The sequence below is a fragment of the Nocardioides sp. NPDC057767 genome (assembly GCF_042798275.1).
In the GTDB taxonomy this organism is placed as follows: Bacteria; Actinomycetota; Actinomycetes; order Propionibacteriales; family Nocardioidaceae; genus Nocardioides.
This window is the reverse complement of the sequence record NZ_JBHVKJ010000005.1, coordinates 1-56530: the sequence shown is the minus strand read 5'-3', so window position 1 is coordinate 56530 and position 56530 is coordinate 1. Positions and strand designations below refer to the sequence as shown.

The 56530-nt window shown below is 69.4% G+C and carries 52 protein-coding genes, 1 tRNA gene and 1 riboswitch (1 of these 54 cut by a window edge); of the genes, 25 read left to right on the top strand and 28 right to left on the bottom strand.

The features are described from left to right. The 12 genes from ACFVDI_RS04425 to ACFVDI_RS04370 form a co-directional block, all read right to left on the bottom strand. A protein-coding gene (locus ACFVDI_RS04425; protein ID WP_350719534.1) for a LysM peptidoglycan-binding domain-containing protein crosses the window boundary here: on the bottom strand, positions 1–3077 show its 5' portion. It extends 106 nt beyond the left edge of the window; only the first 3077 of its 3183 coding nucleotides appear in the window; it begins with the start codon at positions 3075–3077; its stop codon lies off the left edge, out of view. After that, complete coding sequence (locus ACFVDI_RS04420) at positions 3074–3496, bottom strand: pilus assembly protein TadG-related protein (RefSeq protein ID WP_350719532.1); 423 nt, start codon at positions 3494–3496, stop codon at positions 3074–3076. Before ACFVDI_RS04420 ends, ACFVDI_RS04425 begins: the two co-directional genes overlap by 4 nt. After that, positions 3493–3930, bottom strand: coding sequence for a TadE/TadG family type IV pilus assembly protein (locus ACFVDI_RS04415; RefSeq protein ID WP_350719531.1), 438 nt, complete (start codon positions 3928–3930; stop codon positions 3493–3495). Before ACFVDI_RS04415 ends, ACFVDI_RS04420 begins: the two co-directional genes overlap by 4 nt. Further along, on the bottom strand, positions 3927–4331 hold the full coding sequence (locus ACFVDI_RS04410) for a TadE family protein (protein ID WP_350719529.1): 405 nt from the start codon (positions 4329–4331) through the stop codon (positions 3927–3929). The genes ACFVDI_RS04415 and ACFVDI_RS04410 overlap by 4 nt, the downstream gene beginning before the upstream one ends. Then, entirely contained in the window at positions 4309–4518 is a 210-nt protein-coding gene (locus tag ACFVDI_RS04405; protein ID WP_218861830.1) for a hypothetical protein, read from the bottom strand. The genes ACFVDI_RS04410 and ACFVDI_RS04405 overlap by 23 nt, the downstream gene beginning before the upstream one ends. Before the next feature lie 45 nt (positions 4519–4563). After that, complete coding sequence (locus tag ACFVDI_RS04400) at positions 4564–5460, bottom strand: type II secretion system F family protein (RefSeq protein WP_350719526.1); 897 nt, start codon at positions 5458–5460, stop codon at positions 4564–4566. Then, positions 5457–6329 carry a type II secretion system F family protein gene (locus ACFVDI_RS04395; protein WP_350719525.1) on the bottom strand — a complete coding sequence of 291 codons (873 nt, stop codon included), beginning with the start codon at positions 6327–6329 and terminating at the stop codon, positions 5457–5459. Before ACFVDI_RS04395 ends, ACFVDI_RS04400 begins: the two co-directional genes overlap by 4 nt. Then, entirely contained in the window at positions 6326–7762 is a 1437-nt protein-coding gene (locus ACFVDI_RS04390) for a CpaF/VirB11 family protein (protein ID WP_350719523.1), read from the bottom strand. The genes ACFVDI_RS04395 and ACFVDI_RS04390 overlap by 4 nt, the downstream gene beginning before the upstream one ends. Before the next feature lie 77 nt (positions 7763–7839). Then, positions 7840–8385 carry a hypothetical protein gene (locus ACFVDI_RS04385; RefSeq protein WP_350719521.1) on the bottom strand — a complete coding sequence of 182 codons (546 nt, stop codon included), beginning with the start codon at positions 8383–8385 and terminating at the stop codon, positions 7840–7842. A 221-nt stretch (positions 8386–8606) separates the two neighbouring features. After that, complete coding sequence (locus ACFVDI_RS04380) at positions 8607–9266, bottom strand: SAF domain-containing protein (protein WP_141780769.1); 660 nt, start codon at positions 9264–9266, stop codon at positions 8607–8609. 27 nt (positions 9267–9293) lie between these two features. Next, the gene (locus tag ACFVDI_RS04375; protein WP_350719519.1) at positions 9294–9761 is read right to left on the bottom strand and encodes a hypothetical protein; all 468 of its coding nucleotides are present in this window, start codon (positions 9759–9761) and stop codon (positions 9294–9296) included. Between the two features lie 500 nt (positions 9762–10261). Continuing rightward, the gene (locus ACFVDI_RS04370; protein WP_350719517.1) at positions 10262–10876 is read right to left on the bottom strand and encodes a hypothetical protein; all 615 of its coding nucleotides are present in this window, start codon (positions 10874–10876) and stop codon (positions 10262–10264) included. 329 nt (positions 10877–11205) lie between these two features. On the opposite strand from ACFVDI_RS04370, the gene mobF reads away from it, so the two are divergent. Further along, on the top strand, positions 11206–14736 hold the full coding sequence (gene mobF / locus ACFVDI_RS04365; protein ID WP_378901077.1) for a MobF family relaxase: 3531 nt from the start codon (positions 11206–11208) through the stop codon (positions 14734–14736). A gap of 95 nt (positions 14737–14831) precedes the next feature. Beyond that, complete coding sequence (locus ACFVDI_RS04360) at positions 14832–15149, top strand: hypothetical protein (protein WP_350719514.1); 318 nt, start codon at positions 14832–14834, stop codon at positions 15147–15149. A gap of 213 nt (positions 15150–15362) precedes the next feature. Here ACFVDI_RS04360 and ACFVDI_RS04355 read toward each other — a convergent pair whose 3' ends face one another. From ACFVDI_RS04355 to ACFVDI_RS04345, 3 genes are all read right to left on the bottom strand, one after another. Next, positions 15363–16307 carry a hypothetical protein gene (locus tag ACFVDI_RS04355; RefSeq protein ID WP_350719512.1) on the bottom strand — a complete coding sequence of 315 codons (945 nt, stop codon included), beginning with the start codon at positions 16305–16307 and terminating at the stop codon, positions 15363–15365. A 2-nt stretch (positions 16308–16309) separates the two neighbouring features. Continuing rightward, complete coding sequence (locus ACFVDI_RS04350; RefSeq protein WP_350719510.1) at positions 16310–17254, bottom strand: DUF4326 domain-containing protein; 945 nt, start codon at positions 17252–17254, stop codon at positions 16310–16312. Positions 17255–17679: 425 nt separating this feature from the next. After that, positions 17680–17765: transfer RNA gene (locus tag ACFVDI_RS04345), tRNA-Leu, on the bottom strand. A 117-nt stretch (positions 17766–17882) separates the two neighbouring features. On the opposite strand from ACFVDI_RS04345, the gene ACFVDI_RS04340 reads away from it, so the two are divergent. Then, entirely contained in the window at positions 17883–18239 is a 357-nt protein-coding gene (locus tag ACFVDI_RS04340; protein ID WP_378901072.1) for a hypothetical protein, read from the top strand. 32 nt (positions 18240–18271) lie between these two features. Here ACFVDI_RS04340 and ACFVDI_RS04335 read toward each other — a convergent pair whose 3' ends face one another. Then, positions 18272–19039 (bottom strand): glycerophosphodiester phosphodiesterase, encoded by a 768-nt coding sequence (locus ACFVDI_RS04335; protein ID WP_378901069.1) that lies wholly within the window; start codon positions 19037–19039, stop codon positions 18272–18274. A 103-nt stretch (positions 19040–19142) separates the two neighbouring features. Between ACFVDI_RS04335 and ACFVDI_RS04330 the strand changes: the two genes are divergently transcribed. Together ACFVDI_RS04330 and ACFVDI_RS04325 are read left to right on the top strand one after the other, a co-directional pair. Further along, positions 19143–20435: a M20/M25/M40 family metallo-hydrolase gene (locus tag ACFVDI_RS04330; RefSeq protein ID WP_378901066.1), complete on the top strand. Its 1293-nt coding sequence runs from the start codon at positions 19143–19145 to the stop codon at positions 20433–20435. Positions 20436–20538: 103 nt separating this feature from the next. Further along, positions 20539–23478 (top strand): M36 family metallopeptidase, encoded by a 2940-nt coding sequence (locus ACFVDI_RS04325; RefSeq protein WP_378901063.1) that lies wholly within the window; start codon positions 20539–20541, stop codon positions 23476–23478. Positions 23479–23539: 61 nt separating this feature from the next. Here the strand turns inward: ACFVDI_RS04325 and ACFVDI_RS04320 are convergent, their stop codons facing one another. The 6 genes from ACFVDI_RS04320 to ACFVDI_RS04295 form a co-directional block, all read right to left on the bottom strand. Beyond that, positions 23540–24385 carry a phosphotransferase family protein gene (locus ACFVDI_RS04320; RefSeq protein WP_378901060.1) on the bottom strand — a complete coding sequence of 282 codons (846 nt, stop codon included), beginning with the start codon at positions 24383–24385 and terminating at the stop codon, positions 23540–23542. 108 nt (positions 24386–24493) lie between these two features. Beyond that, on the bottom strand, positions 24494–25051 hold the full coding sequence (locus ACFVDI_RS04315) for a histidine phosphatase family protein (protein WP_378901057.1): 558 nt from the start codon (positions 25049–25051) through the stop codon (positions 24494–24496). 46 nt (positions 25052–25097) lie between these two features. Next, positions 25098–25316, bottom strand: coding sequence for a DUF5703 family protein (locus ACFVDI_RS04310; protein WP_307785624.1), 219 nt, complete (start codon positions 25314–25316; stop codon positions 25098–25100). Positions 25317–25382: 66 nt separating this feature from the next. After that, on the bottom strand, positions 25383–26714 hold the full coding sequence (locus ACFVDI_RS04305; RefSeq protein ID WP_378901054.1) for an MFS transporter: 1332 nt from the start codon (positions 26712–26714) through the stop codon (positions 25383–25385). Beyond that, entirely contained in the window at positions 26711–27544 is an 834-nt protein-coding gene (locus tag ACFVDI_RS04300; protein WP_378901051.1) for an SDR family NAD(P)-dependent oxidoreductase, read from the bottom strand. The genes ACFVDI_RS04305 and ACFVDI_RS04300 overlap by 4 nt, the downstream gene beginning before the upstream one ends. After that, positions 27541–28947, bottom strand: coding sequence for a flavin-containing monooxygenase (locus ACFVDI_RS04295; RefSeq protein WP_378901048.1), 1407 nt, complete (start codon positions 28945–28947; stop codon positions 27541–27543). Before ACFVDI_RS04295 ends, ACFVDI_RS04300 begins: the two co-directional genes overlap by 4 nt. Before the next feature lie 147 nt (positions 28948–29094). Between ACFVDI_RS04295 and ACFVDI_RS04290 the strand changes: the two genes are divergently transcribed. Further along, positions 29095–30225 (top strand): helix-turn-helix domain-containing protein, encoded by a 1131-nt coding sequence (locus ACFVDI_RS04290; protein WP_378901045.1) that lies wholly within the window; start codon positions 29095–29097, stop codon positions 30223–30225. A gap of 21 nt (positions 30226–30246) precedes the next feature. On the opposite strand, the gene ACFVDI_RS04285 is transcribed toward ACFVDI_RS04290, so the two are convergent. Further along, positions 30247–31197 carry an aldo/keto reductase gene (locus ACFVDI_RS04285; protein ID WP_378901042.1) on the bottom strand — a complete coding sequence of 317 codons (951 nt, stop codon included), beginning with the start codon at positions 31195–31197 and terminating at the stop codon, positions 30247–30249. A 120-nt stretch (positions 31198–31317) separates the two neighbouring features. On the opposite strand from ACFVDI_RS04285, the gene ACFVDI_RS04280 reads away from it, so the two are divergent. From ACFVDI_RS04280 to ACFVDI_RS04265, 4 genes are all read left to right on the top strand, one after another. After that, positions 31318–32142, top strand: a complete 825-nt coding sequence (locus tag ACFVDI_RS04280) for an undecaprenyl-diphosphate phosphatase (protein WP_378901039.1) — start codon at positions 31318–31320, stop codon at positions 32140–32142. A gap of 19 nt (positions 32143–32161) precedes the next feature. Further along, on the top strand, positions 32162–33418 hold the full coding sequence (ilvA, locus tag ACFVDI_RS04275; protein WP_378901036.1) for a threonine ammonia-lyase IlvA: 1257 nt from the start codon (positions 32162–32164) through the stop codon (positions 33416–33418). Between the two features lie 5 nt (positions 33419–33423). Further along, on the top strand, positions 33424–34629 hold the full coding sequence (locus ACFVDI_RS04270) for a hypothetical protein (RefSeq protein WP_378901033.1): 1206 nt from the start codon (positions 33424–33426) through the stop codon (positions 34627–34629). Between the two features lie 83 nt (positions 34630–34712). Continuing rightward, positions 34713–34934 carry a hypothetical protein gene (locus tag ACFVDI_RS04265; RefSeq protein WP_378901030.1) on the top strand — a complete coding sequence of 74 codons (222 nt, stop codon included), beginning with the start codon at positions 34713–34715 and terminating at the stop codon, positions 34932–34934. Positions 34935–34942: 8 nt separating this feature from the next. On the opposite strand, the gene corA is transcribed toward ACFVDI_RS04265, so the two are convergent. Further along, positions 34943–35923, bottom strand: coding sequence for a magnesium/cobalt transporter CorA (corA, locus tag ACFVDI_RS04260; protein WP_378901027.1), 981 nt, complete (start codon positions 35921–35923; stop codon positions 34943–34945). 69 nt (positions 35924–35992) lie between these two features. On the opposite strand from corA, the gene ACFVDI_RS04255 reads away from it, so the two are divergent. From ACFVDI_RS04255 to mshC, 4 genes are read left to right on the top strand one after another with little or no spacing between them, the layout of a single operon-like run. Next, positions 35993–36733: a histidine phosphatase family protein gene (locus ACFVDI_RS04255; RefSeq protein WP_378901024.1), complete on the top strand. Its 741-nt coding sequence runs from the start codon at positions 35993–35995 to the stop codon at positions 36731–36733. A gap of 9 nt (positions 36734–36742) precedes the next feature. Further along, positions 36743–37348 carry a DUF3090 domain-containing protein gene (locus ACFVDI_RS04250; RefSeq protein ID WP_378901021.1) on the top strand — a complete coding sequence of 202 codons (606 nt, stop codon included), beginning with the start codon at positions 36743–36745 and terminating at the stop codon, positions 37346–37348. 55 nt (positions 37349–37403) lie between these two features. Then, on the top strand, positions 37404–38138 hold the full coding sequence (locus ACFVDI_RS04245; RefSeq protein ID WP_378901018.1) for an SCO1664 family protein: 735 nt from the start codon (positions 37404–37406) through the stop codon (positions 38136–38138). A gap of 32 nt (positions 38139–38170) precedes the next feature. Continuing rightward, the gene (gene mshC, locus ACFVDI_RS04240; protein ID WP_378901015.1) at positions 38171–39403 is read left to right on the top strand and encodes a cysteine--1-D-myo-inosityl 2-amino-2-deoxy-alpha-D-glucopyranoside ligase; all 1233 of its coding nucleotides are present in this window, start codon (positions 38171–38173) and stop codon (positions 39401–39403) included. Positions 39404–39534: 131 nt separating this feature from the next. On the opposite strand, the gene ACFVDI_RS04235 is transcribed toward mshC, so the two are convergent. After that, complete coding sequence (locus ACFVDI_RS04235) at positions 39535–40383, bottom strand: PAC2 family protein (protein WP_378901012.1); 849 nt, start codon at positions 40381–40383, stop codon at positions 39535–39537. Between the two features lie 246 nt (positions 40384–40629). On the opposite strand from ACFVDI_RS04235, the gene metH reads away from it, so the two are divergent. Continuing rightward, complete coding sequence (gene metH / locus ACFVDI_RS04230) at positions 40630–44286, top strand: methionine synthase (RefSeq protein WP_378901204.1); 3657 nt, start codon at positions 40630–40632, stop codon at positions 44284–44286. Here the strand turns inward: metH and ACFVDI_RS04225 are convergent. Continuing rightward, positions 44268–44999 (bottom strand): hypothetical protein, encoded by a 732-nt coding sequence (locus tag ACFVDI_RS04225; RefSeq protein ID WP_378901009.1) that lies wholly within the window; start codon positions 44997–44999, stop codon positions 44268–44270. The two genes, metH and ACFVDI_RS04225, sit on opposite strands and share 19 nt — an antisense overlap. A gap of 82 nt (positions 45000–45081) precedes the next feature. Between ACFVDI_RS04225 and ACFVDI_RS04220 the strand changes: the two genes are divergently transcribed. Then, positions 45082–45483 carry a TIGR03668 family PPOX class F420-dependent oxidoreductase gene (locus ACFVDI_RS04220; protein WP_378901006.1) on the top strand — a complete coding sequence of 134 codons (402 nt, stop codon included), beginning with the start codon at positions 45082–45084 and terminating at the stop codon, positions 45481–45483. Between the two features lie 10 nt (positions 45484–45493). On the opposite strand, the gene ACFVDI_RS04215 is transcribed toward ACFVDI_RS04220, so the two are convergent. Next, positions 45494–46468: a hypothetical protein gene (locus ACFVDI_RS04215; RefSeq protein WP_378901003.1), complete on the bottom strand. Its 975-nt coding sequence runs from the start codon at positions 46466–46468 to the stop codon at positions 45494–45496. A gap of 219 nt (positions 46469–46687) precedes the next feature. Here ACFVDI_RS04215 and ACFVDI_RS04210 point away from each other — a divergent pair, with 219 nt between their 5' ends. Then, entirely contained in the window at positions 46688–47203 is a 516-nt protein-coding gene (locus ACFVDI_RS04210; RefSeq protein WP_378901001.1) for a CBS domain-containing protein, read from the top strand. Then, positions 47191–48027, top strand: a complete 837-nt coding sequence (gene fdhD / locus ACFVDI_RS04205; protein ID WP_378900998.1) for a formate dehydrogenase accessory sulfurtransferase FdhD — start codon at positions 47191–47193, stop codon at positions 48025–48027. The genes ACFVDI_RS04210 and fdhD overlap by 13 nt, the downstream gene beginning before the upstream one ends. 66 nt (positions 48028–48093) lie before the next feature. On the opposite strand, the gene ACFVDI_RS04200 is transcribed toward fdhD, so the two are convergent. After that, positions 48094–49974 (bottom strand): hypothetical protein, encoded by a 1881-nt coding sequence (locus ACFVDI_RS04200; RefSeq protein ID WP_378900995.1) that lies wholly within the window; start codon positions 49972–49974, stop codon positions 48094–48096. A gap of 169 nt (positions 49975–50143) precedes the next feature. On the opposite strand from ACFVDI_RS04200, the gene ACFVDI_RS04195 reads away from it, so the two are divergent. The 7 genes from ACFVDI_RS04195 to ribH all read left to right on the top strand — a co-directional run bounded on the left by ACFVDI_RS04195 (position 50144) and on the right by ribH (position 56429). Then, on the top strand, positions 50144–51286 hold the full coding sequence (locus ACFVDI_RS04195) for a sterol desaturase family protein (protein ID WP_378900992.1): 1143 nt from the start codon (positions 50144–50146) through the stop codon (positions 51284–51286). 61 nt (positions 51287–51347) lie between these two features. Then, a complete protein-coding gene (locus ACFVDI_RS04190; RefSeq protein ID WP_378900989.1) occupies positions 51348–51989 on the top strand; it encodes an HAD family hydrolase in 642 nt (213 codons plus the stop codon). 28 nt (positions 51990–52017) lie between these two features. Continuing rightward, complete coding sequence (rpe, locus tag ACFVDI_RS04185) at positions 52018–52686, top strand: ribulose-phosphate 3-epimerase (protein WP_378900986.1); 669 nt, start codon at positions 52018–52020, stop codon at positions 52684–52686. Positions 52687–52736: 50 nt separating this feature from the next. Continuing rightward, a riboswitch (FMN riboswitch) is annotated at positions 52737–52898 on the top strand. Positions 52899–52997: 99 nt separating this feature from the next. Then, positions 52998–54071, top strand: a complete 1074-nt coding sequence (gene ribD, locus ACFVDI_RS04180) for a bifunctional diaminohydroxyphosphoribosylaminopyrimidine deaminase/5-amino-6-(5-phosphoribosylamino)uracil reductase RibD (protein WP_378901201.1) — start codon at positions 52998–53000, stop codon at positions 54069–54071. Continuing rightward, the gene (locus tag ACFVDI_RS04175) at positions 54071–54694 is read left to right on the top strand and encodes a riboflavin synthase (RefSeq protein WP_378900983.1); all 624 of its coding nucleotides are present in this window, start codon (positions 54071–54073) and stop codon (positions 54692–54694) included. Before ribD ends, ACFVDI_RS04175 begins: the two co-directional genes overlap by 1 nt. Beyond that, entirely contained in the window at positions 54691–55950 is a 1260-nt protein-coding gene (locus tag ACFVDI_RS04170) for a bifunctional 3,4-dihydroxy-2-butanone-4-phosphate synthase/GTP cyclohydrolase II (protein WP_378900980.1), read from the top strand. The genes ACFVDI_RS04175 and ACFVDI_RS04170 overlap by 4 nt, the downstream gene beginning before the upstream one ends. Then, on the top strand, positions 55947–56429 hold the full coding sequence (gene ribH / locus ACFVDI_RS04165) for a 6,7-dimethyl-8-ribityllumazine synthase (protein ID WP_378900977.1): 483 nt from the start codon (positions 55947–55949) through the stop codon (positions 56427–56429). Before ACFVDI_RS04170 ends, ribH begins: the two co-directional genes overlap by 4 nt. The last annotated feature ends 101 nt before the right edge of the window (positions 56430–56530 follow it).

The window sequence follows — 56530 nt, the reverse complement described above, 5'->3', positions numbered from 1 at the left end:
AAGACCTCTCGACGCACGATCTCCTCGGCGCCAATGGTGTCGCCGGTGGCGTCTTTGACGCGGGCGAGGTCGAGACGGCAGATCTCGTCGTAGGGGGACGCCTTGGTGGCGATCTCGACGGTGACGAGGGCGAGGTTGGTGTCGTGCTTCTCCAAGGCGTGGGCGGTGACGATGTGGGCGGTGTCGACGATGGCGCATTGGGCGATGTCGTTGGTGCGTAGGTCGTTGAGCCAGGCCCATCCGGCGGGGCGTAGGTGGGTGAAGGGTTCGCCCGTGACGAGGTCGAGGGCGGCGATGAGGTCTTCGATGCCGTCGGCACCGCGGCGTTGACCGCGGGCGCGGAGTCGTTTGAAGAGATCCCAGTCGGTGAGGACGCCATCGACCCGGTAGAGGGACGAGCCGCGGGAGCCGGTGGCGTCGGTCGTGTCGGCTTTGGGCAGGTGGAGTTCGCCGGTGTCTGGGTTGGTGCCGAGCCACTTGCGTACCTCTGCGATGTCGGTGCGCAGGCGCTGGATCTTGAGGCCGAAGTCTTCGGCCATCTGGGCGCCGGTGACACCCTGCGGGTGGAGGACGAGGTACGTCAGGAGCTCGAGGTAGAACGGGCGTCGCCGGGCCACTGCTTTGTGGTCGCCGTGGGTTCGGGCGGCCAGCGGGCCGAGGAGGGTGAGGCGGGGGTAGGGGCAGTCGTCGTCATACCAGCTGTCGACCGTGTTGTTGAGGGTCGCATCGTCGTCGGCGGTGCCTCCGACACCGTCCTCTTCGGATGCGGCAGCATCAGGGTCCGTAGGCGCGTTCAGATCGGCGGCCTCGGCATCCGCCGGGAGGTCTGGACGTGGGTGTGTCGTGACGGGAGCCAGCTGGTCGATGTCGACCGTCGTGGTGGCCGCGGCCGCGACGTACTGCTTGGTTTCCTTCGGCAGGAGTGAATCGGGTCCAGCTGGTTGGTCGACGGGGCGCGCTTCGGTCTGATCGGGGACGAGTGCGCCGGCTTCGTCGGTGGTGGTCTTCTGGTCGTTCGCGCTCCTGGAGATGGGCACCGTGGTGTTGTCGGGGACCGGGTCGAGAGCTAAGAGGGTGGCACAGGCCGCCGCTTCGGATTCGGTGAGCCCGGCCGCGATCAGGTCGAGGTCCAGGGCCGGCAGGTGGAGGCGTCCGTCGTGGGTGAGGTCGATAGGGGTGCTCCCTGGTGGGGCGGTGTCTGCGAAGAGAAGGACTGCAGCGCCGGATCTGGAGGGGTACGCCGCGATGATCTCGGCCGCCTGTTGGGCCAGGTCGGCGTGGTCGCTGCTCGCGATGACGGCGTGGTAGGTGTCGATCTCTGACTGAGCGAACTTGGGGTCGAGTGCTTGGGCAAGTTCGGACACGAAGCGGTCGTCTTGGGCCGCGTGGTGGCTGGCCCGGCCCTGGTCATTTCCTGACAGGTCGTCGAACCAGAAGGTGACCTGAGAGGCCTCACCGAAGGTGTCGACGGTGGCGACGATCGACCAGGGGTTGAAGGCGAGCTCGGCGGTCACATATCTCGCGAACGCTGCCTTCCTGGCAGGGTCGCCGGTGACGGTGATGTAGGGGAGTTCCTCGAGATTGAGCAGGACGTGGTCGCCGCTGTCGTTGGAGCCGATCCCGACGAGGAGGGGGTATGGGCAGGCGTACTCGGGATCGGGTGGGTTCTCTGGCAGCGGGGCCGTCCAGATCGTTCCGTCGCCGGTCCAGGGGTCTGGAAGGTGCGCGCTCTCCGTTAGGTGCAGGGTCGCGGTGCGTTTTCCGAGGGCGACCCAGGTCAGCGCTGGCATCGAGTCCGCCGTCTCCTCGAGCGTTTCGAGAAGGTGGTTGAGGCCAAGGATGTTCGGGCCGGTGACGCTGCCGGCGAACTGAGCGGTCTTGGCCACGTCGGTGATCTCTGGAGGAGCGGAGAGGATGTGGCCCGGGCGGCGGAAGCGGAGCGCGGTGCGTCGGTAGGAGCGCAGCGCGAGGAAGACCAGGCCGGCGAGGACCGCGCCGGCACCGGTGAGCCCGGGGAGCACCCAGGCGGGAGTGTGGGAGGCGTCGTCACTCGCGTCGTCGGGTGCTTGCGTTGCCGGTACGGGTGAGGGGGATGTCGAAGGTGACGTCTGTGGTGATGTCTCAGGGGTGGGGGATGCCGACGGGGTGGGCGAGACCGGAGGCGGTGTTGTGGGAGATCCCCCCTTCCTGACCTGGGGTTTCGTTGTCGTGGGGAGCTTCAGTGTCCAGCCTGGGTGGATCAGATCAGGATCGGTCAACCGAGCGCCGTCGGGCTGAACTGTGTTGGTGGAGGCGTTGAAGATCTGGGGGTATCTCTCGGCATCCCCCAACTCCTCCTCGGCGATCTCCGAGAGAGTGTCACCCGGCTCAACGACGTAAGTGTCGTCGCCGGCGTCGGTGTTCTCGGCCGGTTTCGCGGGAGCGGGAAGACGAAGGACGAGACCTGCTTCGAGGTAGTCGGGATTCTTCGAGAGGACGTACGTGTTCAGGGCTGCGATCTCCTTGAACCGCTCACCGCTGCCCAGGTGCTTCTCCGCGATCCGCCACAGGCTGTCGCCGCGCTTGACGGTGTAGGCCACAGTCTCGCCGGAGGATGTCGCCTGTGGGTTGTGCTCTGTGGGATGCTCGGCGGCAGTCCGGTTGCGTGGTTCGTGGTCGCCTGAGGGATCGCTGACGAGTTGGACCGGCACGTCCTGAGGGACGTACGCGTCCGCCGGGGGCGCGGTCATGGTCTGCGTCACTGCGGGTGCGCTGATGAACAGAAGCGCGGCGGAGGCGACGAGATGGTTCGCTGCACCCTGAGGAAGGCTGAGACCCGGCAGGCAAGGGACCCGGATCCCTCGCAGCATCGATACAACGGACACGAATACCGAGATGGTGAACAGCGCCCAGCAGACCCAGCACACGACGTAAATGACCGCGAGCGCCACGGTGCCATCGTCGCGGTCCTGGAGCCGGTCCCAGGTGAAGGCGCTGAAGTCAGGCAGCGACCGGGCATAGACAAGGAAGATTGGACCGCCTATGACGAAGAGCGCAAGGGCGAGGGTGGCGGCGAGTCCGCGGAGCCTGGTGATCATCGCTGGTTACCTCCGAGGCTGCGTACGAGGTGGCCGGTCGCTTCGCCATGGACCGTGACCCTGGTGATCCCGACGATCCCGAGGAACTTGGTGCGGTAGGTGTCGCGGCACTCGACGACGATCCGGTCGCCGTTACTGATCGAGACCGTGCCCCAGATGCCGGCGGCGGAGAGATACGCCTGGGCTGCCTGGCGCGCGGCACTGGTGTCGATCCGGGCGTACCGGCCCTGCACGGCGGGGGCCGCCTGCACTTCCTGGGCGCCGGCGCGCGCTGCCTGGGCGGCGACATCGTGGGCTCGCTGCTGGGCGTGAACCTGCCCACCGAGGTCGACGGCCAGCCCGACAAGAGTGGCCATGACGAAGGCTCCGGTCGCCATCCAGGCTGTGACCGAACCGCGCTCATCGCGGAAGTGATTCATCGTGAATCACCTCGCTCCCGCCAGGTGTCAACTGGCGAGGACATCGTGGCCCGAATCGTGCGACTCCCTGGCACGGGCGCGGACAGGTCGGTCAGATCCAGGCGACAGGTGACGGTGGCGGCCACCGCCCCCGGCTCCCCGACGGCTGTCTGGAATGCCCGGGTGTCGATTCGAACCGCGACCCTACGACAGTTGATCCCTTGGCTCTTGAGGCTCGCCCGTGCCGCGTCGGTCGCGGTTCGCGTCGCGTCGGAGGAGGACCGGGCGATCGAAGCCGCACGCGCGGCCTCTGCTGCGGCCGACTGCACCGACTCGTGCGCGACGGCCATACGTCCACCGAAGATGATCAGGCCGACGAAGAGACCGAAGGCAGGTACGCCGATGGCTGCCTCGATCGCGGAGGATCCACGCTCATCTCGTCGTCTCGAGGTCATGGCGCAGTGAGCCTTTCGACGGTCACGCTCGCTGACTGCCGAACTCGAGGCTGCCACCCGGGCAATACGCTCAGGCTCCGCCCGGTGACTGTCGCCGTGGCTGTCGTCCCGGTCCGGGTGACGCTGACGCGGCTCGACCTCAGTGCGTCTCCACCGACGTCGGTGAGATAGGCGCGCGCCGATCGCCTGCCGTCGGTTGAGGTCGCGCCCTCTGCGCCGGCCGCTCGGGCACCCTCTTGTGCAGCGGCAACCGCGATCGTGCGGGCGTGGTAGTAGAGCGCGGCCTGCATTCCGAGGAACATGACCGCGAACAGGGCGGGTAGCAGAATGACGAGCTCGATCGAGGCGGCGCCTCGTTCGTCGCGAGCCCGGCGGTGCCTATCTGATCTTGTTGGACTCATTGGTGACGAAGGTCCTGATCGCGGCGACGACGATGGCGACGATCGCGATCACGGCGACGGCCCACAGAACGTTCTCGATCGTCACCGAGCCGCGCTCGTCGCGCCGCCGGCGACCCTCGATGGCCACGTCCAGGTGGTGCTGGCCGATCAGGATGAGTCCGAGGATGAAGGTGATGAGTCGGTGCATGAGGAGATATCTCGTTTCGTGTGTCGGCGAGCCCTTTCGTACGTCTCAGGTGGGCATGACCATCCGGAGCAGTGATGGAGCCAGGAGCAGCCCCATGAAGACCACCCCGAGCAGTGAGCCGGGGATGGACATGCGTTCACCGACGGCGTTGGCCTCGGTGATCTCGTCGTTGAGCATGGCGGTGCGCATCGCAGCTGAGCGGGCGCGCAGGGTCGAGTAGACCGCCGCGCCCTCTTCACCGGAGAGGCGCATGATGTCAGCGAAGTCATCGAGCTCGGGAAGGCCGAGCTCCTCCGACAATGCATGGAGCGCTTCCCAGGGTGGTAGGCCGGACCAGCGTGAGCGGGTGAGCTCCTCGGTCAGCCGGGTGAATACCCACGAGTCGCCGATCTCGGCAGCGGCCTCCATGGCCTGGCGTACACCGGAACCGTTGTTGCGCTCGAGCGCGACCAGCTCGGTATAGGCCCCCAGCGCCCGGGTGAACTCCAGCCGGGCTGCACGGGCATCGTCGATCGCGTTGTAGTTCGGGATGAAGAACATCACCACGGCAAGAGCAATCGAACCGATGGCCGGGAGTGCGACAGGGAGCCCGAGGCCGATGAGTGAGAGGAAGACCGCGAACAGGGGCGCGATGACCAGCCCGAGTGCCGCGAAGATGATCTTCTCGCCGTAGAACCGAGCCAGCGAGATCCGTAGGAGCGCGAGCTCGCGCGTTGGCGTACGCACCCAGATCGCCGGCGGGAGAGCGCGGATCGCCCAGGTGCCGAGCCGCTCCGTCCGGTTCGCCGGAGCCGCAACCGCCCTGGTCGGTGCCGCCTTGGCAGCGAGCCGGTCAAGCGCGTCGACCGGATCGGGATGCGCCGGCAGTACGCGGGCCAGCAGCAGCACGATGCCGAGCCCGATCAGCGCGCCGGAGGCCATCATGATCTGCAGACCGGTCATGACAGCTCAGCTTTCGTGAGCTCGCGGCGGTTGCCGAGGATTCGGGGCGGTGCCTTGCCCTCAGCCATCCGGCGCATCCACACCAGCAGCGCGGCGTAGGCAGCGAGCAGGATGGTCAGGATGATTTGGCCGAGCGGGGTGGAGTACGGCTCGACGTAGCCGCCGGAGAGCGCCAGGACCAGCAGCACGGTGGCACTGATGATCGTCACCCACCGCGCGGTCGCGCGCGGCTTGGCACGGTCGGCCTCGACCTGACGCCGAGCGCGTACGTCGGCAGCGACCGACTCGGCCAGCGAGTCGAGCACGGCCGAGAGACCAGCCCCACGGCGACGGGAGCCCAGGATGAGGTTCGCCGCGACCAGGTCACCGGTGGCGTCGTCGAGCTCATCGGCGAAGGCCCGGAGCGCATCCTCAGTACGCCACCGGGCACGCAGGCGAGCTGCGAGGCGCCCGACCTCGCCAGCGATCGGTGCTGGGGTGGAGCGCAGCGTGGCGATGAGTGCCTGTTCCAGGCCGACCCCGACGGTGAGCACGCCCGAGAGGGACCGGGACCACTCCTCGAGCGCTTCGAGGCGGGCGATGCGTGCCTTGGCGGGCGAGGTGGCCAAGAGGTAGGGGAGTCCGATGACCGCCGCCGGACCGATGACGAGGGCCAGCAGCCAGCCGGTCACCAGCCAGCCGAGCACGCCGGCCATGAACCCGGCAGCGAGCAACAGGCGAGTCTGGCGGGAGAGGGACCGAATCCGGTTCAACGACCTCGACCGGGTCGGGACCCGCTCGGCAACCGGCACGCGGCGAAAACCGGCGATGAGCCCGATGACCCCGGCGACGATCAGTGCTCCGGAGATCGCTGGGATGAGCGGCGTCATGAGACACCGTCCGGGCGGTAGGGAGTCTGCGTCGCGAGGTACCCGGCATAGTCGAACCCATACGCGGCGAGGGCACGATACCTGTCCGGAAGGGTCGTAGGCGTCGCCATCCCGGTGGCGGAGTCTGTGGTGAAGACGGGGGTCGTGGCGTACCCGAGCTCATGCTCGCCGGGCTCGACCGCGACGATCTCTGCGACTCGGCGGGTGCGCTGCCACTCGCCGTCGGCAATCTGGGTGGTGTGCAGTTCCAGGTGGACGATCAGGCGCAGGGTTGCGGCGAGCTTGGCGGTGGCCAGCGTGTGAGTGACGTGAGGCCCGGCCTCCATGGCGCAGGTGACCAGCTTGCGCAGGGCCGCGACGCCATCGGAGGCGTGAGTGGTCGAGATCGAGCCGGGGCCGGACTCCATCGCTTTGATCATCGGCCAGACCTCCTTGCCTCGGACCTCGCCGACGATCTGGCGCGACAGGTTGAACCGGAAGGAGTCATACAGCGCCTCGTCCAGGGTGAACTCACCAGCCTGGCGTCCGTCGGGGCCGTACTCGCCCGAGCCCGGTCGGGCCTCCCACGGGTAGACGATCGGGTGCTGGGTCTTGAGCTTGTGCAGGTACAGCTCGTACTCGGTCTCGAAGGTGCCGAGCACCTCGCGTGGCGGGATCTCGTTGCACAGCGCACGGACGAGGGTTGTCTTGCCAGCTCCCTGCACCCCTGAGACGACGATCGACTCCCGGGCTCTGACGGCGGCGCGGAGGAACGAGGCCGCGACAGGGGTGAGCATCTGCATGTCCACCAAGTCATCGAGGGTGACATTGACCATGCGGTGCAGGCGGATAACCATGGAGGGTCGAGGCATCCGCCAGGCCACGGCGGCGAGGCGGGCGTACTCACCCAAGGTCAGATGCAACGTCGGTCGCGCCGGCGAGAACGGCCGCGAGGACCCTTCGCCTCGAGAGGAGAGGAACACGAGGAACTCGATCAGCTCCTCATCCGAATCCGCCACTGGTGGTCCGGCGAGGAGGGTCCCGTCGACGAGCTCGAGGAAGACCTCGTCACACCCGGTGATCAGGATGTTCTCGACATCCTCACGCTCTACCAACGGTTGCAGCCTGCCGAGTCGAAAGAGCGAGTCAAGCACCGCCTTGAAGACCGCGCGTTGCTTCGCCGCGGTCCAGGTCGGCGCGCCGACGTCCATGTCGTCCGCCATCGCGGCCTCGATCAGGTCCAGCACGATCGCCTTGGCCAGCTCCTCCTGCGACTCCTTGTCCAGGCGTACGCCGTCAGCGGCCACCGCCTGGCTCAGCTGCTCCGAAGCCTGAGCGCGGAGCGCAGCGACCAGCGACCAGTCAACCTCGACAGAACCGATACCAGTCTCGGAGGAAGCGAGCGGCCCGGACCCCACCCGGTGACCGTTCCGCTGTGCCGTTGATGTTGGCATGGTTCGTTGCGGCGCGAACAGCGGCAACCGACTCGGATCCGGCGGCTCGATGTTGCTCGTCCGCGGGCGGTGGTCGTTCATCGAGCCACCTCCTCGATCAGCTGATTGCGGGCGCGGGAGACGGCTGCCTGGACGACCTCTGTCAGTGCGATCAGAGAGCGGACGTACGTCCCGTTCTCGAACCGGGCTGGTGCATGGGCACCGCGGTAGTAGACCGCAGCGGCCTCCGGCTCGTCCGGCAGTACTCCGATCACCGGTAGGCCGATCACCCTGGCGACGTCGGCCGCCTTATAGGGCTGGCCCTCACCGATCAGGAGCGCGCCAGGGTTCCGCCATCCGGAGTCTTGGCGGCGTACCGTCGCCGACCACGTACGCGCCGCGGCCAGGGCCGGAAGCGGCGAGCGCGTCACCATCAAGGTCAGGTCCGCGGCATCGAGCAGCGGTTCCGGGTAACCGGGAAGCCCGAGCCGGCCGCCGTCCACGATCACATCCTGGCCCGTCGACTCCAAGTCAGCCAGCGCCTCGGCGAGCGGAGCCCAGAGATCTCGAAGGCCAGTTGCCTGTGCGTGATCGCGGATGCCAGCGACGATCGAGACCGAGGTGCCCTCCAGTCTCTGCGCCACCGTTGGTAGAGCGTCAGCGACACCGAGGGGACTCAGCGCCAGGTCGATCAAGGACAGCTCGGGTGCCCACGTACCGCGGAAGAATCCCGACAACACCCCGGCGGTTCCGGTCGGATCCGCGTCGACGAGTAGGACCGGGCGTGGCCAGGCCAACGCGAGCCCGAGACTCGTGGTCGTGACTCCAGGTGATCCGCCTGCCGATGCGAGTGCGATGACCGCCATCACTCGACCCCGGAGTCGAGCACGAGCGCCACGTTGCCGCTCGCAGCACGTGCTGCCAGCAGCGTCGCTTCGGCATGCGGCACCATCACGCTGACCACCAGCGTCCCATCCTCGCCGCGGTGGGACTCGACGACTTCCGCCTCGGAGAACTGCGGCGTACCGCTCGGCACCTCCTCGCCGACGGCCGGAGCGACCACGACCCGGACGAGATCCCCACTGCGAAGCGCCACCCCCGGCTCCTGCGCCGGAGTCAGCGCCACCCCGACCACCGACTTCCCCTCGCCGGGCACCGGGTCATCCGTCGCAGCCTCAGCAGTGATCAGACCCCCGGACAAGATGTCGTACGCCGCTCGCTTGCCCACCACGTCATCCAGAGCGTTCGCCGGAAGGGGAGCAAGAGCTGGGTCGGTGGTGATCCGCACCCGCTCGAGGTCGTCGTGCGTGATCAGCGCACCGCGAGGAATCGTCGTACGGGCCGCCAGCACCTCGACCGTGTCCGTGGTCGCCGCCCAGACCCACGTGCCTCCGAACGCGCCAAGCGCGATCGCGGCTGCGGCGGCGACCGATAGCCACGGCCGGCGGCGCAGTTTTGGCGGCGGCAACGCCTTCGGGCCCTCGGACGGCGTGGCTCGGTCGCTGCGTACTGTGGTGCTGGTCATCGGTGGTCCCTCTCCTGCTCACGGGCCTCAGCTCACGAGCACCTGCGCTTCCCCAACCGTGATGTCGACCGAACGGGCCAGGCCGCCCAGCCGGATCGTTCCGGTCTGTCCCGCGCCGGCCCAGGTGATCACCCAGTCCGAGGTCGCCGTCACGGTGTACTTCTCGCCGCGCTGATGCGCGCTCGACTTCTCATAGACGTGGCCACAGTTCGGCGACTTCCGCTTGCCGAACCTCGGCTCGTACGGCGTCCCCGCGCTCCGGCACACGACCTGCGTGCCATCTCCCATGTCCCAGGTGATCTCGTGCACCCGCGCCGTTGCGGACACCGTGATCCCACCGGCCGACGCTGACGCCGTCGCCGGACCGAACGTGGACGGACCCGGGTCGTTCACCCATAGCCACACCGGCATCCCGACCAGCCCGACGCGGTCATCGCCGGCCTCCGGGGTGATCCCGATGTCGATGGCTCGAAGGTTCATCTTCTCGATCGCCATCAGCGCGACCTCACGTGGCGATGGTCCGGCCTCCGCAGCCTCTGGGGGTGTCTGGGACCAGAAGGTCACCAGCAGAGACGTCTGCGGCTGGTAGCAGTTGTAGACCGCGCCGTCATCGGGTTCGTGTCCCTCCCAAGCAGGGTCACCCGGTGGGGGAGGAGGGTCGTACGCCTCCACGTAACAGTTGCGGTCATTGCTCCAGGTGCCATAGGGCGATGTGCACGGCACCGGACCAGCCGGTGGTCCGGCAACTCCTTGCTTGGCCGGGTCCCAGTAGCAACTGTTCCCCGAGCCGGAGTCCTTCGGTCCACTGGTCGACCCAGCCGGCTTCCCCTCACCACCCGATCCGCCAGCGCCGCCACCAGGCGATCCGGTCTCAACCCAGAGGATGCACTCGCCGGTCGACTTGTTGGTCTGCTGACATCGAGTGTCGGCCGACGCCGTGCCGGTGCCGAGAAGAGTTGCGCCCGCCGCGAGGAGGACGATGATGAATGCGCGTGTCAGGAAGCCTTGCATGACGGTTGCTCGAGGTCTTGGCCGTTGGCGATGCGCCAGCCGCCGCTCGGATTCTTGGACCAGTGGTAGTTGGCCACGGTGAAACGGGTCCAGCCGTCATCCGGCCGATCCGGACTCACCACCGACTTCCCGTTCTTGTCGACCACATCAACGTCGGCGACATCCCAGCAGGCATCCACCGTTACCGTCGGTACCTTCCCGGCTTTCGGGTCGGAGTTGTCCAGGCTCACCGACTGCACCTTCATCTCAGCGACGTCGGTACTGCCGGTCTGATGCTGGCCAGCCTTCCGGAGCTGCTCGATCGACAGCTTCTGGGCATTGAGCTGGACGCCGATCGCAACGTTCGTCAGTCCTTCAAGATCCTTGTCAGGATCCTGCTGAAGCTCATCGACCGTCTTGAAGAATGCCCGCACAGCGTCTTCCGCATCGGCCGAGGCGCGATCCTCCTGAGACTCCGGCGCCGTCGAAATCGGCTCCTTCGACGACGGATCCGGCTTGCTCGTCGGACCCGTCCCGTCCGGTGATTGGGCGCAAGAAGTAGCGACGGCGAACAGTAGAACTGCTGTCGTGACGCTGAAGGTTCTTGCCGCGATCCTCATGGTGGGGTACCTGCTTCCTCCGGCTGGAGGACGCAGAATGCGTCGCGCTGGTGCCCAGCGGCGACGCAGTCTGGTCCTCAGTCTTCACTGACCTTTACCCAAATTGCAACGCTAATCTTTGTTTGCAGCTGTTCGCGGACACTCGCCGAGCTCGCTCATCAGATGCCCTCTCTGGCCCAGCCCGCATCGCTCCAAGGTGCTCCGACCTTCCCAGGTCCCCCCTGCGCCCTTCACGGCAGCACACGATTGGCAGATCGAGGACACCTCAGTGGTGAGTGGGATGCTGACACGCATCCCGGAGCCAGAGGAGGGGCGCCGTGGTGGTGTCGATGCGGGTGATGCACGCGGGCGACGGCTACAAGTATCTCCTGAAGACTGTGGCGGCCGGCGACGGCAACCGAGCGCTGGCCACGCCACTGACCCGCTACTACGCCGAAGCGGGCACCCCGCCGGGACGGTGGATGGGATCTGGGCTACCGGGCGTCGGCGGAGGCAGGATCAGGCAGGCTGCCCAGGTGACCGAGGCGCAGCTCGCGCTTCTGATCGGCGCTGGTCGTGACCCGGTGACCGGCGACCCGCTCGGCCGGGCGTACCCCGAATACACGCCGACCGAGGAGCGAATCGCTGACCGCGTACGCCACCTCGACTCCAACCTCAGCGACGACGATCGAGCGACGGAGACGGCGCGGATCGAGGCCGAGGAGGCAGCCCAGTCCGGACGGCGGGCGGTGGCGGCGTACGACTTCACCTTCAGCGTCCCCAAGTCGGTCTCAGTGCTGTGGGGCGTGGCCGATGCGAACACCCAGGAACTGCTCCTGGCGGCGCACCACGCGGCGGTCGCCGACGTCATCGACTACATGGAGAGCGAGGTGGCCGCGACAAGGGCCGGGGTTGCCAATGCCGACGGTGCCGTCTCGCAGGTCGGCGTTGAGGGCATCATCGCGGTCGCCTTCGACCATTGGGACTCGCGCTCCGGCGACCCTCAGCTTCACACCCACGTGGTCGTCTCCAACAAGGTCAAAGCAGTGCTGGACGGCCGCTGGCGAAGCCTCGACAGCCGGCCGATGCACGCCGCGGTCACCGCCGTCTCCGCGCACTACAACGCCGTGCTCGCCGATCGGATCACCGGAACCTTCGGACTCGCTTGGGAGCAGCGGGGGCGGGACGCTGACCGCAACCCACAGTGGGAGATCGCCGGCGTCGACGAGACGCTGATCAAGGAGTTCTCCAACCGGTCCCGCGCCATCGAGGTGGAGAAGAACCGGATGATCGACGAGTACGTCGCACAGCATGGCCGCCGCCCCAGCAACGCCACGATCGTTGCCCTCCGCGCCCGAGCGACCCTTGCCACCCGCCCCAAGAAGCAACTGCGGTCTTTGCTCGACCTGTCCGCCGAGTGGCGCCTCCGCGCAGGACAGGTCCTTCGTAGCGACTCGATGTCCTGGGCGCGCGGCTTGACGCGGCCTTGCCGCCCGGCGATCGTGAGGGCCGAGCAGATTCCGGCTGAGCTCATCGAAGAGATCGGCCGCAGTGTCGTGGCCGAGGTCGAACGGAAGCGGTCGACCTGGCGCCACTGGAACCTCTGGGCAGAAGCCTCCCGACAGACCATGCACTGGCGCTTTCCCAACGCCGCCGAACGCGAAGCCGTCGTCAGCAAGATCGTCAAGGCGGCCGAGGGCCACTCGGTCGCGCTGACTCCGCCCGAACTGAGCTCGAGCCCGCCTGAGTTCCGGAGGGAAGACGGCACGTCGGTGTTCCGGCCGCGCCACGCCACCAACTACTCATCAACCGCAGTGATGGCGGCCGAGGATCGGCTCCTGGAACGCGCCGAATCCCGCACAGCCCCGAGGCTGAGCCCGGCAACGATCGCCCGGGCCGTACGCCGCACTCATCAGGGCCGCCGCCTCACCCGCAACCAAGCTGACGCTCTCGAATCCATCGCCACCTCCGGCAGACTGGTTGACGTCCTTGTCGGTCCAGCCGGCGCCGGGAAGACCACCGCCATGCACGCCCTCCTCACCGCTTGGCGGCGCGAGCACGGCCGAGGCAGCGTCGTCGGCCTCGCCCCCTCCGCAGCCGCAGCCGACGTACTCGCCGGAGACCTCGGAATCCGCTGCGAGAACACCGCGAAATGGCTCTACGAGCACGCCGCCGACAACGTGCGCCTCCATCGAGGCCAGCTCGTCATCATCGACGAAGCCACCCTGGCCGACACCACCACCCTCGACCAGATCACCAACCTTGCCGCCATCGCCGGCGCGAAGGTCCTGCTGGTGGGCGATTGGGCACAACTCCCGCCCGTCGATGCCGGCGGCGCCTTCACCCTTCTCGCCGCCGCCAGAACAGACGTCCCCGAACTCGCCGAGGTCCACCGCTTCCGCAACGAGTGGGAACGCGAGACGAGCCTCGCCCTCCGTGCCGGTCGCCTCGAGGCCATCACCGCTTACGCCCGACACGACCGCCTCCGCGATGGCACCACCGACGAAATGCTCGAAGCCGCCTACACCGCCTGGCGGAACGACCAAGCCGACGGGCAAGCCAGCGTCCTCGTCACCGAAACCACCGAAACCGTCCACGCTCTCAACGCCCGGGCAAGAGCCGAACGCATCCTCACCGGCCAGACCCAATCCTCCCGCGAAGTCACTCTTGCCAGCGGCGAACCCGCCTCAGTCGGCGACATTGTGATCACCCGCCGCAACGACCGCCGCCTCCGCTCGCTGTGCGGCGTCTGGGTCCGCAACGGGGATCGCTGGCGCATCGACGACGTCGGCAAAGACGGCACCCTCGTCATCTCTCGCCAGACCGGTCATGCCGCGACACTCGTGCTCCCGGCCGACTACGTAGCCGAGCACGTCGACCTCGGGTACGCAATCACCGCCCACCGAGCCCAAGGCATCACTGTAGACACCGCCCACGTCCTCGCTTCCTCCAGAACGACGAAAGAGAACCTGTATGTCTCCATGACTCGTGGCCGCGAGGCCAACACCGCCTACGTCGCCCTCGACCAGCCCGACGACGTCCACGTCGGCCATCCCGACGACGGCGAGACGAACGCCCGCACCGTCCTCTGCGGCGTGATCCAACACTCCAGCGCCGAACTCTCCGCCCACCAGACCATCACCGCAGAACACGACACCTGGAGCTCCATCGCCCAGCTCGCAGCCGAGTACGACACCATCGCAGCCGTCGCCCAACGCGACCGCTGGATCGACCTCATCCGCCGCTCGGGTCTAACTGAAGCGCAGGCCGACGAGGTCATCGTCGGTGACGCCTTCGGGCCTCTGACGGGGTCCCTGCGGCGCGCCGAGGCGTCGGGTCACGCGATCGACCGGCTATTCCCACGGCTCGTCGCACAGCGCGACCTCGGCGACGCGGATGACATCGCCGCCGTACTCCAGCACCGACTCCGTCTCGCGACGACCACGAAGCCAGCCCGCAACGGCGCGGCCACGTCATCCCAGCGCTTCATCGCCGGCATGATCCCCGAAGCAGTTGGCGCCATGCCGTTGGTAGCGCGGCATGCACTCGACGAGCGCAAGAGCCTCATCGAATCACGAGCCACCGTACTCGCTGAGGCCGCAGCAATCGAGCGCCCTGTTTGGGCACGGCGCCTCGGAGTACCGCCGACGTCACCGACAGCCCGCCGCGAGTGGACCCGCTCAGTTGCGACGATCGCCGCGTACCGCGACCGCTATGAAATCACTAGCAACATCCCACTCGGTCCAGGTGTCCGAAGCGAAGCGGAGCGATCCGATCGTCGCCGTGCCATCACCGCACAGCGTCGGGCCGCAACACTCTCAGCGACCGCGTCGATAGAGCGAGCACAGACCGCCGAGTTGCCGCATCCGGTCCTCAGATAGTCGCCTCAGCGAACGCTTATCCACAGGCCAGTACGTCAACCAGCGACCACCCGGATCGTGGACCGCAACGCCTGTTTCCGAACGGAGGCCGACCCATGCTCACGATTCTCTTCTTGCTCATCTGGCGCACCGTCGCCACCATCCACGGGTACGTCAAGGCGTACGCCCCGTCCAACATCGCCATCGCCTACCTCAGCAGTCCGCGGCGCCTCAAGTGGGCGATTCCTGTGGGGTTCGTTGCAGTCCCTGCGTACCTCTGGGCCGCCAAGCTGACGACAATGCTCGCTGAGGAGGGTGCCTCGCAGTGGACGCTTGTGCTGGCCCTCGTCTGCTTCGTTGACGCATGCAAATTCGGCGCACTGGCCATCTTCGCCCCGATTCGCGGCCTCCGTACGGTGCTGGCGCGTGCGTAGTCCGAGATCACCGCAGGGGCATCGCCTGGTCTGAGTTCATCGGTCCTTCAGCGGTCCACGGCTCGTGCCAGGCGCTTCGGCGGTACCGTCTCCACGCGGGTAAAGGTGCATGGGTGGTCACGGCGCCAGTCGAGCCAGGAAAGGTGTACGGCGCCCAGATTGTCGTCCGGGCGGTCTCGACGCTTGCGGGAGGCCAGGAGTGCCTGCATGCCCTCAAACGAGGGGATCCAGGCCGGTGATACACGAGTGACATCGCGTCGTCAGCTCTTCGGCGCCGCCCAAGAGCAGTCGGCCGACTGGCTCGGTACTCAGCGGTACGACGTCGACGCGGTCGTCGGCGCCACAGTCGACGCACCTGTATTGGTCGCGGATGAACACCTCGCGCTTCACCTGGGCAGGGATCACGATGTCTGGCGTGGGCGGATCGAAGAGGGTCGGCTCCTCCCGGATGCCGTTCAGGACTGAGATGACGAGCCACGTGGTCCGGCGATTGTTCATATTGCCGACGAGCAGTGATGACGACGGGGTGAGGTTCAGCGCGCTGGCGAGGTTGTCCCTGAAGTACGCAGGCCCGTGTTTGCGCTGGAGCTCGAACGCTCCCCAGTCGCGAAGCATGAGGTCGTGCGGGCCACCCTCGTCTCGGAACCGAAGACGCGGCATCAGTTCGAAGCGTCTCGGACCTTGGGCGTGTGCGTTCTCCTCGCCGGTGTCGAAAAGCGTCAATTGCTCGTCTTTGTCGGCATCCTCGTTCTTCCGGAAGTAGAGGTCGAAGTCATCTGGCTGGAGCACGGCTAGGCTGATCCGCTTGGAGTTCGCCTGCTGGATGCTGCCCTGAACGAAGGGCTGAAGAAGCGCGGCGCGCTTTCCGCGAGTGACTTCGCGCTGGACCTCTTCGAATCTTGTGTTGATCCAGTTGTGGCGACCGAGTTCGCGGTCGCCTCGGACTTGGAAGGACTCGTGACGGTTGTCGCGGGGATTCCGCTCCAGAGGGGTGCGGTACATCCGCCATCGGTTGGGGATCGACCGACGTGCGAGGGGGTAGATGCGGACCAACCGCTTCATCTCGGGACTGACTCCTGCAGAGCAGACGAACACGCGGCCATCCTTGCTCGGTTCCGGAACCGTGGTACCGAGCATGATGAAGTCGTCCAAGATCATGGTTACGGCTCCTCGGCACGAACCTTTAACACGTCTCCATGACAGGCATCTGGCGCACACCAGCAAGCGAGTGCCCGTCCGCGCAACTCGGTGATTCTGGAGAGCAGAGACGGTTTGTGGGGGAGATAGTGCTCGGCATAGTTGGAAACGACCGTTGCCCGGTCGCCGTCGTAGGGGAGCTCGAAGGGGTTGCCCCACTCGCTGCGCCGATCGATCGGCTCGAGGAGACCTTGGGCAAGCGCCCAAGAAACGAGATGGGCATGGTGTTCGCGGTAGCTGACGACGACGGTTCGCCCGCCTTGAAGATCATCACGCAGGCGAAGCTCATCGTCCGACCAGTCCTCAAAAGCGGACTTCTGTGCGTCGCGGGCGGCCTTCTCGGCCAGCTTCACGCGCTTGTAGACGCTTGTCACGTTGCCGGTCCGGTCGATCTCGGTGAGCGCTTCGCGTGCGGCCTCGCGAACGCGATCTGAAGGCGCGGCGTCTCCAGCCAGCTCCTTGACCTCGCCGATCTTCTCGAGCGTCCGGTGCCGTCCGGGATTGCCGGTGACGATCTCGGCGATGGACGCCTTCGCCTTGGTCGACGGAGCAGAGGATATGGGGTCTTCGCCACTCGCCTGGGATTCCAACGCGACCAGCGCGGCGTACAGCGAGTGCTCCTCGGTTGGCCGGAACGCCTGTCGGCAGGTGTTCTCGTCCCGTTCGGCGCGGAGGAGATCTGAGGCCTCGGACAGGTTGTCGACGATCTTCGCGTCGATCTCAAGCCAGCCGAGCGACTTCGCGGCGGCGAGCCGTCGCCCGCCAGCCACAAGTCTGAGGTTCGTCGTTACGACGATCGGCTGGAGCTGTCCGAGCTCCTTCATCGAGCGCGCGAGCCCGTCCAGGTCGCCCAGGTCGGTCCTGTGCCTGTCGACGACGGTGATGTCGTTGATCGCGACGGCGGTCATGGGGGATCTCCAACCACGTTGCAGTTCGTGCCATCCAAGGTAGCGGAGCGGCTGCTTGCGCGTGACGAATTCGCGAAGCTCGCCTTCGTGCCTGCTCGGCCGTATCGAGGCTGTCTCCCGAGCGTCGCCACCGCGACTGCACGAGTTCGGCCGGCGAGCAGCGGATCAGAAATTGGGAAGCGAGCATGGGAAGAGGCGCCGGCCACTGGATCAAGGTTGAGCCCAGAGGAAGCCCGCAATCTCGACAGCGCTGGGTGGCCCCGGCAATGCCGTGGAGGCGGACACTCGTAGGTGTCGGATACGCTGGAACGGACAGTTCAACAGCGGATCCGTGCCAGCCGATGTGCCCGAACGGTGCCCGAACAGGCTGAAATGAAGAGTGGCCCCGCCTGAGTTTCCCCAGGTCAGGGCCACCATTCACTGCGTGCGCGAGGGGGGACTTGAACCCCCACCCACTAATACGTGGACTAGCACCTCAAGCTAGCGCGTCTGCCTATTCCGCCACCCGCGCGCAACAAGAAGAACATTATCAGGAGGGGCCCCTGGTGCCGAATCGGGGCACCCCTCCAGACAGGGTCCCTGGTCAGGCCGGGAACGAGCGGGCGAAATGGGAATCAGGTGGACCCATGTGGACCCGTGGGGGACGCTGGAAGCGGCGAGGGAACCGGCCCTCGAACAGGTGGAGGTGGGTTCCATGCTCTCTTTGATCGTGATGATCGGGTTCCTCGCAATCGTCGGGGCACTCGGCGCCGTCGTGGTGTCGTCGGTGCGAAGCGGGCACGGCGACAGAGCGACGGATCTGGACGGCGACGGGGTGCCTTATGACGGCGTCGAAGCGGTCGGGCGGACGAAGGCTGAGGAGGAGCGAGCCCAGGCAGGGAGCCTGGACTCGCTCGGAGATGCAGGTGGACCCGGTCCGAGCACGGCCGAGGTCGAAGCGGCGCGTCGTCTCGATGAGGAAGCGCGCCGGCGCCGCGAGGGCTGACCGCAATGAGCCGGCGCTCGGCCGACTCCGGATCAGGCCGGGAGGAGGGCGCGGGCGGGGTGGTTGCTGGTGACCATCCAGACGCGCTTGTCGTAGACGAAACGACGCAGCCGGCCCGGGTTGTCGACGGTCCAGACGAGGACCTTGATGTTGCGGCGGTGGGCCCAGCGCAGCAGCCAGGCGTCGGCGAGGCGGTGCTCGACGACGACCAGGTTGGAGCGGCAGCGGCGGATGCGGCCCTCGGGGAAGAACTCCGAGAGCTTGAGGCGGACGAGTTTGAGCGGGTGGTGGCGGAAGTCGACGCCGCCGAGGGAGAGGCCGACGAGGGTTTCAGGGGCGCGGAGGTCGGCCCAGTCGCGCAGGACGCGTACGGACTCGTCGACCATCGTGGTCACGATGAAGCTCTCCTTCATCACCTCGAGCGCGATCTCGGCGGCGTCGACCTCGTGCGGGAGCCCGAGGTGGTTCGACGGCGAGGCGAACTTGAGGTCGATGTGGGCGTGCTTGCCGTGAGCGGCGAGCAGCTCGAGGGCCTCCCGGTAGCGCACCAGGCGGAACGGCGCGAGCCTCGAGAGCGCTGCGTACGTCCTGTCCGCGATCCTCACCCGGCGGCCGATCCGGTCACGGATGTGACCGTCGTGGTGGAGGACGAACTCGCCGTCACGGGTGCGGTGGACGTCGAACTCGACGTAGTCGACCTCCATCCGGACGGCCTCCTGGAGCGACTCCCAGGAGTTGTCACGGTGCCCCGACTGGCGCGCGGCGGCGCGGTGTGCGGAGAGGAGGGCACGCTTCTGCATGCGCACATGGAAACCCACGCATCCGACCACAACGAAATCCTTTGCCATCGCATAGGTGGACGTCAGGCGGCTGTTTGTCGTCACCGGTCGATACGGTGGCGGTATGACCAGCGCCGAGACCGAGGTCGTCGACCTCTGCCGTGACCTGATCCGCATCGACACCAGCAACTACGGCAACGACCCGGGCCCGGGGGAGCGGAAGGCGGCCGAGTACGTCGCGGTGCAGCTCGACGAGGTCGGGATCTCCTCCGAGATCTACGAGTCCGAGTCGGGCCGGGCCTCGGTCGTCGCGCAGTGGGGCGGCTCCACCGGCGACGGGCTGCTCCTGCACGGTCACTTGGACGTCGTTCCCGCCGCGGCCGAGGACTGGCGGATCGACCCCTTCTCGGGTGAGATCCAGGACGGGTACGTCTGGGGCCGGGGCGCCGTCGACATGAAGGACTTCGACGCGATGCTGCTCGCGGTGGTCCGGGAGCGGCAGCGCACCGGCCGGATCCCGGAGCGTCCGATCACGCTCGCCTTCACCGCCGACGAGGAGGCCGGCGGGATGAAGGGTGCTCACGTGCTCGTCGAGGACCACCCGGACCTGCTCGCCCACTGCACCGAGGCGGTCGGCGAGGTCGGCGGCTTCTCGACCACGGTGAAGGGACGGCGCCTCTATCTCATCGAGGCGGCCGAGAAGGGCATGGCCTGGATGAAGCTGACCGCCCGCGGGACCGCCGGGCACGGCTCGATGATCAACCGCGACAACCCGATCACCAGGCTCTCCGGTGCGATCGCCCGCATCGGCGCCCACGAGTGGCCGGTGCAGCTGACTCCGACGATGCAGACGCTGCTCGCCGCGGTCGGCGAGATCGCGGGGGAGGAGCCGACGCCGGAGAACGCCGAGCGCCTCGTCGAGGAGTTCGGGCCGGCCGCGCGGATGATCGGCGCCACCCTGCGCAACGTCACCAACCCGACAATGACCAGCGCCGGCTACAAGGTCAACGTCATCCCGACGGAGGCCACCGCCCATGTCGACGGCCGCTTCCTGCCGGGTTTCGAGGACGACTTCTTCGAGACGCTGCGCAAGCTGTGCGGCGAGGGGATCGACATCGAGTTCGACCAGAACCAGATGCCGTGGGAGACCCCTTACGACGGGGCCCTCGTCGCCGCCATGGAGCGCTCGCTGGTCGCCGAGGACCCCGACGCGCTGGTCGCGCCCTACCTGATGTCCGCCGGCACCGACGCCAAGCACTTCAAGCGGCTCGGGATGAGGACGTACGGCTTCGCACCCCTGCGGCTCCCCGAGGAGCTCGACTTCACCGCGCTCTTCCACGGCGTGGACGAGCGGGTGCCGGTGGACGCGCTCCAGTTCGGGGCGCGCGTCATGGACCGCTTCTTGGATGAGGTCTGAGACGGCAGACTTTTTCGCCGAACACCCCTCCTCCGAGCTCAGTTCCTGATAGATCTGGGCGGCTGCGAGCAACCGCTCGCCACCCCACACATCAGGAGTGACGATGGATTCCCCACGTATTCATCGCAGGGCCTACGGACGGATCGCCGTCGCCGGTGTCACCACACTGGCTGCGGCATCCGCTCTCGGGTTCACCGCGACCACCGCGACCACCGCAACCGCGGCCGGGCCGGGCCTCGCTAACGCGCCGCGCCACGCCCAACTCAGCGACCCGCTCGTCACCGAGCACCACGACGCCGACCGGCGCCAAGGGACTGCCAAGCCGACCGCCCGCCAGCGCTCGGCGGCGGCCGCAGCCCCCACAGACGTACGCTGGAACGCGTTCGGGACGCCCGCATCGGTCGGGCCGGCGAAGGCCCTGGCCAGCGGCCTGAGCGGCGGCCCGACCGAGCGCGCCCTGGACTATCTGGCCGACAACGACGACCTCTTCGGGCTCTCCGCCGCCGAGGTCGCGTCGCTGGAGAAGGTGCTGGTCAAGCGCATCGGCGAGGGCACCGTGGTCACGCTGCGGCAGAGGTTCGGAGATCTGCCCGCAGGCCACGACGGCCTGGTCTCGGTGCTGCTCCACGACGACAAGGTCGTCCGGGTCACCTCCTCGCTGGCGCGGGGCACCTCGGCGCCGGCCGCGGCGACGCTCTCGAAGAGCGAGGCGGTCGCCAAGGCGCTCGCCGACGTGAACATGGCCGCGGGCGAGGCCGGCGAGCCGGCGGTCCGCGAGGTCGCGATCCCGACCGTGGACGGGCCCCGCGCTGCGTACGAGGTCGTCTTCTCCTCGACCGAGGGCGCCGAGCCGGAGGCCTACACCTCCTTCGTCGACGCGCGCAGCGGTGAGGTGCTGGTCCGTACCGACGACGTCGACCACGACTCCGACAACCCGACCTGGTCGGTCTTCCCGGCGACCCCGCCGGCCGACGGCCAGGACACCCGGGTGCAGTGGTGCGCCACGCCGATCGCCGGTTGCGCACGGGCCGTGAGCGAGGCCGCCGGCGGTAACCCCTGGGACCTCGACCTGTTGACCGGCGAGACCACCAACACCACGGCCGGCAACTCGGCCGACAACGTGATCCGCTGGACCGACGCGAGCAGCGACAAGCGTCCGGCCCCGGCGACCGACCGCAACTACCACTACGCGTTCACCGACCAGTGGGCGAAGTCGAAGTGCGACCCGGCGGTGTTCGAGAGCGAGCAGCGCAACGACGCGGACGCGGCGGTCAGCAACCTGTTCGCGATGCACAACCGGATGCACGACTTCTCCTACCACCTCGGCTTCACCGAGGACGCGTGGAACATGCAGCGGGTCAACCTGAGCGGTGCCACCGGCGCGGGCGACCCCGAGATCGGGCGCGCGCAGTCGGGCGCCATCTCCGGGAGCCGCAACAACGCCAACCAGGGCACCGGTCGCGACGGCGTCCCGCCGACGACCAACATGTATCTGTGGCAGCCGGTCGCGGGCGGTGCGTACCCGCCGTGCGTCGACGGCGACTACGACATGACCGTCATCGGCCACGAGTACACCCACGCGATCACCAACCGGATGATCGCCGGGCCGGACGCCGGGGTCGGCGGTCCGCAGGGTGGTGCGATGGGCGAGTCGTGGGGTGACCTGATCGCCGGCGAGTATCTCTTCGAGTCCGGCTATCGCGCGCCGGGCGTCTCGCCGTGGGTGACCGGTGCGTACGTGACCGGCAACGAGGAGAACGGCATCCGTTCCTACGCCTTCGACAAGAGCCCGCTCAACTACTCCGACGTCGGCTACGACCTGGTCGGACCGCAGGTGCACGCCGACGGCGAGATCTGGTCGGCGACCCAGCTCCGGGTGCGCAAGGCCTTCGTCAAGCGTTATGGCGAGGGTTCGAAGGCGCTCAACGAGCAGTGCGCCGCCGGCGAGGTCGAGGCCACCGAGTGCCCCGGCGGGCGCCGCTGGGTGCAGCTGATGTTCGACTCGTTCCTCCTGCAGGCGACCAGTCAGCCGAGTTTCATCGACATGCGCGACAACATGCTGGCGGCCGACCTGGTCCGCTTCGGGGGCAAGAACCAGGACATCCTCTGGAACGCGTTCGCCGAGTCCGGCCTCGGACGGGATGCGACGTCGTCCTCGGGTGCCGACACCGACCCGGTGCCGTCCTTCGCCTCCGCCTACGCCAAGAACGCGACCGTACGTCTCCGCCCGGTCGGCACCGTGACCGGCCCGGTCAAGCTCTACGTCGGTGACTACGAGGCCCGCTCGACGCCCGTCGCCGACACCGACCCGGCCACCGAGCTCGGCGACACCTTCTCGATCGTGCCCGGCACGTCGTTCCGCTTTGTCGCGGTCGGCGCGGGCGCGGGAGCGCACCGGTTCACCAAGGCGTTCCCGGCGGGATCGAGCAGCGAGCTCAAGCTGAACATGCCGCGGAACCTGGCCGCCTCGGCGGCCGGCGCGAGCGCCAGTGGCGACGGGATCAACCTCGACAACCTGATCGACGAGACCGAGGGCACCAACTGGGCCTCGCGCGACGGGGTCCGGGGCAAGCAGGTCACGGTGGACCTGGCCGGCACCGACCCGCAGACGGTCAAACAGGTCAACGTCTCGGCGCTGCTGCGTCCGGCGATCACCGGCGATGTCGACGACGGCACGCAGAACCGGTTCAGTGCGCTCCGGTCCTTCGCCATCCTGACCTGCGACGACACCGTCTCGGACTGTGCGACGGAGGAGGGCTTCCAGGAGACCTACCGGAGCCCGGCGGACGCGTTCCCAGCCGGGAAGTTCCGGCCGACCTCGCCGAAGCTGAACATGCGGTCGTTCGCGATCCCGCCGACGAAGGCCACGCACGTACGCATCGAGGTGGTCGACAGCCAGTGCACCGGCAACCCGCTCTACGCCGGTGAGCAGGACAACGACCCCAACGCCGCGACCGACTGCGGCGAGAACAGCGCGTTCGCCGACTTCGTACGGATCTCGGAGCTGCAGGTGTTCAACGCGGTGCCGAACCTGACGCCGTAGCGAGGCGATCGGTGAGCCGGTCCTGACGCCGAGGTGTCAGGACCGGCTCACGCCGTCAGGGTCATTTCTCCAGCAGCCCGAGGAGCGTCTCGGCGCTGAGCGCGGAGACCTCGGCGTGCCCGGTGCGGTGCGCCCACCGGGCGACGGAGAGAGCGTCGCGCACCCGGAGCCGGTGCCAGGCCTCCGGCTCGCGCGGGTCGGACCCGTAGCCGTCGATGAACGCCTTCTCGAAGGCGTCGTTGCGGGTGAAGTCGTGCGAGGACAGGCGGCCGAGGTCGTAGAGCGCGGGACGGAAGCCGAACCGGCCGGTGTCGACCACGCGCAGCGTGCCGCCGTCGATCACCCAGCTCGACGGCTGCCAGTCACCGTGGCTCGGCCGCAGGACCGTGACCGGGGCCTCCCAGCCGTCGAGGTCTTCGCGGAGCCGCTCGGTGAGCTCAGCGTCCAGCCCGGCGTCGTCGAGCCACCCCGCGGCGCGCTCGTGGAGCTCGGCCTCGTAGTCCTCGTCCTCCACGCTCGCCTGGCCGTGGAAGGTCGCCAGCAGCTCGCCGGCCTGGCGGTAGATCTCGGGGTCGTGGACGGCGGTCGAGGCGGTCGCCGGCTCGCCGTCGAGATGGGTCATCACGATGATCCGGGCATCGCGGTCGGCCTCGACGAGCGACGGCGCGCGTCCGGCGTCGGTCCAGGGGGCCAGCCAGCTGCGGAAGGCGGCGAGCTCGCGGTCGATGTGGCGTACGTCTTCTGTCGCGGTCTTCACCAGGAAGCGGTCCTCGCCGGAGGCGAGCACGAGAGCGGTGGTGCCGGCGCGGTGCAGCTCGCTGCGGTCGAGGACCAGCTCGGCTCCGGGGAGCCATCGGTCGAGAAGGTCGCGCTGGGCGGGGGTCAGGGTGTCGAGTGCCGAGATCACGGGCGGATCCTGCCAGTGCGACAGCGGCTCACGACGCCGTGCCGCGGGCGGATATCCGTGTTGTTGGCGCCTTGTTGGCGCCCCTTGTCCAGATCGGCTCGGATCGACTCAGATCGGCAGGACGACCTCGGCGTTGAACGTCTCCACCACGGGCTCACCGGCGATGTTCGGCCCGATGCTGGTCAGGGTCGCGTTGCCGATCGGGCCGATCCGCATCCAGGTCGCGGGCGGGGCGTTGAGGACCTGGCGTACGAACCAGGCGATCACGAACGCGTGCGTGACCAGCACGACCTCCCCGTCGTGGTGCTCGGACCAGAGCGTGTGCCAGGCGGCGGTGAGCTCGGCACCGTTGATGTCGCGCTCGACCTCGGGGACGTCCTGGAACCACTCCCAGCGATGGGTCGGGTAGTCACCGCTGCGCTCGGCCGACGGCACCGGGGTGCGGTCGAGGAGAAGGTCGGAGCGCACCGGCCCGGCGCCGAGGTTCTCGGTGAGGATGCCGGCGGTCTCGGTCGTGCGCCGGCTCGGGCCGTGCAGCACCTGACGGACGGGACGGAACGCGAGTCGGTTGGCGAGCGCGTGGACCTGGCGGCGGCCGAGGTCGGAGAGGCCGGGGTCGGGCGTGTCCCCGCCGGCGGCTTCGCCGTGGCGTACGAGATGGATCACCCGCAGGACCCTAATGTCTGGCCGCGCGCCGAGCGCGGAGACGCGCTCAGACCGTCAGCCGCTGCCGGATGATCTTGCGCCGAAGGGTGACCCGGCGGGTGCCGTCGGCGGTGATCCGCACCCGGTCCAGCTCCCAGCCGCCGTGCTCGGCGCGCTCGACGAGGAGCTTGGTCACGATGTTGCGGGAGAACTCGCGCGAGAAGGTCACCTTGTCGTACTCCCACATCACTCCCGGGCGGGGTGGGCGGCGTTCGGCTCGAGCCATGCATGTCTCCTTCTGACGACTGCCTGGAGAACCAGTGTGCACACTCAGGTGTTCCCGCGGGCCGGTTCAGGCATGCTGGTCGAGGGTGCAGCGTCGCTGGATGAGCCAGGCGACGGACATCAGGACAGCGGGTACGAGGGTGAACCCGACCAGGACGGCATCGACCGCGCCCGCGGTCTGCGGCACGCTCTCGCCGTCCACGGCAGCCGCGAAGCCGCCGATGGCGAGCACCGCGGAGTAGACGTACGGCCCGACCGCGGTGCCGACCGCCTCGGTGGCGGTCCACACGCCCGTGTAGGCGCCGGCCCGGGACTGGCTGCGACGCTCCGCGGCGGCCACGGCATCGGGGACCATCGAGAACGCCAGCAGCTGCAGGCCGGCGAAGGACGTACCGAGCAGGACGACGACCGCGACGGTCAGCGCGACCGGGATCCGGTCGCCGGCGGCCAGGGCGAGCGTGCCGAGGACGAAGACAGCCTGCGCCAGCAGCAGGCCCCGCTGCTTGCCGAGCCGTCGGGAGAGCCGCAGCCACAGCGGCGAGGTGACCATCGCCGGTCCGAGGAAGGCGCCCATCAGCACCGCGGTCAGGCCCGAGCGGCCGAGCACGTGCTCGGCGTAGAACGGGACGGCGGCCAGCACCAGGTGGGTGGTCGCACCGGTGAACAGGTAGGAGAGCACCAGCAGCCGGAAGTCGCGGTCGCCCCACGCCAGCCGCAGGTCGGCGACGACGGACTGCGCGTGCGCCGCCGGCTCGCGGAACCCGCAGGTGGCGTTCAGCCGGCGTACGCCGCGGATCGCGACCATGGCGGTGGCCGCCATCACGACGGCGAAGACGAGCGCCATCCGGGTGTAGCTGCCGCGCTGCTCGTCGGCGACCAGGATCGGCGCGGCGACACCTGCGGCGAGCAGGCCGACGGTCAGCAGGACCATCCGGACCATGAAGACGCGGGTGCGCTCGTGATAGCCGACCCGCAGGTCCGAGGGGGTGGTCAGGTAGGGGACCTGGAAGGCCGCGAAGCAGATGTTGCCGACGATGTACCAGGAGGCGACCCACAGGGCGGCCGGCGTGCCGTGGAGATCGCCGGGAACGGTGAACATCGCGATCATCGCGAGCCCGAGCAGCAGACCCCAGCGCATCACGCCGCGGCGGTGACCATGCCGGCGGGCGTCGCGGTCCGAGAGCGTCCCGAGCACCGGGTGGACGACCGCGTCGATGATCTTCGGCACCAGCAGCGCCAGTCCCGCGACCAGCGGGGTGACGCCGAGCGTGTTGGTCAGGAAGTAGAGCAGGAGCAGCCCGGGGACGGTGACCCAGGCGCCCATGCCGAGCGAGCCGGTGGCGTACTGGACCAGGGGCAGGTTTCCGGCGCGTGCCGTCTCCTGCGCGGTGGTGGTCACGCGCCGGCCTCGGCGTGGCGCTCCACCGCGGGGGCGGCGAGCTCGGCCGTGCCGAACGCACCGGACCGGATCCGGGCGGAGAAGGTGCGCGCCACGATGTGGTCGGTGAGTGCGGGCAGGTGGCGGGCGAGGAAGAGCTCCACCGCGCCCCGACGGGTGGTCGGGAGGTCGCGCCGGGCACGCCGGGACAGGCCGGCGCGCAGCACCGTGTCGACGACGCCCTCGAGCGGCTCGTAGGAGCTCAGCCCCTCCAGCGAGAGGCCGGCGGCCGCGGTGGAGTCGTGGATCGGGCTACGTACGGCCGAGGGATAGACGCAGGTGACGCCGACATGCGTGCCGAGCTCGAGACGGAGGGCGTCGGCATAGGCGACCATCGCGCGCTTGGAGGCGCCGTACGCCGCGGCGAGCGGAAGCTGCATGACCGCCATCCGCGAGGTCACCATCACCACCCGGCCGCGGGAGGCGACCAGGGCCGGTACGCAGGCGGCACTGACCCGCCAGGTGCCGAGCAGGTTGATGTCGAGCTGGCGGCGTACCTCGGCGCCCGGAGCCAGCTCGGCCGGCGCCGGGCCGCCGATGCCGGCGTTGTTGATCAGCAGGTCGAGGCCGCCGAGGCGGCCCAGAGCGGTGGCGACGGCGGCAGGGACCGCGTCGTCGTCGGTCAGGTCGCAGGCGACGACGGGCACCGGGTCGTCGTCGCGGGGCGCCACGTCGAGCCCGATCACGTGCGCTCCTCGGGCGGACAGCTCGGTGGCCAGGGCCCGCCCGAAGGTGCCGGAGGCGCCGGTGATCAGGACACGAAGGCCAGCGGCGTCTCGCAGGCTGCTCATGTGGTGACCTCATCGGGGGTGGCGGTGAATATGTTGGCGGGCCGCGGCTGCAGGGGGACCAGCCGCGACACGAAGGGGGAGGCGCCGGCGTCGAGGCGCTTTCGGCCGGCCCTCAGCTCGCCCGGCACCGAGGCGAGATAGGCGTCGAAGTCGATCCGCATCGCCGGCCGCTTCTCGCCCCAGCGGGCGCGCGCCTCGCGCAGCGCCCGGTCGGCGATCCGGCGGCGTTCGGCCTCCGCCGGCAGGGCGTACGTCCCGCCGAGATGCGCCGCGACGAGCTTGGCCTGGGCCTCGACGACCGGCAGCGCGGACCCGGTCGACTGCATGAGGCCGACGAAGGCCAGGCTCGGGTCGTCGAGGTGGAAGACGCGGTGGTGCAGCGGCATCCTCTCCGGGTCCGTGCCGAGCCAGCGCTCGGAGAGGAAGGGGATGGTCACGCGGTAGCCGGTGGCCCACACGATCATGTCGACCCGGTCGGTGCGGCCGTCGGTGAAGACCACGTGGGCGCCGTCGAGCCGCTCGATCCCGGGACGGGGGACGACCTCGCCGTGCGTGAGCCGGTGCAGGATCGTGTCGCTGATGGTCGGGTGGTTCTGGAACAGCCCGCCCGCCGGGGCCGGGAGGCCGTAGTCCTCAGGACGGCCCACCGCCACGCGCAGCATCGTCTCCGCCAGCCGCTGGCGGAGACGCCAGGGGAGACCCGCGATGGCGCCGCCGGTGGCATCGGCCGGTCGGCCGAAGAGGTACTTCGGGACGATGTGGACGCCGTGCCGGGCCGAGAGCAGCACCGGCGAGGCGGCGACGTAGGAGGCGTCGACGGCGATGTCCATCGCCGAGTTGCCCGTCCCGACGACGAGCACTCGACGGTCGCGGAAGACCTCCGCGTCGCGGTAGTCGTGGGCGTGCAGCTGCACACCGGAGAACCTGCCCGGGTAGCCCGGCGCGGGCCAGCGTGGGTCCCAGTTGTGCCCGTTGGCGACGACCACCGCGTCGTAGCGTCCCGTCGTGCCGTCCTCGCAGGTCACCGCCCAGGTGCCAGAGTGCGGGCCGGACTCCTCGCGCTGGACGCCGACGACGGTGGCGCCGAAGCGGATCCGCTCGGTCACCCCGAAGGTGTCGGCGTAGTCGGCGAGGTAGACGGCCATCAGCTCGGCCGAGGGGTAGTCCACCCAGCTCGCCGGCATCGGGTGGTCGGCGAACTCGGTGCGGGCCTTGCTGGTGTTGAGGTGGAGCGAGTCGTAGGCGGCCGAGAGGCCGCTGCTGTTGTGCTGGTTCCACAGCCCGCCCGGCCGGTCACCCTTCTCGTACGTCACGACGTCTGCCCCGACGTCGAGCAGCGCCTTGGTGGTGGCCAGGCCGGCGGCCCCGGCGCCGATGACGGCGACGCGGGCGGACTTCCTCATGCGTACGTTCTCCTGGTCGGGCCGGTGACACACCCCTATGGCGTGCGCCACAACCCTAGGGCCCATCTCTGGCGATATCCCTGGCTCTGATCACCGATCTGGGGCCGCGGATTGTGGTGGGCCACAATCGCGCGCGATGATCGGCGGGTGACGACCCGACCGCGCGACTGGGAGGCGATCGTCGACCTCATCGAACGGGTGCTGGCCGACGACGACCTGCTGCCTGCGGTCGTCGCCGCCGTGCGCGGCCACGTCGAGGAGTCGGCCACCCTGCCCGTCTCCGACATCACCGGCCACACCCGCCTCCTCCTCACCGCGGCCGGGCGCGCAGTGGCTGCCCGCCGCGCCCCCACGGAGGCGGAGCTGACCGTCGTCGAGCAGCTCGCCGTCAACCGCGCGCGCCAGGGGATTCCCATCGACGTCGTGCTCGGCTCGGTGCGGATCTCGGAGCGCGCCATCTGGGCGCGCACCCGCGAGCTGGCCGAGGAGGCCGGCATAGCCGCCTCCCACCTGCTGGACGCCCGCGAGCTCTACGACGACTGGGCCGACGCAGTGCGCACGCGACTGATCCGTGCGCACCGGGAGACGCCCCGGACCAACGACGTCTGGGACCGCGATGCCGAGTCCGTGCGGCGGCTCCTCGAGGGCGGCTCCGCGGCTGCCCTCACCGCCGCCGAGCGGGGCTTCGCCGCCGGAGCCGGGCTATGGGTGCTGGTGACCCGATCCGGCGACACCGCGTCCACCACCGCCGTGCGGCGGCTGACCGACGGTCCCGGCCCCGGTCTCGCGGCGACGGTGGGTGATGCTCTGGTCGCCGTGGTGCCGGGCCAGCCCGCGTTGCGTCCCCATGGGTCCGGTTCGGTCGTCGGGATCGCCGGCCCGGTGGCCGCGGAGGAGCTGGGCGTCGCCCACCGGCTGGCGGTGGCCGCCGTGCCGGCCGCCGAGGCGACCGGTCTGACCGGGGCGGTCCACATCGGCGATGTCGCTGCGGTGGCAGCGCTCACCTCCCGCCCCGACCTCGCCGAGGCCCTCACGCTGCGGCATCGAGCCGCGCGTCACGAGCTCGGAGCAGCGGCCGAGGCGGTGGCCCGGACCGTACGCGCCTGGCTCGAGGCGGATCGCGACGCCGGCACGGTCGCCCGCACGCTCTACGTCCACGAGAACACCGTCCGCAACCGGGTCCAGCGATTCGCCGCAGTCACCGGGATCGACCCGCACAGCACGTTCGGGGCGATCTCGGCATGGTGGTTGTGCCATGCCTGGACGGCCGACTCCTGAGTCTCGCCGGGCCGCCAGGGGTCAGACGGCGGAGACGTCGTCGAGGGCGAGCGCGATCTCGGGCGGCAGGGTGAGGTCGGCGACCTCCAGGGCCTCCTTGAGCTGCGCCGCGGTGCGGGCTCCCATGATCGGGGCGGTCACCCCGGGGCGGTCACGCACCCAGGCGAGCGAGACCTGCAGCGGGGTCCATTCCAGGCCCTCGGCCGCCTTGGCGACGGCGGTGACGATGCCGCGCGAGCGCTCGTCGTCGAAGACATCCACCCGGGAGGAGAAGGTCGGGTCGGCGCCGCGGGAGTTCGACGGGATGCCGGTGCGGTACTTCCCGGTCAGCACGCCACCGGCCAGCGGTGACCAGGCCAGCACGCCCATCCCCATCGCCCCGGCCGCCGGCAGGACCTCGTACTCGACGTCGCGGGCCAGCAGCGAGTACTCCACCTGCGTCGAGGCCAGCGTCGCCCGCCCCGGCACGGCGCGCTGCCAGGTGGCGGCCTGGGCGGTCTGCCACCCGGTGTAGTTGGAGACGCCGACGTAGGCGGCCCGGCCGCTGCTCAGTGCCATGTCGAGCGCCGAGAGGGTCTCCTCGAGCGGCACCTCGGGGGACCACACGTGCACCTGCCACAGGTCGACATGGTCGACGCCGAGCCGGCGCAGAGAGGCGTCGAGCCCGGACAGCAGCCCACCACGGGAGGTGTCGACGCCGCGGCTGCCGCCGCGCCAGGTGATCCCGCCCTTGGTCGCCAGGACGATGTCGTCGCGGGCCATCACGTTCTCGGCCAGGAGCGATCCGAGCAGCTTCTCGGAGGCTCCGTCGCCGTAGCCGGCAGCGGTGTCGACGAGCGTGCCGCCGGCCTCGGCGAAGCCGGCCAGCTGCTCACGGGCCTCGTGCTCATCGGTCACGCTGCCCCAGGTCATGGTGCCCAGGGCGAGAGACGAGACTCGCAGCCCAGTGGCTCCGAGGAGTCGGCTCTGCATGGGGACAATCTATCGGTGCTCTCGGCGAGGCCCCGGCCGGACACGCTGGCGTGACGGCGGACACAACGAGAGGGAGGCAGCGGTCGGGTGCTGCGTACATGCCCCTTAGAGTTTGCGCCCGTGGATTATCTGCAGGCGATCGCACTGGGCATCCTTCAGGCACTCACCGAGTTCCTGCCCATCTCATCCAGCGCACACCTGCGCATCTTCCCCGAGCTGCTCGGCTGGGGAGACCCCGGCGCGGCGTTCACGGCCGTGATCCAGATCGGCACCGAGCTCGCGGTGCTCGCCTACATGGGCAAGCACATCTGGAGCATCATCTCCACCTGGGCCCGCAGCCTCTTCGACCCGGAGCTCCGCAGCCACACCGACGCCCGGATGGGCTGGTTCATCATCGTCGGATCGCTCCCGATCGTGATCATGGGGCTGTTGTTCCAGAACATCATCGAGAAGGACCTGCGCAGCCTCTACGTCGTCGGCACCATGCTCGTCGTGATGGGCATCACGCTCGGCATCGCCGACCGTGTCGGCGAGAACCGCAAGCGCTTCGACGACCTGTCCTGGCGCGACGCGATCCTGATGGGCTGCGCGCAGGCCTGCGCGCTGATCCCCGGCGTCTCCCGCTCCGGGGCGACGATCTCGATGGGCCGCGCGCTCGGCTACGAGCGGGCCACGGCGACCGAGTACGCCTTCTTGCTCGCGCTCCCGGCGGTCTTCGGAGCCGGCCTCTTCGAGATGAAGGACATCGCCCACGAGGACAACCTCTACGGCTGGGGCCCCACGATCGTGGCCACGATCGTCTCGTTCGTCCTCGGCTACGCGGTGATCGCGTGGCTGCTGAAGTACCTCTCGCGCAACACCTACACCCCCTTCGTGATCTACCGGGTCGTCCTCGGTGTGACGGTTCTGGTCCTCGTCGGCGTGGGTGTGCTCAGCGAGTGGTGATCGTGACAAACTCAGGCATGTGTCTGAGTCTGGCAAGAAGCCTGCCGTAACACCCGCAGCGATCGAGGAAGCCGCCGCGCGCACGATCGCCACGCGCACTGCGGTGGAGCGCTCTGTCAGACTCTCCGAGAGGTACGCGGCCGAGGTCCTGCTCAAGCGCGAGGACCTGCAGCTCGGGCGCTCCTACAAGGTCCGCGGCGCCTACAACCTGATGAGCTCGCTGACGCCCGAGGAGCTCGAGCGCGGCGTCGTGTGTGCGTCCGCCGGGAACCACGCCCAGGGAGTCGCGATCTCGTGCGCCCGGCTCGGCGTGCCCGGCCACATCGTGGTGCCGACCAACACGCCCAAGCAGAAGCGTGACCGGATCACCGCCCTCGGCGGCGAGCACGTGACGCTCACGCTCCACGGCTCGACCTACGACGAAGCCTCCGCCTACGCCTACGAGCTGGGGCACGCGCTCGGCGCCACCTACGTCTCCGCCTTCGACGACCCACGCACGATCGCCGGGCAGGGCACCGTCGGCTACGAGCTGACCTCGCAGATCTCGTCGCCGTTGGACCTGCTGCTGCTGCCGGTCGGTGGCGGCGGCCTCGCCTCCGGCGTCGCGACCTGGGTGCGCGAGGTCTGGCCGCAGACCCGGATCATCGGGGTCGAGCCCGCCGGCGCCGCCTCGATGGCCGCCGCGATCGAGGCCGGTGGGCCGGTGCGGCTGGACACGCTCGACACTTTCGTGGACGGGGCCGCGGTCGCGACCGCGGGGAAGGTGACGTACCCGATCGTCAAGGAGTACGTCGACGAGTTGGTCTCCGTGCCGGTCGGCGCGATCTGCGTGGAGATGCTCGAGCTCTACCAGACCGAGGGGATCATCGCCGAGCCCGCCGGAGCGCTCGCGGTGGCCGCCCTGGGGCAGATCGACCTGCGGGGCGCCGGCCGTGTCGGCGCCGTCCTGTCCGGCGGCAACAACGACGTCTCCCGCTACGCCGACGTGCTCGAGCGGGCGCTGATCCACCAGGGGCTGCGCCACTACTTCCTGGTCTCCTTCCCGCAGGCGCCCGGCGCGCTGCGCGGATTCCTCGACGACGTGCTGGCCGACGGTGAGGACATCGTGGTCTTCGAGTACGTCAAGAAGTCCAACCGTGAGCACGGCCCCGCGCTGATCGGCATCGACCTCGACTCCGCCGACGGGCTCGAGGGACTGCTGGAGCGGATGGGCGCCAGCGACCTGCTCATCGAACGGATCGAGCCCGACTCTCCGCTGTTCACCTTCCTACACTGATGCGCATGTCAAAGCCCTCGAGGTCTTTCGCCGTGGTCGGCGTCGTCGGTGCAGTGATCGGAGTCGTCTCGGGATGCTCCGGGGAAGCTGTCGATCCCGGAGGTGATCCCGGCGGCGATCCCGGTCGGATCACCCACCGTGCCGTCGCAGCGGTCGCGCTCGAGCACCTGCCCAGCGACACCTCGAGCCGGGCTGCCTCCTACACCGATGAGTCCACGCCTCCCGAGCAGGTCTCGGTCGACCTCCGCTACGGCGCCGACGGGGAGTACGACGGCGACCTGGTGAGCGTCGCCGTCTCTGCTCAGCCGACCGAGGGCGAGGCGTGCCGCAGCGAGGTCGGGCAGCGCTGTGTCGATCTGCCGACCGAGGTGAAGAACGCCCGGATGCAGCTGCGCTGGACCGAGGAGGAGCCTGAGGAGGACCCCGGCGGTGTCGGGATCGTGCTGCTGCGCGATGGCGGCGAGACCTCCTCGATCGGATACTCCGGGCCGACGATCACCGGCGACCCCCGCGAGCTCGACCTGTCGATCGGTGTCGAGAAGCTGGTCGCCGTCGTCGAGGATCCACGGCTGCGCTACCAGGCGACCTCCTCGACCCTCGCGCTCGGCGAGGAGCTCGACGACTGGGAGGGCGGCGAGCCCGACCCCGACGCGTACGAGCGGGTGCGCAACACCGACCACGGAATCGCTCAGGCCTACGTCGGTGGCCGGGGTGGCTACGGTTCCTACCAGGGCGTCGTCCGGTCCCCGCTGCGCAAGGAGTTCGGGCCCGATGCCATCGGAGGGCGGCTGCTGCAGCGCTCCTCGTCCCAGTCCGCCGGTACGCCTGATGCCGACATCGACGTCCTCGCCGCGCCGTCCCCGCCTGCCTGGATGACCCGGGAACCCTGCTCGGCGCCCCGGCTCGGCAAGCACTGCGTCACCACCGAGGGCAAGCGCGGCCCGCTGGTCTTCGCCTGGCAGCCTGCGCGCGGCGGCGACGTCGGCTGGGCCTGGATGATCTCCCTGCGGGAGAAGGAGGTCGTCGCCGTCCGCTATCAGGGCCCGCCGATGCCCGCCGGCTATGACGAGGCTGCGATGCTCACCGAGTGGAACCAGGGTGAGCAGCTCGACGCTCAGGGCGGGGAGGCCGAGTCGGAGTTCGCCGACGACCTCTCGCTGTGGTGCGACCGGGAGCATCTCGACGCCCGTCCGGTGAAGCAGCTCGACTAGCTGGAGGGTCGCGCCGGTCTCGATACGTGGCCTGTCCGGCGTTTCGGGGTGCCAGCGTCCGCAAACATGAAATACTGGGCGCAATGCGTACCACCCTGTCCCACGTAGCGTGGCTCGAGGCGAAAGCCGAGAAGTACGTCGACGACGCGCTGGCCTTCACGACTGCGCGGACCAGTGACCTGCAGGTCGGCGGGCTCACGGGGGAGCAGTGGGCCACCGTGTACCGGGCTGTGGCTCACGAGCTCCGGGAGTGTGCACGCGAGGCTGCCGAGCAGCAACCGCGCAGCTGGTGGCGCAGAGGGTAGCGACCCGGTCAGAACCAGCCCGACCTGCGGAAGAAGATCCACAGCCCGGCCACGACGGCGACCATGAGCAGCAGCGCGAACGGGTAGCCGAAGGTCCAGGACAGCTCGGGCATGTGGGTGAAGTTCATCCCGTAGATCCCCGCGATGAGCGTGGGGACCACGACCAGGGCGGCGCCGGCCGAGATCTTGCGCATGTCCTCGTTCTGCTGCAGCGAGAGCTGCGCCAGGTGAGCCTCGAAGGCCGAGGAGAGCAGCGTCTCGAGGTTCTCGATCGCCTCCACGATGGAGGCGAGATGGTCGAGGATGTCGCGGAAGTAGGGGCGCAGGTCGGGGTCGATCCCGCCCTCGCCGTTCGCGAAGCGGCGCACCGGCTCCCGCAGCGGCATCACCGCGCGGCGTACCTCTGCGAGCTCGCGACGCAGACGATAGATCCGGGCCGAGTCGTGGGTGCGCTCGTCGGAGAAGACGGAGGTCTCGACCTCGTCGACGTCCTTGGTGAGCTCGTTGGCGACGTCGACGTAGGCGTCGACGATGTAGTCCACGACCGCGTAGACCGCGGAGTAGGAGCCCTCGGTGAGGAGCTGCTCGTCGCTGGTCTCCAGCAGCTCACGGGCCGGCGCGAGCCGGGACCCGCGGCCGTGGCGGACCGTGATGACGTAGTCGGTGCCGATGAAGAAGGCGACCTCGCCGGTCTCGACGGCGTCCTCGGCGTCGACGTACCAGAGCGTCTTGACGACCAGGAACATCCCGCCCTCGTAGCGCTCCAGCTTGGGCCGCTGGTGGGCGGTGAGGGCGTCCTCCACGGCGAGCGGATGCAGGCCGAAGGCCTTGGCGACCTCGTCGAGCTCGTACTGGCTGGGCTGGTAGAGCCCGAGCCACACGAAGTCGCCCTCGTCCTTCACCCCGCTGCGCAGGGTGGCGTAGTCGTGGGGCGCGCAGGCGGTCCTGTCACGCTCACCGGCGCGATAGAGAGCGCTGTCGACGATCACGTTGTCAGGTTAGGGCATACCGCCCGGCGTTGTGGGCCGGCTTCGGCGGGATGGATAGGGTCGCCAACCGTGGCGACGATGATCCTGGTGAGACACGGCCGTACGACGGCGAACGCATCCGGCACCCTGGCCGGAAGGCTCCCCGGCGTGAGGCTGGACGAGCGCGGCCTGGAGCAGGCCGCCAAGGCGGCCGAGCGGATCGCGCCGGTCCCGCTGGCGCTGGCGGTCACCAGCCCGATGGAGCGCTGCCAGCAGACGCTGTCGGTGATCCTGGAGGGGCGCGCCGAGCAGCCGGCCGTCGTCGTCGAGGACGGCGTCTCCGAGTGCGACTACGGCGAGTGGCAGGGGGAGAAGATCACCACGCTGGCGCGCCGCAAGCTGTGGAAGACCGTGCAGACCCAGCCCTCGGCGGTCACCTTCCCCGGCGGCGAGTCGATGCCCGCGATGCAGGCCCGGGGAGTCGCGGCCGTACGCCGCCACGACGCCGCCGTCACCGCAGCCCACGGAGACTCGGCGGTCTGGCTGTGCGTGAGCCACGGCGACCTGATCAAGTCGATCCTGGCCGACGCGCTCGGCATGCACCTCGACCTCTTCCAGCGGCTGCACGTCGACCCGGCCTCGATCTCCGTGGTCCGCTACGGCGAGGGACGCCCCTCGGTTCTGGCCACGAACACCCATGCCGGCGACCTGTCCTGGCTGGCGCCGAAGCCGGCGGCCAAGAAGGGACGCAAGCCGTCGCGCCGACGCAACGACGACGCCGTCGTGGGTGGGGGCGCGGGTCCCGGCGACGGTTTGGACTCTGCTGGATAAGGTTTGTGCATGCCTGTGATGCACGCCTTCGATCCGCCCGAGCGATTCGTCGTCGGCACCGTCGGCGAGCCCGGAGCGCGGACGTTCTTCCTCCAGGCGCGCGAGGGAGCCCGGGTCGTCTCGGTGGCCCTGGAGAAGCAGCAGGTCAGCGTGCTCGCCGAGCGTCTCGACGAGCTCCTCGACGAGGTGATGAAGTCGGCCCCCGCCGTGGTGCCGGCTGTTGCTCCCTACGACCTCGACGACAACGGACCGCTGGAGCAGCCGATCGAGGAGGAGTTCCGCGCCGGCACGATGACGCTGGCCTGGGACCCCGACGAGGACAAGGTGGTCCTCGAGGTCTTCCCCATCAACGAGACCGAGATCATCGCCGAGGTCGACGAGTCGGGCGCGCTTGTCGACGAGGACGCGGTGGCGGCCATCGAGCTGGACGAGCCGGAGCCCGACGAGGTGCTCCTGGTGCGGATCGCTCCGCGCAACGCCCGCGCCTTCGTGAAGCGGGCCGAGGCGGTGCTGGGTGCCGGGCGTCCCAACTGCCCGTTCTGCGGCAACCCGATCGACCCCGAGGGGCACCTGTGCGTCCGGGCGAACGGGTTCAAGCGGCGTGACCCGGTCTGATCCTGTGGAGCCGGCGTCGGAGATCGAGCACAGCGCCCCGCGAAGCGGAGGGGCCATGGAGCTCATCGGGCGGCTGACGACCGCCTCCAACGCGACGTTCCTGGCCACGCTCGACGATTCCGAGGTGGTCTACAAGCCGATCGCGGGGGAGCGGCCGCTGTGGGACTTCCCCGACGGCCAGCTCGCGCATCGCGAGGTCGCCGCCTACCTCGTCTCCGAGACGCTGGGCTGGTCGGTGGTTCCCGAGACCTGGCTCGGTGACGGGCCGCACGGCCCCGGGATGATCCAGCGCTGGGTCGACGCCGACGAGAGCGTCGAGCCCGTCACGATCGTGCCCGAGGGCGAGGTGCCGTCCGGCTACCTGAGGGTCTTCGACGGGTTCGACGAGCACGACCGGGTGGTGACCCTGGTTCACGAGGACACGCCCGAACTGCGGCGGATGGCCCTCTTCGACGCGATCACCAACAACGCCGACCGCAAGGGTGGTCACGTCCTGCCGCTCGCCGGTGGGCGCCGCTACGGCTGCGACCACGGGCTCACCTTCCACGAGGAGCCGAAGCTGCGCACCGTCCTGTGGGGATGGCACGGGCTGGGCTTCTCCGACGAGGAGCTCGCCGGTATCCGGACGGTCCATGCGGGGCTCTCCGGTGCACTGGGGCGGGGGCTTGCTGCGTACCTCACGGGTCGGGAGGTCGAGGCGCTCGGTCACCGCTGCGAGAGGCTGCTCGCCGAAGGTTCCTTCCCGCGGCCGGGATACGACCGACATGTCATCCCGTGGCCGCCCTTCTGAGACACGTGGGCCTCGCCAAGTAGGCTGCACCCATGCGCGCATGGTCTGCACCCGAAGTCCCAGAACTGTCCGTCAAAGGGCCCGAGGTGCAGGTCTATGACCATCAACGGGATGCCGTCGTCCCGACGAAGGGTCAGGGCCGCCGGTCGCTCTACGTGTGTGGCATCACGCCCTACGACGCGACCCACATCGGTCACGCCAACACCTACGTCGCCTTCGACCTGCTTCACCGGGCGTGGCTCAACGCCGGCTACGAGGTCGGCTACACCCAGAACGTCACCGACGTCGACGATCCGCTGCTCGAGCGCGCCGACAAGGTCGGGATCGCGTGGGAGGCGCTCGCCGAGCGCGAGACCGAGCTCTTCCGTCAGGACATGGAGGCGCTGCGGGTCGTTCCGCCGCAGCACTACATCGGCGCCGTCGAGTCGATCCCGTTGGTGGTCTCGCTGATCGGCGAGCTCGAGGAGGCCGGCGCGATCTACAAGGTCGACGAGGACGTCTACGCCTCGGTCGCTGTCGACGACGCCTTCGGTGAGGAGTCGCGGATGTCTCGTGAGGAGATGCTCGAGCTCTTCGGTGAGCGCGGCGGCGACCCCGATCGGCCCGGCAAGAAGGACCCCCTCGACCCGCTGCTGTGGCGCGCCGAGCGCCCGGGCGAGCCCGCCTGGCCCTCGCCCTACGGCCCGGGTCGCCCCGGCTGGCACGTCGAGTGCACCGCGATCGCGCTGGAGCACCTGGGCGCCGGGTTCACCGTCCAGGCCGGCGGCTCCGACCTGGTCTTCCCGCACCACGAGATGTCCGGCTCCCACGCCCGCTCCGCAGGCAAGGACTTCGCCGAGATCTACACCCACGGCGGGATGGTGTCCTACGACGGTCACAAGATGTCCAAGTCGCGCGGCAACCTCGTCTTCGTCTCCGCCCTGCGCAACTCCGAGATCGACCCGATGGCGATCCGGCTGGTGCTCCTGGGCCACCACTACCGCGACGACTGGGAGTGGACCGACGCCAAGCTCTTCGACGCCGTCGACAAGATCGCCGAGTGGCGCAAGGCAGTCGCCCTCGGCCGCGGCGCCCCCGCCGCCCCGGTCGTCGAGACCGTCCTGGGTGCCCTGGCCGACGACCTCGACGCGCCGCGTGCCGTCCAGGCCGTCGACGCCTGGGTCGCCGCGACGCTCGGCGAGGGCGGTCTCGCCGAGACCTCCGACGCTCTGGCCGGGGAGACCATCGCCAAGGTCGTCGACGCAGCGCTGGGCATCAAGCTCTGACGTACACCCGCTGGTCGAGCCGCCGGAGCCGCTAGGCGAAGGCGTGTCGAGACCAACACGGTCCTATCGAGCGCCGACGGGCCGTGTTGGTCTCGACACCGCTCGCTTGCGCTCGCGGGCTCGACCAGCGTCTATGAGTCGTCGGTGCGGCGCTTGAGGTAGCGCTCGAACTCCCGGGCGATCGCGTCACCGGAGGCCTCGGGGAGGTCGGCGGTGTCGCGGGCCTCCTCCAGGGAGCGTACGTAGTCGGAGACGTCCTCGTCCTCCTCGGCGAGGTCGTTGACGCCACGCTCCCAGGCTCGGGAGTCCTCGGGGAGGTCGCCGAGGGGGATGGAGCACTGCAGCAGGTCCTCGAGCTTGTTGATGATCGCGAGGGTGGCCTTCGGGCAGGGCGGAGCGGCGACGTAGTGGGGGACCGCTGCCCAGTAGGAGACCGCGGGGATGTCGCTCTGGACGCAGGCCTCCTGGAGCACACCGACGATTCCGGTCGGTCCCTCGTAGGACGGCGAGTCGAGCTTGAGCCGGTCGACGAGGTCGGGCTCCGTGGCGGTGCCGGAGACGGGGATCGGGCGGGTGTGCGGCGCGTCGGCGAGCAGCGCGCCCAGGGTCACCACGAGCTGGCCGCCGAGGTCGTCGACGCACTCCAGGATCTCGCTGACGAACTGCTTCCAGCGCATGTTGGGCTCGATGCCGCGCACCAGGATGATGTCGCGATCCAGGTCGGGCGGGGAGCAGACGGCGACCTGGGTGGTGGGCCAGGTGATCGTGCGGAACCCGTTCTCGTCGGTGCCGGTCGTGGGCCGGTTGACCTGATAGTCGTAGAAGTCCTCGGGATCGATCTCGGCCACGACCCGCGCGTGCCAGACATCCATCAGATGGTCAACCGTGCCGGAGGCGGCGTCGGCCGCGTCGTTCCATCCCTCGAACGCGGCGATCACCACAGGATCGACCAGGTCGCGGGTCTCTTCGATCTCGATCACGTCTCCACCCTAGTCATGCGGACCAGCCCGACGACGCCGTTCACCCTGCGTACACCTCATGAATTCCCACCTGGTGGACCACGGGTGTCAGGATGCGGAATGAGATGGCGTTGCCCGCGCACCTACGCCGTAGCGTGTTTCAGGCAAAGCCGAGCACACCACCGTGCCCGCCCGGGAGAGGAAACAAGAGTGAGTCTGCGCCCTGATGTCACCGAGACCCTGACCGCCACCCTCAAGGAGCGGATCATGGTGCTCGACGGCGCGATGGGCACTGCGATCCAACGTGACCGACCTGACGAGGCGGGCTACCGCGGCGAGCGGTTCAAGGACTGGCACACCGACCTGATCGGAAACAACGACCTGCTCAACCTGACGCAGCCGCAGATCATCGAGGGCATCCACCGCGAATACCTCGAGGCCGGCGCGGACATCATCGAGACCAACACGTTCAACGCCAACGCGGTCTCGCTGATCGACTACGACATGGTCGACCTCGCCTACGAGCTCAACTTCGAGGCGGCCCGCCTGGCCCGTGCCGCCGCGGACGCATACTCGACCCCCGAGAAGCCGCGCTACGTCGCCGGCGCGCTCGGCCCCACGTCGCGTACGGCCTCGATCAGCCCGGACGTGAACGACCCCGGCGCCCGCAACATCACCTACGAGCAGCTCCGCGACGCCTACGCCGAGGCGACCCGCGCGCTCCTCGAGGGCGGCTCCGACCTGATCTTCATCGAGACCATCTTCGACACCCTCAACGCCAAGGCCGCGATCTTCGGCGTCCAGCAGGTCTTCGAGGAGTACGGCCGCCGCTGGCCCGTCGTCATCTCCGGCACCATCACCGACGCCAGCGGCCGCACGCTGTCCGGGCAGGTCACCGAGGCGTTCTGGGATTCCGTACGCCACGCCGAGCCGCTCCTCGTCGGCCTCAACTGTGCGCTCGGCGCCCAGGAGATGCGTCCCTACATCGCCGAGCTCGCCCGGGTAGCTGACGCGTTCGTCTCCTGCTACCCGAACGCCGGGCTGCCCAACGCCTTCGGCGAGTACGACGAAGGCCCCTCCGACACCGCCGGGCACGTCCACGAGTTCGCCACCGCCGGCTTCGTGAACCTGGTCGGCGGCTGCTGCGGCACCACCCCGGCCCACATCGCCGAGATCGCCAAGCAGGTCGAGGCGGTCGCGCCTCGGGAGGTCCCCGCGGTCGAGCCGGCGCTGCGGCTCTCCGGTCTGGAGCCGTTCTCCGTGACCGAGGAGAGCCTCTTCGTCAACGTGGGGGAGCGGACCAACATCACCGGGTCGGCCAAGTTCCGCAACCTGATCAAGGCCGGTGACTACGACACCGCGCTCTCGGTCGCCGCCCAGCAGGTCGAGAACGGCGCCCAGGTCATCGACGTCAACATGGACGAGGGCATGATCGACGGGGTCGCGGCGATGACCCGGTTCCTGACGCTGATCGCCTCCGAGCCCGACATCTCCCGGGTCCCGATCATGATCGACTCCTCCAAGTGGGAGGTCATCGAGGCCGGCCTGAAGCTCGTCCAGGGCAAGCCGATCGTCAACTCGATCTCGCTCAAGGAGGGCGTCGAGTCCTTCGTCGAGCACGCCGAGCTGTGCAAGCGCTACGGCGCGGCCGCGGTCGTGATGGCCTTCGACGAGGACGGCCAGGCCGACTCCTACGAGCGCCGGATCGCGGTCTGTGAGCGGGCCTACCGGATCCTCGTCGACGAGGTCGGCTTCGACCCCGAGGACATCATCTTCGACCCCAACGTGTTCGCGGTCGCGACCGGGATCGAGGAGCATGCGACCTACGGCGTCGACTTCATCGAGGCGGTTCGCTGGATCAAGCAGAACCTCCCCGGCGCCAAGGTCTCCGGCGGCATCTCGAACGTGAGCTTCTCCTTCCGCGGCAACAACCCCGTGCGCGAGGCGATCCACGCGGTCTTCCTCTACCACGCGATCGAGGCGGGCCTGGACATGGGCATCGTCAACGCCGGCGCGCTGGTGCCCTACTCCGAGGTCGACCCCGAGCTGCGCGACCGCATCGAGGACGTCATCCTCAACCGGCGTGCCGATGCCGCCGAGCGGCTGCTGGAGATCGCCTCGAAGTACAACAAGGACTCACCTGAGGCGGAGGCCAAGGCCGAGGCCTGGCGCGAGCTGCCGGTGGGCGAGCGGATCACCCACGCCCTGGTGAAGGGCCTGGACGCCTACGTCGAGGCCGACACCGAGGAGCTCCGCGCCGAGATCTCGGCTCGCGGTGGCCGTCCGATCGAGGTCATCGAGGGCCCGCTGATGGACGGCATGAACGTGGTCGGCGACCTGTTCGGTGCCGGCAAGATGTTCCTCCCGCAGGTCGTCAAGAGCGCCCGGGTGATGAAGAAGGCGGTCGCCTACCTGATCCCGTTCATCGAGGCCGAGAAGCAGCCCGGTGACGCCGAGACCAAGAACGGCACGATCGTGATGGCCACGGTCAAGGGCGATGTCCACGACATCGGCAAGAACATCGTCGGGGTCGTGCTGCAGTGCAACAACTACGAGGTGATCGACCTCGGCGTGATGGTGCCGGCGCAGAAGATCCTCGACGCGGCCAAGGAGCACGACGCCGACATCATCGGTCTCTCCGGTCTGATCACACCGTCGCTGGACGAGATGGTCGGCTTCGCCACCGAGATGCAGCGCGTCGGGCTCGACCTGCCGCTCCTCATCGGCGGTGCGACCACCTCGCGGGCTCACACCGCGGTGAAGATCGACAAGGCCTACGACGGTCCGGTCGTCTGGGTCAAGGACGCCTCGCGCTCCGTGCCCACCGCGGCCGCCCTCCTCGACGCCGGCCGGCGCGAGAAGCTGATGGCCGAGGTCAAGGTCGACTACGACTCGCTGCGCGCGCGGCATGCCGAGCGGAGCGAGCGGGCGTCCCTGACGTACGTCCAGGCGAAGGCCAACAAGCCGGAGGTCGACTTCTCGACACTGCCGGCGGCCCCCTCGCAGCCCGGCGTCCACACGCTCCTCGATTACCCGATCGCCGAGCTGCGCGACTACATCGACTGGCAGCCGTTCTTCAACGCCTGGGAGATGAAGGGCCGCTTCCCCGACATCCTCAACAACCCCGCCACGGGCGAGGCCGCGCGCAAGCTCTTCGACGACGCGCAGGAGATGCTCGACAGGATCATCGAGGAGAAGTGGCTCGAGGCGCGCGGCGTCTACGGCCTCTTCCCGGCCAACTCGACCGGTGAGGACGTGGTCGTCTACACCGACGACTCCCGCACCGAGGAGCGGGCCACGCTGTTCCAGCTGCGTCAGCAGGGCCAGCACCGGGCGGGCGTGGCCAACAAGTCGCTGGCCGACTACGTCGCGCCCGTCGGCGAGGGTTCCGACCACGTCGGCGCCTTCGCGGTCACCGCCGGCATCGGCCTGCCCGAGCGGGTGATGGCGTTCAAGGAGGAGCTCGACGACTACTCCGCGATCATGCTGGAGGCGCTCGCCGACCGCCTGGCCGAGGCGTTCGCGGAGCGGCTCCATCAGCGCGTACGCACCGAGTTCTGGGGCTACGCCGCCGACGAGGGCGGCGACGGCCACCTGCCCAACGAGGACCTGATCGCGGAGAAGTACGCCGGTGTCCGGCCCGCCCCGGGCTACCCGGCCTGTCCCGACCACACCGAGAAGCAGACCATCTGGTCGCTCCTCGACGTCGAGAAGAGCACCGGCATCGAGCTCACCGAGTCGATGGCGATGTGGCCGGGTGCGTCGGTCTCCGGGATCTACTACGGGCACCCCGACTCCCAGTACTTCGTCGTGGGCCGCCTCGGTCAGGACCAGGTCGCCGACTACGCCCAGCGCAAGGGTTGGACGATGGCCGAGGCCGAGCGCTGGCTCTCGCCGAACCTGGGCTACGACCCCGAGGACTGATCCTCGGGGTTGTCCAGCCACGCCGGCGGGACCTGACCGACGCTGACCACGTTCCAGAAGGCCGTACGCCGCGTCAGGATCGTGACGAGGTGGTAGCCGTCCGGGTGGCGGGTGAGCACGCCCGCCACCGGGTCACGCTCGGGGTCCAGGGCGAGCGGGATCACGTGGGCCCAGGTGTCGGTGCCGGGATACCAGTAAGCACCGACGGTCGACGCGTCCCACGCCCCGAGTGCGGCGTTGGCCTCGGCCACCGCCGGCCGGAGCCGGGCCAGAAGCTCCTCGGGCTCCATCCCGGCCCGGTCGGCGTGGTCGTAGGCGATGTGGAGACCTCCGACCGCGGTGATCCGGGAGGTCGGGTCGAAGGCGGGCGGCACCCAGCTCTCCAGCGCCGTCCGGCAGCGCAGGCAGTCGTCGTCGCGGCTCCAGTCGACGAACTCGACGTCGTCGACCGCGAGGTCCTCGCCCCGGCTGGTGACGAGCACCAGCCGCAGGCTGTCGTGGTCGCGCAGGGGCAGCGGGTTGTGCTCCAGCTCGTCGCGGAAGTGGAGCAGCGCCGAGGCCTCGTTCACCCCGACCCGGTGGACGACCGCGCTGCGAAGCCCCTGCAGCTGAGCCTTCGGCGACTCCCGGCGCAGCAGCGACGGATCCACCAGGTCGGCCAGCCACTCCACCAGATCGACGGTGAGCAGCCGCTCGGCCTCAGCGGGCAGCACGGGCGAGGAGGTCGGGAGCCATGCGGGACACGGTAGCCGCCGGGCACAGGGTCACCGGCGTCGAGGCGGATAGGCTCGAGCGGTGCGACACGAGGAGCGGTGGGTCCGGGAGCGCTTCGCCGACGCCCGGGTGGCGCGCCTGGCGACGGTGTCGGCCGACGGTGCTCCGCGGATCGTGCCGATCGTGTTCGCCCTCGCGGGAGAGGCGATCCTCACCGCGGTCGACCACAAGCCCAAGTCGACGACCCGGCTGCGCCGGCTGGCCGACATCGAGGCCAACCCGGCGGTGTCGCTGCTGGTCGATGCCTACGACGACGACTGGTCGCAGCTGTGGTGGGCCCGTGCCGACGGCGTCGCGCGCGTGCACGCCAGCCACGACCTCGCCCCGCTGGTCGCGAAGTACGCCGACTACCGCGCGCGGCCACCGGCAGGGCCGGTGATCGTCATCGAGGTGACGCGGTGGTCCGGCTGGTCGGCGACCTGAGACCGAGCCCTCAGCGCGACTGACGGCGGAAGGGCCTCAGGATCTCTCCGCTGGGCGAGGGCCCGCGGGAGCGCATCGCCTGAGGCGCCGCCGGTGGCGGCGGCATCGTCGAGGGCATCGTCGGGGGCATCGGCGGCTGAGGCATCGGCGGAACCGCGCCGGCCCAGGGACCGCGTACGTCCAGGACGGTGGCCCACTGCGACGCGGTCGGGCGGAGCCCGGGAGGACCGGCGGCCTGGTCCATCAGCCGGGTGAGCGGGCCGACCAGGATGCCGGCCTCGCCGGCGAAGGTCAGGTCGGGCCTGAGGGCGGGAGCGGCGTTGCGGTTGCCGGTCAGCACCCGGGCGATCGTCAGGGCGAGCTTGAACCGGTCGCTGTCGGCGGTGGGCGGCCGGCCGACGTTGCTCGGGTCCTCCCAGCCACGGGTGTCGGCGGGCGGAAGCACACCGTCCTCGCCGGCCGGACGGATCCCGTCGCAGTCGAGCAGCATCACGCGGGGCACCGGCGAGACCGACCAGGCGATGTTGCGCGGAGAGAGGTCTCCGAGGACGAGGCCCTGCCGGTGCAGGGCGTCCATCACCGCGGCCAGCGCCCGCATCAGCAGCACCCGCTCGTAGACCCCGGGACTCGGTACGTCTCCCGAGTCCACGAGCAGCCCCAGCTCCGCCAGCGCGGTGGTGGGCCCGAACCCGGCCAGGAACGGCTCGTGGATCCGCTGCATCAGGAAGCCCGCCGTACGCAGCCCGTCGAGCACGACCGTGTGCGGCCAGGCGGCGAAGTGGTCCACCTGCAGACCCTCGCTGACGACGAACCCGCGGATGCGCACCAGCTCGGCCAGAGCCCGGCCGTCGACGAGACCCAGCTCCCGCGTGCGGTAGAGCTTCGCGACCGTCCCGGGATGGTCGGCCAGCTCGATGATGCGGCCTTGTGAGCCCTCGGCGAGATGGCGTCCAAGACTCAGGTCGCTGAGCTGGATTTCGTTCACGGAACCTCCGGCACCAGTCGTGGGTAGGCAGATCGTACGTGGCTGAGCGATCCGGTGCCGAGTCGACGGCCCAACTGGTGGCACCCGGCGACCACCCGAAGTGGTCCGCGGAGCGCTTCGGGTGGTCGCGGCCCGCGACCCGGGACGAGCGACGAGGTCGGCGAGCACCGCGTACCGTTGTGTTCACCAGGATCAGCAGCCCGAACGAGAAGAGGACAGGTGGCCGCCAGGCGGATGGAGGAGTCGACCACGCGCAGGCAGGGCGCGGTCGAGTTCGGCGGCGGACGGCTCGCGTACGCGCCCGGCGAGGCGACCGTCGCCGATGCCATGGTCCGTAGGCCGAAGCTGCTTCCGGCCACGGCGACCGGTCGCGACGTACGCGACCTCCTCGGCGACGAACACGTGCACGCGGCGCTCGTGGTCGATGGCGGCCGGCTGCTCTCGGTCGTGGAGCCTCACGACGTCGATACGGGCGGGGATGGACCGGCCAGGACGATGGGGACGCTGCGAGGCCGCACGGTCGCACCGTACGCCGACCTGTGGTCGACCTGGGTGTGGATGACCTCCCACGGGCGCCGCAGGCTGGCGGTGATCGAGGACGGCCGGTGCGTCGGGCTCCTCTGCCTCAAGCGCACCAGCCGGGGCTTCTGCTGCGACGCCGGAGTGCGCGCGAAGGCTCGACAGAGCACGACTTCTCAGGACCCCACCCAACAGGAGCTGACATGGGACGAGTGACAGTTGGACGGCCCGTGATGCGCGTGCGCGACGGCGTCATCTCGCGACGGCCGGACAAGCTGGCCGCCGAGGAGCCGATGGAGATCCGGGTCGACGGCCGGCCGCTGACGGTCACCATGCGGACCCCGGGCGGCGACTTCGACCTGGCGGTCGGGTTCCTGGTCAGCGAGGGCGTCGTGCACTCCGCCGACGACGTCGCCAGCGTCCGCTACTGCGCCGGTGCGACCGCCGACGGCGGCAACACCTACAACGTGGTCGACGTCGGCCTGGCCGCCCATGTCCCGCCGCCGGACGCCTCCCTGGAGCGCAGCTTCTACACGACATCCTCGTGCGGACTGTGCGGGAAGGCGTCGCTCGAGGCGGTGCGTACGTCCTCGGCCTGGTCCGTCGCCGACGACACTCTGCGGGTAACCCCGGAGCTCTTGGCCATCCTGCCGGAGCGGCTGCGGGAGGCGCAGCGCGTCTTCGACAGCACCGGCGGCCTGCACGCCGCGGGGCTCTTCGACGCCGAGGGCAACCTGCTCTGCGTACGCGAGGACGTCGGTCGCCACAACGCCGTCGACAAGGTGATCGGGCACGCGCTGCGCGAGGGCCTGGTGCCGCTGCGCAACAGCATGCTGATGGTCAGCGGCCGGGCCTCCTTCGAGCTCGTCCAGAAGGCCGTGATGGCCGGCATCCCGCTGCTCGCGGCGGTCTCGGCCCCGTCCTCGCTGGCCGTCGACCTGGCCGACGACAACGGCCTCACCCTGGTCGGCTTCCTGCGCGGCACCTCGATGAACATCTACGCGGGCACCGACCGGATCGAGCCCGTTCCTGTCGGCTGACCCCGTCGGTCGAGCCGCCGGAGGACAGGCTCGGTGGTGGACGGCCACAAACCACCCCGACGCCGATCAGCTCCTCGCGGTCGCGCCTGACGTGTCGCTCTCGCGTGCACGGCCGTTGGCCCAGGCGTAGGTGGTGAGCAGAGCGGTCACCGGCCAGACCAAGGTCGTGACCAGCTGTGGGATCCCGCTGACCACTCCGAAGGGGGCCGGGAAGACGACGAACGCCAGCGCGGCGAGCACCCCGCCGAGCACCGAGACCAGCGCTGCCGATACGGCCAGGACGAGCAGCACGGTGAGGAGCTGAGGGCGTACCAGAGCCCAGCTGCGGCGCAGCGCCCGCCACCCCGAACGTCCCTCGAGCTGCACGACGGGCAGCACCAGAGACCAGGCGACCAGGAGCGCCAGGGCGACCGGGAGAAGGATCCCGGTGAGGAACACTGGCACCACGATGAGCGCCCACAGCGCAACGGTCGCCAGCAGCGCCGGTGCCCGATCGCGGGTCCGGCGCACGAGGGAGCCGAGGGTCACCGACCGGCCCGATCCCAGGTCGAGGACCGCTTGGGCCGAGGCGACCTGAGCCCAGGCCAGCGAGAGTACGAGGACGAGCAGGACAGCGCCGGACAACGCCGACCACCACCAGGCTCCCGGCGGGATCAGTGCGGCGATCACCGACGAGGCCACCGATGCGGCCGCCGCAGGGGCGGCGACCACGAGGAACACCCGCCAGTGGCGGGCCAGCATCTTCAGGGCGGCGGCCACGACCTGCCCGGGGCGGCGACGGGCGACGACGGGAAGCGGCGTGGCCTCGGCCCAACCGGAGCGGCGTACGACCCAACCGAGGGCGAACAGCACGGCCAGAAGGATCAGCAGGGTCGGCGTGGGGTCGGCGGAGAACTGGCGGAACGCATCCGATCCTGAGGAGACCAGGGTGCAGAAGTAGGCGCCGGCCTCGCTGCCGGCCACCTCGGCGCCGGGCAGCGAGAAGCTGTGGTCACGTGCCTTGTCAGACCACGTGATCGGCTTGTTCCACGCCTGCTTCATGTTCGGGCCGGTCGGTCCCTCGTAGAACCGTTGCGGACCGATCTCGCCCCAGTGGCCGCGGTAGGTGATCCACGGATACGCCTCGGCCGCTGCCGCGGGATCCTGGGGGATCGTACGGACCTCGGGACGGACGTCGTGGTGCGGGCCGATGGTGGTGTCGCAGCCGAACCCCTCGGCGGCCGACCGGCCCAGGTAGAGGCCTTCGTCGTACTGGCTGGCATGGGAGCCGGCCGAGACGAAGACGACCGGGTGCGTCTCGTCCGCGATCTGAAGCTTGTCGTCGTCCCAGAGAGACCGTTCGGCGCCGTAGTGCTGGGCGTAGAAGACCCGGTCGGGGTCCGTCTCCAACGCCGCTTGGACGTCACCGACGGGGAACTCGACCTGGATGCGCTCCCAGTCGGCCTCGTGCTTGTTGTTGTAGTCGTTGAACGGGTAGAAGAAGAAGTACTGGACCGCGATCCGGTCCTCGATCCCGGCCTCGGTGGCCACATGAGCGTAGATGGTGGGTTGTGGGTCCGATCCCCACACGCGTGTCGCCCACCGCTCGTAGTCACACCCGGGCTTGAGCGGGTTGCCGGGCTCGTCGAGCGCATACCCTTCGAGACCGGCCGAGAGCTGCTCGGCGGTGGGCCCGACGGTGATCAGGTCGCGATCCGTCCAGGGGCCGCGCAGAGCCACCGAGCTCTCACCCATCATGGCGTCGACATCGCTGGGGACGTACGGCTCACCGGGGCCGCAGGCCTCGGGCTGGTCGACCAGCATCATCACCGGGGCGTATCGCTCGGCCAGCTGGGCCTCGGCGTCGGTGACATCGTCGGGCTCGGCTGCGGCCGGGGGAGCGATGACGCCGACCATGACCAGCGCGCTCAGCGCTGTGCACAGCAACACCGCGATGCAGCGCACCATCGATCCACCTCTTCATCGGGCCCTGCTCGCCTCGGCTGGCCCGCTCACGCTAACAGTCCGGTCGAGGCGTCAGACGGATTCGCATCCGGCTCCGGCGCGTCGAGACCGGCAGGTGAGTTGAGTACGTGGACTCAGGCGGTGAGGAACGCCCGCGGCCAGAATTTCTGACATGTCCACGTCCCTGCTGCGCCACCACCTGCTCGCCCCCGCCGCCTCGTGCTTCCTGGGCATTCTGAGCTTGGCCACGGTGCTCTGCTTCCACTTCCCGGAGCTGCTGACCAGCCGTGAGTTCCGAGCGATCTACACCGAGGACTTCGCCCGTACGCTGCTCCTGATCGGCCTCGCGGCGGCGTTCTTCGCCGGCACGATCGCGGTGCTGCGCGACCAGCACAAGCGGATGGCGTTCACCGGTGTCGGCACGGCGACGGTGGCGGTGCTGCTGGGCGGCATCGAGGTGCCGTTCGACGGCCCGGTGAAGGACACGCCGTTCTCGCTCGGTCTCGACTGGTTCGTGCTTGCGCTGTTCTTCTCGGCGCTGGTCTTCATCCCGCTCGAGCACGCCTTCGCCCGGCGTCCGGTGCCGGTCTTCCGGCCCGGCTGGCGCACCGACGCGTGCTACTTCTTCATGAGCCACGTCCTCGTCCAGCTCATCCTGATCCTGGTCACCACCTCGACGTCCCTGGTGGTCTCGACCGCCCGGTGGTCGAGCTTGTCGAGACCCCTTGTCGAGGCGCAGCAGGCCTGGATCTCCGACCTGCCGTTCGTGGTGGCGTTCCTGCTCGCGGTCTTCCTCGCCGACCTCGCCCAGGCGGTCCTGCACCGCTGCTACCACCGGATCATGGTGCTGTGGCGCTTCCACGCGGTGCACCACTCCAGCCCCGAGCTCGACTGGCTGGCCGGCTCGCGGGTGCACTTCGTCGAGACCGTGCTGACCCGCAGCATCGTCCTGCTGCCGCTGCTGTTCCTCGGCTTCTCGACCTCGGTCGTCAACGCGTACGCCGTGCTGGTCGGCATCCAGGCGGTCGTCGCCCACGCCAACATCGGCGTCCGGTTCGGCCTCCTCGAGTATCTGATCGTGCTGCCCCGCTACCACCACTGGCACCACGCCCGGCACCTCGACTACTGGGACCGCAACTACGCCATCCACCTGCCGGTGATCGACATGCTGATGGGCTCCTTCAAGCTGCCCCGCGACGGCAGCTGGCCCGAGGAGTACGGCGTGCTTAAGCGCGAGACCGTCCCGGTCGGGATCCTCGCCCAGCACGTCGCCCCGTTCCTCGGCCAGCAAACCTTCGACGAGTACGTCCGCTGAGGCCGTGAGGCGGCCCGGGCACCGATCAGCAGGGCAAAGACGCTGTGGCAAGATTCCCGCCATGAAACCTGCGGCTGTTCTCATGGACATGGACGGCACCCTGGTCGACACCGAGCCCTATTGGGTCGCCGCCGAGTACGCGATCGCCGAGCGCTTCGGGGCGACCTGGTCCGAGGAGCAGGCGATGGAGCTGGTCGGCAACGCGCTGATCGAGTCGGCGCGGCTGATCAAGGAGGGGATGGGCCTTCCGCACGAGCCGGAGGAGATCGTCGAGATGCTGCTCGACGGCGTGGTCGAGCAGGTCGAGCGCGAGGTGCCGTGGCGCCCGGGCGCGCGCGAGCTGCTCACCGATCTGTTCGAGCAGGGAGTGCCGTGCGCGCTGGTGACGATGTCGTACGCCCGCTTCGTCGGCCCCATCCTCAAGGAGCTTCCCGAGGGCACCTTCAAGGTGATCGTCACCGGTGACATGGTCGCCAACGGCAAGCCGCACCCCGAGCCCTACCTGACCGCGGCCGCCGCCCTCGGCGTCGCGGCCGAGGACACCATCGCGGTGGAGGACTCCAACACCGGCGCCCGCTCCGCCGAGGCCGCCGGCTGCACCGTCCTGGTCATCGAGAACCACGTCCCCGTCGCCCCCGGCGAGCGCCGGGTCTTCCGCGACACGCTCGAGGGGATGACGTACGCCGACCTGGCTGCCCTCTGAGCCCTCAGGGTCATCTAGGGTGCCTTTCGTGGGCCACATCCAGATCACTCCGTCCATCCTCAACGCCGATTTCGCCGCCCTCGGGGCCGAGGTCGCCCGGATCCCCAGCGCCGACTGGATCCATGTCGACGTGATGGACAACCACTTCGTGCCCAACCTGACCTTCGGGCCGACGATGGTCGAGGCGATCGCGCGGTCCACGTCGGTGCCGCTGGACGCCCACCTGATGATCGAGAACGCCGACCGCGAGGCCCCGGCCTACGTCGAGGCCGGGTGCGGCTCGGTGACCTTCCACGTCGAGGCCACCAAGGCCCCGGTGCGGCTGGCCCGCGAGATCCGGGCGAAGGGCGCCCGTGCCTCGATGGCGCTCAAGCCGGCGACCCCGATCGAGCCCTACGAGGACATGCTGGCCGAGCTCGACATGGTGCTGCTGATGACCGTCGAGCCAGGCTTCGGCGGACAGAAGTTCCTCGATCTGGTGCTGCCGAAGATCCGCCGGGCGCGGGCGATGATGGACAAGGCCGGGGTCGAGACCTGGCTGCAGGTCGACGGCGGTGTCTCGCTGGAGACGATCGAGCGTTGCGCCGAGGCCGGAGCCGACGTCTTCGTCGCCGGCTCCGCCGTCTACTCGGCCGACGATCCCGACGCGATGGTCAACGCGCTGCGGGACAAGGCCGTCTCAGTCACTGACGCCTGATCCGGCGTCGTGCCACCGGTATGGCACACTGGTTCCAGACGAGCTTGTGCTCGCGTGCTCTGGGGTCGGTGAAATTCCGAGCCGGCGGTGACTGAGTCCCTCTACCAATTCTGGGGGCTCAGAAGTCCGCGACCCGATGGCAGCCAGTCATCGGTTGACCAGGTGAGAATCCTGGACCGACGGTTAAAGTCCGGATGGGAAGACGCACGCAGCCCGATTCGTCGTGACCGCTCTGAGACCAGGGCGTGGCGCGATGTCTCGGCCTGACCCCGGAGTCCGTGAGACGGACCAGAGGGGATCAGATGAAGTGCTTGGACCAGCGTGACCCGGAGCCGGGGGCGATGCGTCGCGCCCTGGACCTGGCCGCTGCGATCGGCGCCCCGGGACCCGCCACCTATCCGAACCCACGGGTGGGCTGCGTACTCCTGGGAGCGGACGGATCGATGATCGCCGAGGGGTTCCACCGCGGGCCCGGCACCCCGCACGCCGAGGTCGACGCGCTGTCGAAGGCCGGGGAGGCGGCACGCGGAGCGACCGCCGTCGTGACCCTCGAGCCGTGCAACCACACCGGCCGCACCGGCCCCTGCTCACAGGCTCTCATCGAGGCCGGCGTGGCCCGTGTCGTCTACGCCCAGGCCGATCCGAACCCGGTCGCCGCCGGGGGAGCGGAGCGGCTGAAGGAGGCCGGGATCGAGGTCGAGCAGGGCCTGTACGCAGCCGAGTCCCGTGAGCTCAATCGGGTCTGGACGCGGGCGGCCGAGCTGCAGCGCCCCTACGTCACCTGGAAGTTCGCCACCACCCTCGACGGACGCAGCGCCGCCGCCGACGGCACCTCGCGCTGGGTCTCCTCGCGGGCCGCGCGGCTCGACACCCACAAGCTGCGTGCGCTGAGCGACACGATGCTGGTCGGGACCAACACGGTCGCGGTCGACGACCCCGCCCTGACGGTGCGCGACCTGGAGGACCGGCCGGTCGGCGTACAGCCGCTGCGGGTCGTCATGGGGGAGCGCGACCTGCCCGAGGACCGCCGGATCTTCGACGCCCAGGCGCCCTCGCTGCACCTGCGCACCCGCGACCCGCACTCGGCGCTGGCCGCCTTGTGGCAGCGGGAGCGCCGCCATGTCTTCCTCGAGGGCGGGCCGACGCTGGCCGCGGCCTTCCTGGAGGCGGGACTCGTGGACGAGATCGTCGTCTACGTCGCCCCGTTCCTGCTCGGCGCGGGCCGCGCGGCCGTCGCCGACCTCGGGATCACCACCATCTCCGACGCCTTCCGGCCGCGGGTTCGTTCTGTCGACGTGCTCGCACCGGCCGCTCCGGGCGAGGAGCCGAACGTTCGGTTCGTTCTGGAACCAGCCCAAGAAAACCAATACAGAGGGGAGCGGTGATGTTCACCGGGATTGTTGAGGAGCTCGGCACCGTCGCCGGGATCGAGGACCAGGGCGACGCCGTACGCCTGACCATCTCCGCCACCACGGTGCTGTCGGACGCCGAGCTGGGCGCCTCCATCGCGGTCAACGGCTGCTGCCTGACGGTTGCCACGCTCGGGTCGGGGCCCGAGGAAAGGTCACAGTGGACCGCCGATGTGATGCTGGAGACGCTGAAGCGCACCAGCCTGCATGCGGTGTCCGTCGGCGACCAGGTCAACCTGGAGCGCGCGGTCACCCCGACCACCCGCCTCGGCGGTCACATCGTCCAGGGGCACGTCGACGGCGTCGGCCGCATCGTCTCCCGTGAGCCGAGCGCGCACTGGGAGGTCGTCACGATCTCCCTGCCTCCCGAGCTGGCGCGCTACGTCGTCGAGAAGGGCTCGATCGCGGTGGACGGGATCAGCCTCACCGTCGTCTCCGTGGGCGAGGACTCGTTCACGGTCAGCCTCATCCCCGAGACCCTGGCGCGAACGTCGCTCGGGTTCCGGGCCGTCGGCGACGAGGTCAACCTTGAGACCGACATCATCGCCAAGCACGTGGAGAAGCTCGTGCTGACTTCACCGGAAGGGGTTCGGTCATGACGGAGCAGCAGTACGTGGGGGTCCGGCTGGATCCGGTCGAGAACGCGATCGCCGACCTGGCGGCCGGGAAGCCGGTCGTGGTCGTCGACGACGAGGACCGGGAGAACGAGGGCGACCTGATCTTCTCCGCCGAGCTCGCGACCCCCGAGGTGATGGCGTTCGCGATCCGCTGGTCCTCCGGCGTGATCTGCGTGGCGCTGCCGGGCGACCGGCTCGACGCTCTCGAGCTGCCCCCGATGACTCGTGTCAACGAGGACCGCAAGCAGACGGCGTACGCGGTCTCGGTCGACGCCCGCGAAGGCGTCTCGACCGGTATCTCGGCGGCCGACCGGGCGCTCACGACCCGGCTGTTGGCCGGTCCTTCCTCGGTGGCCGGAGATCTGACCCGCCCGGGCCACGTCTTCCCGCTGCGTGCCCGCGACGGGGGAGTGCTGGTGCGGGTCGGCCACACCGAGGCCGCCGTCGACCTGACCCGTCTGGCCGGTCTGGAGCCCGCGGGCGCCCTCGTCGAGCTCGTCAACGACGACGGCACCATGCAGCGCGCCCCGCAGCTGCGCGAGTTCGCCGACGAGCACGGCCTTGCGATGATCTCGATCGCCGACCTGGTCACCTACCGGCGACGTACGGAGGTGCTGGTCGAGCGCAAGGCGGTGACCCGGCTGCCCACGGAGTTCGGTGAGTTCACCGCCTACGGCTACCGCACCACCGACGACGGCGTCGAGCACGTCGCGCTCGTCTACGGCGACGTCGCCGGGTGCGACCCGGTGCTCGCCCGGGTGCACTCGGAGTGCCTGACCGGGGACGTGTTCGGGTCCCGGCGCTGCGACTGCGGACCCCAGCTGCGTGAGGCGCTCGAGCGGATCTCGGACGCGGGCTGCGGCGTGGTGGTCTACCTGCGCGGTCACGAGGGCCGCGGGATCGGGCTGCTCGCCAAGCTGCAGGCCTACCAGCTCCAGGACGGCGGCCGCGACACCGTCGACGCCAACCTCGACCTGGGCCTGCCAGCTGACGCGCGCCACTACGGCTCCGCCTCCCAGATCCTGCGCGACCTCAAGATCGACTCGGTACGCCTGCTCACCAACAACCCTGAGAAGGTGAGCAACCTGGAGGCGTACGGGGTCGAGGTCGCCGAGCGGGTGCCGCTCACCCCGCGACCCAACGAGCACAACCTCGCCTACCTGCTGACCAAGCGTGACCGGATGGGTCACGCGCTTCCCGATCTGTCTGAGCCGAAACTTTCCGAGGAGAACCGATGAGTGGCAAGGGAGCCCCGACCCCCGAGGTCGTCGACGCGAGCGACCTGCGAGTCGCCGTGGTGGCCGCGCGCTGGCACGACGAGGTCATGACCGGCCTGCTGAACGGCGCGGAGCGGGCGCTGAAGGATGCCGCCGTCGGCGGCCTGACGGTCGTCCGTGTTCCCGGCGCCTTCGAGCTCCCGGTCGCCGCGGCAGCGCTGGCCAAGTCGGGCTACGACGCCATCGTCGCGCTCGGGGTCGTCATCCGTGGCGGCACGCCGCACTTCGACTACGTCTGCTCGGCCGCCACCGACGGGCTGAACCGGGTCGCTCTCGACCACATCGTTCCGGTTGGTTTCGGCTTGCTGACCTGCGACAACGAGGAGCAGGCGCTCGATCGGGCCGGCCTCGAGGGATCCAACGAGGACAAGGGCTACGAGGCCGCCGCAGCGGCCATGGAGACCGCGCTCACGCTGCGTGACTGCGTACGTCACTACTGATCACCCCACCCAGCGCCGAGTCGGCTCGTCATGACGAGCCGACTCGGCGGGGGTTTAGGGGGGGGTTGGCCGCCACGGGCGCCGGGGGGGAAGGGCGCGAC

Coding starts and splice junctions, on each gene's coding strand:
- ACFVDI_RS04330 (WP_378901066.1), top strand. CDS start 19,143: ATGACCAGCGCCGAGACCGAGGTCGTCGACCTCTGCCGTGACCTGATC.
- ACFVDI_RS04380 (WP_141780769.1), bottom strand. CDS start 9,266: ATGACCAGCACCACAGTACGCAGCGACCGAGCCACGCCGTCCGAGGGC.
- ACFVDI_RS04395 (WP_350719525.1), bottom strand. CDS start 6,329: ATGACGCCGCTCATCCCAGCGATCTCCGGAGCACTGATCGTCGCCGGG.
- ACFVDI_RS04190 (WP_378900989.1), top strand. CDS start 51,348: ATGAAACCTGCGGCTGTTCTCATGGACATGGACGGCACCCTGGTCGAC.
- ACFVDI_RS04250 (WP_378901021.1), top strand. CDS start 36,743: ATGCCTGTGATGCACGCCTTCGATCCGCCCGAGCGATTCGTCGTCGGC.
- ACFVDI_RS04370 (WP_350719517.1), bottom strand. CDS start 10,876: ATGAGGATCGCGGCAAGAACCTTCAGCGTCACGACAGCAGTTCTACTG.
- ACFVDI_RS04405 (WP_218861830.1), bottom strand. CDS start 4,518: ATGCACCGACTCATCACCTTCATCCTCGGACTCATCCTGATCGGCCAG.
- mobF (WP_378901077.1), top strand. CDS start 11,206: ATGCGGGTGATGCACGCGGGCGACGGCTACAAGTATCTCCTGAAGACT.
- mshC (WP_378901015.1), top strand. CDS start 38,171: ATGCGCGCATGGTCTGCACCCGAAGTCCCAGAACTGTCCGTCAAAGGG.
- ACFVDI_RS04300 (WP_378901051.1), bottom strand. CDS start 27,544: ATGAGCAGCCTGCGAGACGCCGCTGGCCTTCGTGTCCTGATCACCGGC.
- ACFVDI_RS04335 (WP_378901069.1), bottom strand. CDS start 19,039: ATGCAGAAGCGTGCCCTCCTCTCCGCACACCGCGCCGCCGCGCGCCAG.
- ACFVDI_RS04175 (WP_378900983.1), top strand. CDS start 54,071: ATGTTCACCGGGATTGTTGAGGAGCTCGGCACCGTCGCCGGGATCGAG.
- ACFVDI_RS04400 (WP_350719526.1), bottom strand. CDS start 5,460: ATGACCGGTCTGCAGATCATGATGGCCTCCGGCGCGCTGATCGGGCTC.
- ACFVDI_RS04170 (WP_378900980.1), top strand. CDS start 54,691: ATGACGGAGCAGCAGTACGTGGGGGTCCGGCTGGATCCGGTCGAGAAC.
- ACFVDI_RS04200 (WP_378900995.1), bottom strand. CDS start 49,974: ATGGTGCGCTGCATCGCGGTGTTGCTGTGCACAGCGCTGAGCGCGCTG.
- ACFVDI_RS04420 (WP_350719532.1), bottom strand. CDS start 3,496: ATGAATCACTTCCGCGATGAGCGCGGTTCGGTCACAGCCTGGATGGCG.
- ACFVDI_RS04390 (WP_350719523.1), bottom strand. CDS start 7,762: ATGCCAACATCAACGGCACAGCGGAACGGTCACCGGGTGGGGTCCGGG.
- ACFVDI_RS04295 (WP_378901048.1), bottom strand. CDS start 28,947: ATGAGGAAGTCCGCCCGCGTCGCCGTCATCGGCGCCGGGGCCGCCGGC.
- ACFVDI_RS04360 (WP_350719514.1), top strand. CDS start 14,832: ATGCTCACGATTCTCTTCTTGCTCATCTGGCGCACCGTCGCCACCATC.
- ACFVDI_RS04270 (WP_378901033.1), top strand. CDS start 33,424: ATGTCAAAGCCCTCGAGGTCTTTCGCCGTGGTCGGCGTCGTCGGTGCA.
- ACFVDI_RS04195 (WP_378900992.1), top strand. CDS start 50,144: ATGTCCACGTCCCTGCTGCGCCACCACCTGCTCGCCCCCGCCGCCTCG.
- ACFVDI_RS04265 (WP_378901030.1), top strand. CDS start 34,713: ATGCGTACCACCCTGTCCCACGTAGCGTGGCTCGAGGCGAAAGCCGAG.
- ACFVDI_RS04375 (WP_350719519.1), bottom strand. CDS start 9,761: ATGGCGATCGAGAAGATGAACCTTCGAGCCATCGACATCGGGATCACC.
- ACFVDI_RS04325 (WP_378901063.1), top strand. CDS start 20,539: ATGGATTCCCCACGTATTCATCGCAGGGCCTACGGACGGATCGCCGTC.
- ACFVDI_RS04245 (WP_378901018.1), top strand. CDS start 37,404: ATGGAGCTCATCGGGCGGCTGACGACCGCCTCCAACGCGACGTTCCTG.
- ACFVDI_RS04415 (WP_350719531.1), bottom strand. CDS start 3,930: ATGACCTCGAGACGACGAGATGAGCGTGGATCCTCCGCGATCGAGGCA.
- fdhD (WP_378900998.1), top strand. CDS start 47,191: ATGGGACGAGTGACAGTTGGACGGCCCGTGATGCGCGTGCGCGACGGC.
- ACFVDI_RS04410 (WP_350719529.1), bottom strand. CDS start 4,331: ATGAGTCCAACAAGATCAGATAGGCACCGCCGGGCTCGCGACGAACGA.
- metH (WP_378901204.1), top strand. CDS start 40,630: ATGGTGCTCGACGGCGCGATGGGCACTGCGATCCAACGTGACCGACCT.
- ACFVDI_RS04310 (WP_307785624.1), bottom strand. CDS start 25,316: ATGGCTCGAGCCGAACGCCGCCCACCCCGCCCGGGAGTGATGTGGGAG.
- ACFVDI_RS04350 (WP_350719510.1), bottom strand. CDS start 17,254: ATGACCGCCGTCGCGATCAACGACATCACCGTCGTCGACAGGCACAGG.
- ACFVDI_RS04285 (WP_378901042.1), bottom strand. CDS start 31,197: ATGCAGAGCCGACTCCTCGGAGCCACTGGGCTGCGAGTCTCGTCTCTC.
- ribH (WP_378900977.1), top strand. CDS start 55,947: ATGAGTGGCAAGGGAGCCCCGACCCCCGAGGTCGTCGACGCGAGCGAC.
- ACFVDI_RS04355 (WP_350719512.1), bottom strand. CDS start 16,307: ATGATCTTGGACGACTTCATCATGCTCGGTACCACGGTTCCGGAACCG.